The 49763-nt window shown below is 39.9% G+C and carries 52 protein-coding genes and 1 pseudogene; 29 read left to right on the top strand and 24 right to left on the bottom strand.

Translation table 11 applies throughout. The annotated features are described in order from the left end of the window. Positions 1 to 77 precede the first annotated feature (77 nt). Positions 78 to 836: a glycosyltransferase family 2 protein gene (locus tag HMPREF2732_RS03335; RefSeq protein ID WP_070591143.1), complete on the top strand. Its 759-nt coding sequence runs from the start codon at positions 78 to 80 to the stop codon at positions 834 to 836. 63 nt (positions 837 to 899) lie between these two features. Here the strand turns inward: HMPREF2732_RS03335 and tpiA are convergent, their stop codons facing one another. Then, on the bottom strand, positions 900 to 1691 hold the full coding sequence (gene tpiA, locus HMPREF2732_RS03330) for a triose-phosphate isomerase (protein WP_005694828.1): 792 nt from the start codon (positions 1689 to 1691) through the stop codon (positions 900 to 902). A 200-nt stretch (positions 1692 to 1891) separates the two neighbouring features. Here tpiA and HMPREF2732_RS03325 point away from each other — a divergent pair, with 200 nt between their 5' ends. Then, entirely contained in the window at positions 1892 to 2326 is a 435-nt protein-coding gene (locus HMPREF2732_RS03325) for a GNAT family N-acetyltransferase (RefSeq protein WP_070591140.1), read from the top strand. Continuing rightward, complete coding sequence (xerC, locus tag HMPREF2732_RS03320; protein WP_070591138.1) at positions 2326 to 3213, top strand: tyrosine recombinase XerC; 888 nt, start codon at positions 2326 to 2328, stop codon at positions 3211 to 3213. Before HMPREF2732_RS03325 ends, xerC begins: the two co-directional genes overlap by 1 nt. Before the next feature lie 84 nt (positions 3214 to 3297). Here the strand turns inward: xerC and lptD are convergent, their stop codons facing one another. Genes lptD through HMPREF2732_RS03290 form a run of 6 tightly spaced genes read right to left on the bottom strand, consistent with a single transcriptional unit; the run spans position 3298 to position 10073 of the window. After that, on the bottom strand, positions 3298 to 5640 hold the full coding sequence (lptD, locus tag HMPREF2732_RS03315; protein ID WP_070591134.1) for an LPS assembly protein LptD: 2343 nt from the start codon (positions 5638 to 5640) through the stop codon (positions 3298 to 3300). 46 nt (positions 5641 to 5686) lie between these two features. Further along, positions 5687 to 6238, bottom strand: coding sequence for a DNA-3-methyladenine glycosylase I (locus tag HMPREF2732_RS03310; protein ID WP_070591132.1), 552 nt, complete (start codon positions 6236 to 6238; stop codon positions 5687 to 5689). Further along, the gene (aroE, locus tag HMPREF2732_RS03305; RefSeq protein ID WP_070591130.1) at positions 6235 to 7053 is read right to left on the bottom strand and encodes a shikimate dehydrogenase; all 819 of its coding nucleotides are present in this window, start codon (positions 7051 to 7053) and stop codon (positions 6235 to 6237) included. The genes HMPREF2732_RS03310 and aroE overlap by 4 nt, the downstream gene beginning before the upstream one ends. 3 nt (positions 7054 to 7056) lie before the next feature. Continuing rightward, positions 7057 to 7608, bottom strand: a complete 552-nt coding sequence (locus HMPREF2732_RS03300; RefSeq protein ID WP_070591127.1) for an L-threonylcarbamoyladenylate synthase type 1 TsaC — start codon at positions 7606 to 7608, stop codon at positions 7057 to 7059. Beyond that, positions 7605 to 8147, bottom strand: coding sequence for a DNA topoisomerase family protein (locus HMPREF2732_RS03295; protein ID WP_070591124.1), 543 nt, complete (start codon positions 8145 to 8147; stop codon positions 7605 to 7607). The genes HMPREF2732_RS03300 and HMPREF2732_RS03295 overlap by 4 nt, the downstream gene beginning before the upstream one ends. Before the next feature lie 9 nt (positions 8148 to 8156). Beyond that, positions 8157 to 10073, bottom strand: coding sequence for an ABC transporter ATP-binding protein (locus HMPREF2732_RS03290; RefSeq protein ID WP_070591120.1), 1917 nt, complete (start codon positions 10071 to 10073; stop codon positions 8157 to 8159). A gap of 138 nt (positions 10074 to 10211) precedes the next feature. Between HMPREF2732_RS03290 and HMPREF2732_RS03285 the strand changes: the two genes are divergently transcribed. Beyond that, on the top strand, positions 10212 to 11249 hold the full coding sequence (locus HMPREF2732_RS03285) for an LLM class flavin-dependent oxidoreductase (protein WP_070591117.1): 1038 nt from the start codon (positions 10212 to 10214) through the stop codon (positions 11247 to 11249). Between the two features lie 55 nt (positions 11250 to 11304). Here HMPREF2732_RS03285 and glpE read toward each other — a convergent pair whose 3' ends face one another. Genes glpE through ilvY form a run of 3 tightly spaced genes read right to left on the bottom strand, consistent with a single transcriptional unit; the run spans position 11305 to position 13410 of the window. Beyond that, a complete protein-coding gene (glpE, locus tag HMPREF2732_RS03280; protein ID WP_049365172.1) occupies positions 11305 to 11622 on the bottom strand; it encodes a thiosulfate sulfurtransferase GlpE in 318 nt (105 codons plus the stop codon). Then, on the bottom strand, positions 11612 to 12499 hold the full coding sequence (rarD, locus tag HMPREF2732_RS03275; RefSeq protein ID WP_070591112.1) for an EamA family transporter RarD: 888 nt from the start codon (positions 12497 to 12499) through the stop codon (positions 11612 to 11614). Before rarD ends, glpE begins: the two co-directional genes overlap by 11 nt. A gap of 32 nt (positions 12500 to 12531) precedes the next feature. Beyond that, positions 12532 to 13410: an HTH-type transcriptional activator IlvY gene (gene ilvY, locus HMPREF2732_RS03270; protein WP_070591110.1), complete on the bottom strand. Its 879-nt coding sequence runs from the start codon at positions 13408 to 13410 to the stop codon at positions 12532 to 12534. Between the two features lie 162 nt (positions 13411 to 13572). Between ilvY and ilvC the strand changes: the two genes are divergently transcribed. The 4 genes from ilvC to HMPREF2732_RS03250 all read left to right on the top strand — a co-directional run bounded on the left by ilvC (position 13573) and on the right by HMPREF2732_RS03250 (position 18392). Continuing rightward, entirely contained in the window at positions 13573 to 15054 is a 1482-nt protein-coding gene (gene ilvC / locus HMPREF2732_RS03265; RefSeq protein ID WP_049366638.1) for a ketol-acid reductoisomerase, read from the top strand. A gap of 72 nt (positions 15055 to 15126) precedes the next feature. Next, positions 15127 to 16476 carry a pertactin-like passenger domain-containing protein gene (locus HMPREF2732_RS09960; protein ID WP_070591107.1) on the top strand — a complete coding sequence of 450 codons (1350 nt, stop codon included), beginning with the start codon at positions 15127 to 15129 and terminating at the stop codon, positions 16474 to 16476. Continuing rightward, positions 16463 to 17650 (top strand): autotransporter outer membrane beta-barrel domain-containing protein, encoded by a 1188-nt coding sequence (locus HMPREF2732_RS09955; RefSeq protein ID WP_261673761.1) that lies wholly within the window; start codon positions 16463 to 16465, stop codon positions 17648 to 17650. Before HMPREF2732_RS09960 ends, HMPREF2732_RS09955 begins: the two co-directional genes overlap by 14 nt. Positions 17651 to 17705: 55 nt before the next feature. Then, positions 17706 to 18392: an rRNA large subunit pseudouridine synthase E gene (locus HMPREF2732_RS03250; protein ID WP_049384670.1), complete on the top strand. Its 687-nt coding sequence runs from the start codon at positions 17706 to 17708 to the stop codon at positions 18390 to 18392. Positions 18393 to 18394: 2 nt separating this feature from the next. Here the strand turns inward: HMPREF2732_RS03250 and HMPREF2732_RS03245 are convergent, their stop codons facing one another. Beyond that, the gene (locus tag HMPREF2732_RS03245) at positions 18395 to 19204 is read right to left on the bottom strand and encodes a hypothetical protein (RefSeq protein ID WP_049366641.1); all 810 of its coding nucleotides are present in this window, start codon (positions 19202 to 19204) and stop codon (positions 18395 to 18397) included. Between the two features lie 63 nt (positions 19205 to 19267). Continuing rightward, a complete protein-coding gene (locus HMPREF2732_RS03240; protein WP_049365165.1) occupies positions 19268 to 19951 on the bottom strand; it encodes a 2,3-diphosphoglycerate-dependent phosphoglycerate mutase in 684 nt (227 codons plus the stop codon). Positions 19952 to 20138: 187 nt separating this feature from the next. Here HMPREF2732_RS03240 and envC point away from each other — a divergent pair, with 187 nt between their 5' ends. Together envC and HMPREF2732_RS03230 are read left to right on the top strand one after the other, a co-directional pair. Next, on the top strand, positions 20139 to 21371 hold the full coding sequence (gene envC / locus HMPREF2732_RS03235) for a murein hydrolase activator EnvC (RefSeq protein WP_070591103.1): 1233 nt from the start codon (positions 20139 to 20141) through the stop codon (positions 21369 to 21371). Beyond that, positions 21371 to 22213, top strand: coding sequence for a divergent polysaccharide deacetylase family protein (locus HMPREF2732_RS03230; RefSeq protein ID WP_070591100.1), 843 nt, complete (start codon positions 21371 to 21373; stop codon positions 22211 to 22213). The genes envC and HMPREF2732_RS03230 overlap by 1 nt, the downstream gene beginning before the upstream one ends. A 51-nt stretch (positions 22214 to 22264) precedes the next feature. Here the strand turns inward: HMPREF2732_RS03230 and HMPREF2732_RS03225 are convergent, their stop codons facing one another. Then, positions 22265 to 22894 carry a response regulator gene (locus HMPREF2732_RS03225; RefSeq protein ID WP_070591097.1) on the bottom strand — a complete coding sequence of 210 codons (630 nt, stop codon included), beginning with the start codon at positions 22892 to 22894 and terminating at the stop codon, positions 22265 to 22267. A gap of 185 nt (positions 22895 to 23079) precedes the next feature. Next, on the bottom strand, positions 23080 to 25584 hold the full coding sequence (locus HMPREF2732_RS03220; RefSeq protein ID WP_070591093.1) for a class I adenylate cyclase: 2505 nt from the start codon (positions 25582 to 25584) through the stop codon (positions 23080 to 23082). 136 nt (positions 25585 to 25720) lie between these two features. On the opposite strand from HMPREF2732_RS03220, the gene hemC reads away from it, so the two are divergent. The 9 genes from hemC (at position 25721) to HMPREF2732_RS03175 (ending at position 34479) form a co-directional block, all read left to right on the top strand. Continuing rightward, positions 25721 to 26653, top strand: coding sequence for a hydroxymethylbilane synthase (gene hemC, locus HMPREF2732_RS03215; RefSeq protein ID WP_070591091.1), 933 nt, complete (start codon positions 25721 to 25723; stop codon positions 26651 to 26653). Positions 26654 to 26662: 9 nt separating this feature from the next. Next, the gene (locus HMPREF2732_RS03210; protein WP_070591087.1) at positions 26663 to 27424 is read left to right on the top strand and encodes a uroporphyrinogen-III synthase; all 762 of its coding nucleotides are present in this window, start codon (positions 26663 to 26665) and stop codon (positions 27422 to 27424) included. 9 nt (positions 27425 to 27433) lie between these two features. Further along, a complete protein-coding gene (locus HMPREF2732_RS03205) occupies positions 27434 to 28732 on the top strand; it encodes a uroporphyrinogen-III C-methyltransferase (RefSeq protein ID WP_070591084.1) in 1299 nt (432 codons plus the stop codon). Between the two features lie 9 nt (positions 28733 to 28741). Next, positions 28742 to 30028: a heme biosynthesis protein HemY gene (locus tag HMPREF2732_RS03200; RefSeq protein ID WP_070591081.1), complete on the top strand. Its 1287-nt coding sequence runs from the start codon at positions 28742 to 28744 to the stop codon at positions 30026 to 30028. A 173-nt stretch (positions 30029 to 30201) separates the two neighbouring features. Beyond that, a complete protein-coding gene (locus tag HMPREF2732_RS03195) occupies positions 30202 to 30861 on the top strand; it encodes an amino acid ABC transporter permease (protein WP_070591079.1) in 660 nt (219 codons plus the stop codon). Then, the gene (locus HMPREF2732_RS03190; RefSeq protein ID WP_070591077.1) at positions 30851 to 31519 is read left to right on the top strand and encodes an amino acid ABC transporter permease; all 669 of its coding nucleotides are present in this window, start codon (positions 30851 to 30853) and stop codon (positions 31517 to 31519) included. The genes HMPREF2732_RS03195 and HMPREF2732_RS03190 overlap by 11 nt, the downstream gene beginning before the upstream one ends. Before the next feature lie 18 nt (positions 31520 to 31537). Next, positions 31538 to 32302 (top strand): amino acid ABC transporter ATP-binding protein, encoded by a 765-nt coding sequence (locus tag HMPREF2732_RS03185; protein WP_005699182.1) that lies wholly within the window; start codon positions 31538 to 31540, stop codon positions 32300 to 32302. Beyond that, positions 32286 to 33143: a cysteine ABC transporter substrate-binding protein gene (locus HMPREF2732_RS03180; RefSeq protein WP_014064400.1), complete on the top strand. Its 858-nt coding sequence runs from the start codon at positions 32286 to 32288 to the stop codon at positions 33141 to 33143. The genes HMPREF2732_RS03185 and HMPREF2732_RS03180 overlap by 17 nt, the downstream gene beginning before the upstream one ends. Before the next feature lie 223 nt (positions 33144 to 33366). Continuing rightward, complete coding sequence (locus tag HMPREF2732_RS03175; protein WP_049356856.1) at positions 33367 to 34479, top strand: ABC transporter substrate-binding protein; 1113 nt, start codon at positions 33367 to 33369, stop codon at positions 34477 to 34479. A 68-nt stretch (positions 34480 to 34547) separates the two neighbouring features. Here the strand turns inward: HMPREF2732_RS03175 and HMPREF2732_RS03170 are convergent, their stop codons facing one another. Beyond that, a complete protein-coding gene (locus tag HMPREF2732_RS03170; RefSeq protein ID WP_049356858.1) occupies positions 34548 to 34946 on the bottom strand; it encodes a pyrimidine dimer DNA glycosylase/endonuclease V in 399 nt (132 codons plus the stop codon). A gap of 157 nt (positions 34947 to 35103) precedes the next feature. Between HMPREF2732_RS03170 and HMPREF2732_RS03165 the strand changes: the two genes are divergently transcribed. After that, on the top strand, positions 35104 to 35592 hold the full coding sequence (locus HMPREF2732_RS03165; RefSeq protein ID WP_070591073.1) for a YbaK/prolyl-tRNA synthetase associated domain-containing protein: 489 nt from the start codon (positions 35104 to 35106) through the stop codon (positions 35590 to 35592). A 67-nt stretch (positions 35593 to 35659) separates the two neighbouring features. After that, positions 35660 to 36061: a hypothetical protein gene (locus HMPREF2732_RS03160; RefSeq protein ID WP_005699125.1), complete on the top strand. Its 402-nt coding sequence runs from the start codon at positions 35660 to 35662 to the stop codon at positions 36059 to 36061. Here HMPREF2732_RS03160 and HMPREF2732_RS03155 read toward each other — a convergent pair. From HMPREF2732_RS03155 to fkpA, 5 genes are read right to left on the bottom strand one after another with little or no spacing between them, the layout of a single operon-like run. Then, a complete protein-coding gene (locus HMPREF2732_RS03155; RefSeq protein ID WP_070591069.1) occupies positions 36056 to 36343 on the bottom strand; it encodes a DsrH/TusB family sulfur relay protein in 288 nt (95 codons plus the stop codon). The two genes, HMPREF2732_RS03160 and HMPREF2732_RS03155, sit on opposite strands and share 6 nt — an antisense overlap. An 8-nt stretch (positions 36344 to 36351) precedes the next feature. Continuing rightward, the gene (tusC, locus tag HMPREF2732_RS03150; protein ID WP_070591065.1) at positions 36352 to 36711 is read right to left on the bottom strand and encodes a sulfurtransferase complex subunit TusC; all 360 of its coding nucleotides are present in this window, start codon (positions 36709 to 36711) and stop codon (positions 36352 to 36354) included. Then, complete coding sequence (tusD, locus tag HMPREF2732_RS03145; RefSeq protein ID WP_070591061.1) at positions 36708 to 37088, bottom strand: sulfurtransferase complex subunit TusD; 381 nt, start codon at positions 37086 to 37088, stop codon at positions 36708 to 36710. The genes tusC and tusD overlap by 4 nt, the downstream gene beginning before the upstream one ends. Further along, entirely contained in the window at positions 37088 to 37753 is a 666-nt protein-coding gene (locus HMPREF2732_RS03140; protein ID WP_081000843.1) for a helix-turn-helix transcriptional regulator, read from the bottom strand. The genes tusD and HMPREF2732_RS03140 overlap by 1 nt, the downstream gene beginning before the upstream one ends. A 59-nt stretch (positions 37754 to 37812) precedes the next feature. Next, on the bottom strand, positions 37813 to 38535 hold the full coding sequence (gene fkpA, locus HMPREF2732_RS03135) for an FKBP-type peptidyl-prolyl cis-trans isomerase (protein WP_070591058.1): 723 nt from the start codon (positions 38533 to 38535) through the stop codon (positions 37813 to 37815). A gap of 94 nt (positions 38536 to 38629) precedes the next feature. Here fkpA and HMPREF2732_RS03130 point away from each other — a divergent pair, with 94 nt between their 5' ends. The 5 genes from HMPREF2732_RS03130 to HMPREF2732_RS03110 all read left to right on the top strand — a co-directional run bounded on the left by HMPREF2732_RS03130 (position 38630) and on the right by HMPREF2732_RS03110 (position 42886). Beyond that, entirely contained in the window at positions 38630 to 38851 is a 222-nt protein-coding gene (locus HMPREF2732_RS03130) for a SlyX family protein (protein WP_005699194.1), read from the top strand. 139 nt (positions 38852 to 38990) lie between these two features. Beyond that, positions 38991 to 40061, top strand: coding sequence for an ABC transporter ATP-binding protein (locus HMPREF2732_RS03125; RefSeq protein ID WP_070591055.1), 1071 nt, complete (start codon positions 38991 to 38993; stop codon positions 40059 to 40061). After that, positions 40058 to 40927, top strand: a complete 870-nt coding sequence (locus HMPREF2732_RS03120; protein ID WP_070591050.1) for an ABC transporter permease — start codon at positions 40058 to 40060, stop codon at positions 40925 to 40927. Before HMPREF2732_RS03125 ends, HMPREF2732_RS03120 begins: the two co-directional genes overlap by 4 nt. Further along, on the top strand, positions 40924 to 41775 hold the full coding sequence (locus HMPREF2732_RS03115; RefSeq protein WP_070591047.1) for an ABC transporter permease: 852 nt from the start codon (positions 40924 to 40926) through the stop codon (positions 41773 to 41775). Before HMPREF2732_RS03120 ends, HMPREF2732_RS03115 begins: the two co-directional genes overlap by 4 nt. 19 nt (positions 41776 to 41794) lie before the next feature. Next, positions 41795 to 42886 (top strand): extracellular solute-binding protein, encoded by a 1092-nt coding sequence (locus HMPREF2732_RS03110; protein ID WP_070591044.1) that lies wholly within the window; start codon positions 41795 to 41797, stop codon positions 42884 to 42886. Positions 42887 to 42956: 70 nt separating this feature from the next. On the opposite strand, the gene HMPREF2732_RS03105 is transcribed toward HMPREF2732_RS03110, so the two are convergent. Both HMPREF2732_RS03105 and HMPREF2732_RS03100 read right to left on the bottom strand, forming a co-directional pair. Continuing rightward, the gene (locus HMPREF2732_RS03105) at positions 42957 to 44342 is read right to left on the bottom strand and encodes an SLC13 family permease (RefSeq protein WP_070591041.1); all 1386 of its coding nucleotides are present in this window, start codon (positions 44340 to 44342) and stop codon (positions 42957 to 42959) included. Positions 44343 to 44497: 155 nt separating this feature from the next. Beyond that, positions 44498 to 45724 carry an MFS transporter gene (locus tag HMPREF2732_RS03100; protein ID WP_049366664.1) on the bottom strand — a complete coding sequence of 409 codons (1227 nt, stop codon included), beginning with the start codon at positions 45722 to 45724 and terminating at the stop codon, positions 44498 to 44500. Positions 45725 to 45897: 173 nt separating this feature from the next. Between HMPREF2732_RS03100 and HMPREF2732_RS03095 the strand changes: the two genes are divergently transcribed. The 3 genes from HMPREF2732_RS03095 to HMPREF2732_RS03085 are packed head-to-tail and all read left to right on the top strand — an operon-like array spanning position 45898 to position 48788. Then, entirely contained in the window at positions 45898 to 46608 is a 711-nt protein-coding gene (locus HMPREF2732_RS03095; RefSeq protein WP_049366665.1) for a FadR/GntR family transcriptional regulator, read from the top strand. Next, on the top strand, positions 46598 to 47671 hold the full coding sequence (locus HMPREF2732_RS03090) for a Gfo/Idh/MocA family protein (protein WP_049366666.1): 1074 nt from the start codon (positions 46598 to 46600) through the stop codon (positions 47669 to 47671). Before HMPREF2732_RS03095 ends, HMPREF2732_RS03090 begins: the two co-directional genes overlap by 11 nt. Before the next feature lie 10 nt (positions 47672 to 47681). Beyond that, complete coding sequence (locus tag HMPREF2732_RS03085; protein WP_070591038.1) at positions 47682 to 48788, top strand: Gfo/Idh/MocA family protein; 1107 nt, start codon at positions 47682 to 47684, stop codon at positions 48786 to 48788. Positions 48789 to 48862: 74 nt separating this feature from the next. On the opposite strand, the gene pdxH is transcribed toward HMPREF2732_RS03085, so the two are convergent. Together pdxH and HMPREF2732_RS09760 are read right to left on the bottom strand one after the other, a co-directional pair. Further along, positions 48863 to 49495, bottom strand: a complete 633-nt coding sequence (gene pdxH / locus HMPREF2732_RS03080; RefSeq protein WP_054420125.1) for a pyridoxamine 5'-phosphate oxidase — start codon at positions 49493 to 49495, stop codon at positions 48863 to 48865. A gap of 66 nt (positions 49496 to 49561) precedes the next feature. Then, positions 49562 to 49763, bottom strand: a pseudogene (locus HMPREF2732_RS09760) (ABC transporter substrate-binding protein); the annotation flags it as partial.

Below are 49763 nucleotides of genomic sequence, written 5' to 3'. Positions count from 1 at the left end.
AAAAAAAACGCCACATAAAATAAATTCGGTTATACTTACAAAAACTTCGGCTAGTATAGCAAAAAAAGGATCAAAATATGCCAACAATTAGCGTTGCCATGATTGTCAAAAATGAAGCGGCAGATCTTGCTCAATGTCTTGATACGGTAAAAGATTGGGTAGATGAAATCATTATTGTTGATTCGGGCAGTACTGATAACACCCAAGAAATCGCGGAACAATATGGTGCAAAATTTTATTCGCATCCTGATTGGCCAGGTTTTGGCAAACAACGCCAACGTGCACAACAATATGTCACCAGTGATTATGTTTTGTGGTTAGATGCCGATGAACGCGTCACTCCGAAACTTCGTGAATCCATTCAACAAGCGGTTCAACAAGATACGCCAAATACGGTTTATGATATTCCTCGTGTGAGTGAAGTGTTTGGGCGTGAGATTCGTCATTCAGGTTGGTATCCGGATTATGTGGTGCGTTTGTATCGCACAAATTATGCGGGATATAATGATTCACTGGTACATGAAAAAGTGGTTTATCCTGAAAATACGAAAGTACAGAAATTAACTGGAGATCTAGAGCATTTCACCTATAAAAGCATTCATCACTATTTGGTGAAATCTGCAGGCTACGCCAAAGCTTGGGCAGACCAACGCCAAACCAAAGGGAAAAAAGCGACGTTATGGCAAGGTATTAGTCATGCGATTGGCTGCTTTGTCAAAATGTACATTTTAAAAGCGGGTTTCTTAGATGGAAAACAAGGTTTTCTGCTTGCGGTACTTTCGGCCCACTCCACCTTTGTGAAATATGCTGATTTGTGGGAACGCAATCAACATTAATCAAAAACAAAAAGTGCGGTTAAAATTAACCGCACTTTTTTTATCTCTTTTAGAACAAGAAAATTAGTTTTTCGCTGCTGCCGCTGCTTTCACGATTACTGCAAACGCAGGCGCTTTAAGTGAAGCACCGCCCACTAACGCACCATCGATATCTGGTTGAGTGAATAATTCTGCTGCGTTAGCATCATTTACTGAACCACCGTATTGAATGATCACTTGATCTGCTACAGCTTGTGATTTTGCTGCGATGTGGCCACGGATAAATGCGTGAACAGCTTGCGCTTGTGCTGGAGTCGCTGATTTGCCCGTGCCGATTGCCCAAATTGGTTCGTAAGCAATCACTGCACCATTAAATGCTTCTACACCTAATGCATTGATGACTGCATCAATTTGACGCGCACATACTTCTTCAGTTTTGCCTGCTTCGTTTTCAGCTTCAGTTTCACCGATACATAATACTGGTACTAAACCTGCTTCTTTTAATGCACCAAATTTTTTCGCTACAAATTCGTCGCTTTCTTTGTGGTAAGTACGACGCTCAGAGTGACCGATAATGATGTATTTTGCACCAAAATCTTTTAACATTTCACTAGAAATATCACCAGTAAATGCACCTTTCACATTGATATCTACGTTTTGTGCACCTAACTGAATCACACTTTTACCACCACAGCTGCAACCGCAACCAGAAAGTGCCGCTTCAGCCGTACCTAAATACATAACAGGTGGGGCAATTGCCACATCACAACCTGTTACATCATGTAATTCTGCTTTTAATCCTTCGATTAATTCTTTGGTGAACGCTTTGGAACCGTTTAATTTCCAGTTACCCATCACTAAAGGACGACGTGCCATTTTTGTTTCTCCATATTGAATAAATAAAAAGTGTGTTTACTATACCAAACTTTGGGCAGATTTCTTTGTGCAAAATCACATTTTGAAAATTTTTTTGGGTAAATGATGATTATTTTGTGCTAAAAAGCTACAATCTACTGTACGGAACCGATAAAAAAATAAATAATTTTATAAATAAACGGAAAATAGGTCTGGTAACAATGAAAATTTTCAAAGCCGAACAATGGAATATAGAAGTGCTTGCTCCACTCTTTGAAGCCTATCGACTTGCCAACGGAATGAGTGAAAATCCTGACCGCACTTTAACCTTTTTAACGAATCGTATACGTTTTAATGAAAGCATGTTTTTTGTTGCTGTAAACGAAAACTCACAGGCGATTGGTTTTGTTCAACTTTATCCTCGCTTATCCTCTTTAAAACTACAACGCTATTGGCAATTAACCGATATTTTTGTAAAAGAAGATAAACATCAAGCCGAGATTTATGCTGCCCTTATTTCTAAAGCGAAAGAGTTTGTCCGTTATACACAATCTAATCGTTTAGTGGCAGAATTAAGCCAAGGCCAACAGAGTATTTTAGAACGCGAAGGATTTAAACTAAACACGAAAAAAAGTTTGTTTGAATTAACTCTCTAATGCATACACTCCTTAATCAATATTGGGATTACTTGCGAATTGAACGCCAGGTAAGCCCACATACTCTCACTAATTATCAACATCAACTGGATGCGATTTTAGCGATTTTGGCTGAAAAAGGTATTCAACATTGGCAGCAAGTGAATCCTAGTGTGGTTCGTCTTATTTTGGCGGAAAGCCGTAAGCAAGGTTTAAAAGAAAAGAGCTTAGCATTACGTTTGTCTGCTCTTCGTCAGTTCTTCAGCTATCTTGTGCAGCAAGGTCAACTGAAAGTGAATCCGGCAACGGGTATTTCAGCGCCGAAACAAGGTAAACATTTACCAAAAAATATTGATGCTGAACAAGTCCAAAAATTGCTTTCAAATGACAGTAAAGATCCCATTGATTTGCGTGATCGCGCCATGATGGAATTGATGTATAGCTCAGGGCTTCGCTTATCTGAATTGCAAGGCTTAAACCTTAATAGTATTAACACCCGTGTACGTGAAGTGAGAGTGATTGGTAAAGGAAATAAAGAACGTATTGTGCCCTTTGGGCGTTATGCTTCTCACGCAATTCAACAATGGTTGAAAGTACGCCCTTTATTTAATCCTAAAGATGACGCCCTTTTTGTGAGCCAACAGGGAAATCGCCTCACTCATCGCTCTATTCAAAAGCGAATGGAAACCTGGGGCATTCGCCAAGGATTAAATAGTCATCTCAACCCACACAAATTACGTCACTCGTTTGCCACTCACATGCTGGAAGCGAGTTCAGATTTGCGTGCAATTCAAGAACTTTTAGGACACAGCAATTTGTCCACTACGCAAATTTATACGCATTTGAATTTCCAACATCTTGCAGAAGTGTATGATCAAGCCCATCCTCGAGCAAAACGAAAAAAATAAATAAAGTGCGGTCAAAAACCGTCATCTTTTTTAACCGCACTTCTAAACAAAAAGGCTACCTTTCGGTAGCCTTTATTCATTTAACTATAAACTAAACGCTTGAATATAAGGAAGTTTACCTTTCTTCAGCATGTCTTCAATACCGCTTTGATGGTCATTTTCACCTAAGCCTCGTAATTCAAAGGTAACGCCAACACTGTTATCATAAACCACCTGATCGTTACGTTGATTCTGACGGCTCGTTACATAACGTCTCGCCCCTACGCCAACAGACCAACAGCACGAGTTATATTGTACCCCCACATATTGCTCAACTGGTTTTTTCAATGCAATATCTTGATAGTATTTTCCGACAACTGCCCAATTATCTGAGACTTCCCATGCTGCTACGACACCAACCTGTTTAATATCTTGTTGGTAACGGTTAGCAGACGCACCTAAGTTTTGGTTGATATACTCTTTACTTGCGTAGCGATAATTTAACTGAATCAGATTGTTCTTCATCGGGTTAAATTCCAAACTGCTATTTGCCAATGATGCTTTATCTAGCAACGTATCATATTGGTAGCTACCGCGCCAATTCCATTTATTACTAATTTTCCAGTTAGATTCCAATGCCCAAGAAGAAGAGGATTTTTGCGTACGATTGCTTGGGTTATCATCAATTCTTGATGCAGTTAAATAATAAATTTGCCCTGCAGAGAAATTAAAACGTTCATCGGCGTTTTTATCATAAAAACGACTTGTTCCCCCCACTGTCACCTGGTTTGCAGATGAAATACGGTCTAAACCACTATAACGACGATCGCGGAATAATGAATAATAATCTTGCTGAACTAAAGCGGAGTCATAACCAAAGCCAAGATAGTCATTAACTAACTTGGAGCCAATATTGCTTTGATCCTTATATGGTCGATATAAGTATTGTGCGTGTGGTTCCAGTGTTTGTGTATAGCCATCAAATAAAGTTTTGTTGGTGGCTAAAACTGTTTGTAAGTCTACTTTTAATTGTGGCAATACACGATTTACGGATTTTTGTACCTCTTCTGCAGCAGAAGAAGAGCCTTTCTTCTGATTGTAATGCGTTGCATAAAGTTTGGTTTCAATGTTCAAGTTTCCGTATTTATTTGACATTACTGTCGTCAAACTCGGCTCAGTATGGAAACGCCAAGCCGTTGGCATTAATGCGCTGTCATTATCAAAACGTGCGGCTTGTGAGAATAATTTAAAATCTAACCAACCATTTGCTAAATCATTTCTATAATAATTGAAATCGATTTGTGGCATGGCTCGGTAAGGACCTATATCCACTTCGTCAAAGATTTGGAACTGACGTGCGGAAATAGCTAAATTATAGTTTGGTTGATAGTACGCAATACGTGCATATTGATTCGCATAACCATCAGTACTGTCTCCATAATCAGAATCAAAATCAGTGAAATATTGTTTATCACTGACTTTGGTGTAATCAACATTTAAACGCCAGTTTTCAAGAAAAGAAGAACTGTGATTCCAATAGAATAAATGACGTTTACGGTTATCACTGATGTATTCATCGTAGCGATCACGCCCCAAATATTCGCCTGCAAGTTTACCTTCGCCAACGGGTGTTAAATAACGGAACTCACTATTTAATTGCCAGCCACGGCGTGACATATATTTTGGTACAATCGTCGCATCATAATTTGGCGCAATATTCCAATAAATCGGTTGTTTATACCAATAACCATCGCGGCTAGAATGGCCGACTGTTGGCATTAATAAACCTGAACGACGACGATCACCAATCGGTAATTGCAGATAAGGGGTATAGAATACCGGCACACCTAATACTTTAAAACGCGCATGCCAAAATTCGGCATATTCTTCTTTGATGTGCTGACGAATCTCAGAGGCATCTACCGCCCAAGCATTATCATCGGGTAAACAAGAGGTAAATGTCGCGTTTTTCATTAAGCGGTAATCATCACCTAACTCAATTTCTTGTGCTTTACCGCGGCCTTGACGTCCTACAAGTTGGTAGTCTGCATCGGTTACGTTACCGTTTTTGCTATCTAAATTAAAACTCGCATCATTACCTAATAGATTGATTTGGTTGTCTTTATAATCAAATCCACCACGTAAATAAGCCCAACGTTGAACTTGTTTACCTTCACCTGTTTGCTTGACTTCAACTGAATTCCCTACCAAATGGCGGTTTCCTTGTTTCAAATCCACATTGCCTTGATAAATTGCCTGAGTTGGCTGATTAATCTCTGCTTTATCTGCTTCAATATAAACTGGTAAGTTATTGACATCACCTTTCACAACTTCCCCAGTAAAGTGAGGCACGCCAAGCAAACATTGAGCATGCAGATCGGCCAAACTTTGTTGACTATAAAGTGCGGTCAGAATTGAGATTGAAATTAAGGTATATTTTTTATTCATAATTCAGTTCTTATTCAGATGAAATTAGGGGGATTATACTGGAATATCACTTACAACAACAGCCATTTATATGGTCGTTAACTAACCCCATAGATTGCATAAAGGCATAACATGTGGTTTCCCCAACAAAGACAAAACCACGTTTTTTCAATGCTTTTGACAGTGCTTTTGAGATTTCAGTTCTAGCGGGCACCACAGAAATATCGGGGACATCATTGATAATCGGTTGATGATTCACAAACGACCACACAAAATCACTGAAATTTTCACCGCACTTTTCCATGGCTAGATAGGCTTTGGCATTTTTTACAATGCCTTCCAGTTTTGCTCGATGGCGAATAAGCCCGGTATTCTCCATGCAACGATCAATATCCGGCTCGGTCATTTGCGCGATTTTGGCAGGATCAAATTGATGGAACGCAGCCCGATAGGCTTCTCGTTTTTTCAATACGGTAATCCATGAAAGCCCCGCTTGTTGCCCTTCTAAACAAATTTTTTCAAACAGCTTTTGGCTATCAAATTGTGGATTGCCCCATTCCTTATCGTGATAGTCGATATAAATCGGAAGTTCGCCCACCCAAGGGCATCTTGTACTCATGCCATATCCTTTTTAAGTTGTTCATAGATAGCAACAAAATCAGGCATCACCCCACGCCATAAATAAAATGAATGGGCGGCTTGCGCCACCAACATACCAAAACCATCGCTGACATTATTCAGACCTAAGGATTTACAGTAGGCAATAAAAGGCGTGTCGCTGCCTTTGGCATATTGCATGTCATAACAGGCTCGGGCCAATGATAAGATTGAGCCGTCTACGGCAGCAGTATGCCCACTTAATCCAGCCGAAGTTGCATTGATCACCAAATCATAGGCTTGCTCGGGAATCGCATCCATTGCGACAGCTTCAATTGTGCCGAAAGGCTTGAATTTGTCTGCTAGTTGTTGCGCTTTTTCTAGGGTGCGATTAGCCAAGACAATCTGCTGCTGTGCTTCCAATAAAGGCAGTAATACCCCTTTGGTTGCTCCGCCAGCACCTAAAATTAAAATGCGTTGTTGTGGCTGAATCCAACCTAAGCGTTGCAAATCTGTCACCAAACCGATGCCGTCAGTGTTATCCGCATAAAGTTTGCCATTAGCCAATTTTTTTAGTGTGTTACAGGCTTCTGCTAGTTTTGCCCGTTCGCTATGTTCCTCAGCGAGCGCATAGGCGCGTTCTTTAAATGGTGCAGTGATATTGCAACCTTGCGCTCCTGCAGCAAAAAAAGCCTGTAATTGCTGCTCAAAATCCTCAAGATCACCTAATTTGGCAACATATTCCATCGTTTGCTGAGTTTGTGTGGCAAATAAGCGATGAATCAACGGGGATTTACTTTGGGCAATCGGATTGCCCCAAACGGCATAGTGCTGCATGTTTTATCCTTGTCTGAAAAGTTGGTTTGTGAGCAAATCGCGAATTTCCGATGGATTTTGTGCTTGCCCGACTGCATCATCGAGTACGGGGAAATCTGCCCCAAATTGAGAACGCACGGCATCTGCGCTGCGGCAAGGTGATTTACCTGTTAAGTTCGCGCTGGTCGAGGTGAGGGCAAAGCCTGTTTCTTCGCATAAGGCTTTGACGGCAGGATGAGTACATAAACGCACCGCAATGCTATTAAATTGTCCCGTCAGGAAATGTGGAACCTCTGTCTTAGCCGGCACCACCCAGGTGATCGGATGCTCATATTGCGCCTGTAAGCGTGCAAGCTGTTCGTTAGACAAACAGGAAAAATCAACAAAAGGCTGCAAAAAATGCAAGCTCGGCGCGACTAAAATAAGGCCTTTTTCAATCGGACGCTGTTTTAAATCAAGCAATTTTCTGACCGCACTTTCACTTAGCGGATTACAGCCCAAACCGAATACTGCCTCTGTAGGATAGGCAACGACTTCGTCTTGCATTAAACGGGCGGCAATTTGTTGTATATTCATTTTTCGTTCTCAAAAATATGGCGACAGCCTTTATTCGCGCATTGCCAGACTTGCTGTTCGGCATTTTCACTTTTTAATAGCGCAAGTGGAAAATGGCATTGTGGACAAGGCATGGCATAGGGTTTTGCCGGTAAGGAAAATTTGCAATGGGGAAAGTTATCGCAACCATAAAAGATTTTCCCTTGTCGTCCGCGACGGGCAACCAAATGTCCTTTATGGCATTCCGGACAGTCAATGGATTGTTCATCATCCTGTTGTTCATGCACCACAAAATCACAATCGGGATAATGACTGCAACCAATAAACATCCCAAAAGCGCCTTGTTTGAGTTGGAGTGGGTTGCCACATTGTGGGCAGGTTTCATCAAGCTCTTTCAACACCTTATGTTCCACCCTATTTAGTGGACGCAAATAATCACAGGCGGGATATTCTGTACAACCTAAAAACAGTCCCTTTTTACCCTGTTTCATTTGCAAAGGTGCGCCGCATTGTGGGCAATATTCTTCGTGTTTTGTGTGTTGGAAAAGACTTTGACTCATACGCTGTCCCTATGCTTGTAGCATTACTTCCAATTCTTCCTGGGCCGCCAACCAATCCATTTCGACTTCTTCCAAGGCTTTTTTCACCTCTACTTGCTGCGCTAAAAGTGCGGTTAATTTTTCTTTATTTTCTGCGCTGTATAGTTCGGAATCTGCCAATTGGTTTTCAATCTCCGCAAGTTTGGAGGCATGCTTATTCATTTTTTCCTCCAATTGAGAGATTTGTTTGCGAAGAGGTGCAGTTTGTTGGCGCAATTCAGCCTCGCGACGTTTTTGTTCCTTGCGATTTTGCATGGAATTTTCATTGTCGTCATTTTTCTCCGAGGATTTATTTTCTGGTGCACTGTTTTGTTCGTTAAGCCATTTTTGATAATCCTCTAAGTCGCCTTTGAATTCTTCCACTTTTTTATCGTGTACCAAATAGAATTCTTCCACGGTATTACGTAGTAAGTGACGATCATGGGAAACCACCACCAAAGAGCCCTCGTAATCCACCAGCGCTTCGGTTAATGCCTGACGCATATCCAAATCTAAATGGTTAGTTGGTTCATCGAGTAGTAATAAGTTTGGACGTTGCCAAACAATCAGTGCAAGCACCAAACGAGCTTTTTCTCCACCAGAAAAGGCTTTCACCGCTTGATTAACTTTGTCGCCATGGAACGCAAAACTCCCGAGATAATCCCGAACCTGTTGCTCCGTTTGCTCCGGTGCGAGTTTTTGCATATGCCAGAGAGCAGATTCATCTGCACGTAGCGTATCGAGCTGATGCTGAGCAAAATAACCGAGTTGCACGCCTTTAGCTAATTGCACCGTACCGGAAAGAGCGGTGAGCTCACCGGCTAACAATTTGATTAAGGTTGATTTTCCTGCACCATTTTTCCCGAGCAAACCAATGCGTGAACCCGGTACTAAATTCAGCTTAATTTTACTTAAAATTTCTACCGTACTTTCACCGTTACCATAACCTGCACTCGCCTGTTCAATCATCACCAAGGGGTTTGGCAAGGATTGTGGTGGACGAAATTCAAAGGTAAAAGGATTATCCACATAAGCCGGTGCAATTAGCTCCATGCGCTCTAAGGCTTTCATGCGGCTTTGTGCTTGTTTGGCTTTGGTCGCTTTGGCTTTAAAGCGGTCGATATACTTCTGTAAATGAGAAATTTTTTGTTGTTGCTGACGATACATCGCGGTTTGTTGTGCCAGTTTGGTTGCCCGTTGCACTTCAAAGGAAGAATAATCACCCGTGTATTCGTTGAGCTTCTGATTTTCGATATGGAGAATTTTCGTCACAATCGGATCGAGAAAATCTCGGTCGTGGGAAATTAATACCAAGGTGCCTTGATATTGCACTAACCAACGTTCTAACCAAATAACTGCATCCAAATCCAAATGGTTGGTTGGCTCATCCAGTAATAATAAATCCGATGGACAAAGTAATGCTTGCGCCAAATTTAAACGCATACGCCAACCACCAGAGAAGGATTTCACCGGTTGAGCGATTTCTTCTTGGCTAAAGCCCAAACCATGTAATAAGGAAGCCGCGCGAGATTGGATCGTCCAAGCATCCAAGGTTTCTAATTGCCCGTGAATGCGCGCAATCGCATGGCCATCATTACGTTCATTGGCTTCGTTAAGTTCCTGCTGCAAACGGCAATATTCGCGATCCCCTTGAATCACATAATCAATGGCGGGAATATCCAATGCTGGCGTTTCTTGATTCCCCCAAGATACCCGCCAGTTGGATGGATAAGTGACCTCGCCACCCTCTGGCGTTAATTCTTTTTTTAATAGGGCAAAAAGAGACGACTTACCGCAACCATTCTTCCCCACCAAGCCGACTTTTTGTTTCGGATTGATGGTTGCCGTGGCATTCTCGAGCAATTCGGTTTGCCCGCGCTTTAGGGAAATATTATTAAATACAATCATTTCTTCGAATACATCTGAATTTGTGCCTATTTTGCAATATTTTTCCTTTTCTCGGAACAGTCTATTCCAATTTTATCGATATTTCTGCCTGAAAAACATGTATAATGACACTCAACAAATCAATCATGAGGAAATAAAATGAAGCTCTCTATTCTTAATCTCGCCCCCGTTCGTGAAGGACAAACTTATTTGCAAGCCGTTGAGTCTATGGTAAGTCTTGCAAAACATGCTGAAAACATTGGCATTGAACGCTATTGGATTGCTGAGCATCATAATATGAAAAATTTGGTGAGTTCAGCGACCGCACTTTTAATTCAACATACGCTAGCTAATACGAAAACTTTGCGCGTGGGGTCAGGTGGCGTGATGTTACCGAATCATTCGCCTTATGTGGTGGCTGAGCAATATGGCACATTGGAGACGCTTTATCCAAACCGTGTTGAACTCGGTTTAGGGCGTGCACCAGGAACGGATATGCAAACGGCTGCGGCACTTCGTCGTGGACGAAACAGCCTAGATTTCCCTGCGGAAATTGCGGAACTTCGAGGTTACTTTAAAGATAGCAATCCTGTTTCAGCTTATCCTTCCGCAGGCTTGTATATACCGTTTTATATTTTGGGTTCCAGCACTGAAAGTGCCTATCTTGCGGCAGAGCTTGGCTTGCCTTATGCCTTTGCTTCACACTTTGCGCCACGCATGATGGAAATGGCGGTGGAGATTTACCGCAAAAACTTCAAACCTTCTACCTATCTTGCTGAACCTTATGTCATCTTAGGTGTGAACGCGATTGTTGCTGAAACCGATAAAGAAGCGAAACAACTGGCGACAACACAAACACTATTTTTCTTAAATATAGTGACTAACGCACAACAAAATTTACAACCGCCTATGGCTTCAGAAGAAGATGTTTGGAAAACTCAAATGCACGCCCAAAAGAAACCACACTTTGGCCCAGTCGATTTCGAGGAAATCCCGATTTACAACCAAGAGCGTGCAGTAGTGGAACAAATGACTGCTTGTTCGCTTATCGGTAGTCCTGAAAGCGTGGATTTTCAACTCAAGCAATTACGTGAACGGGTACATTTTGATGAAATTATGGCGGTGAGCTATATTTTTGATGAGCAAAAGCAAGCCCAATCTTACACGATGTTGAAAGCGATTGTGGATAAGCAATAGCGAGACAAAAATAAAAAGTGCGGTAAATTTCACCGCACTTTAAATCCCAGAAATATCAATAAGCCGTTTCTATCGGTAAACCAGCTTTTACCCAACCATCAAATCCGCCAATGACGCTAAAGACATTTTCATAGCCTTGCTCAACGAGGAAAGTTGCCACATTTCGGCTGCTCACGCCATGATAACAACTCACGATAATCGGGGAGTCAAAGTCCACCTGTTCTTCAAATTGTAAAAAGCTTTGGTTGGTTAAATGAAAAGCCCCTTTCGCATGAGAATAGGTGAAACGTTGTGGATCCCGAATGTCTGCAAGCATGGCACCATTTTGCACCATTTCCCACGCTTGCTCTGGGCTAATTTCTTTAAACGACATGATTTTTTCCCTTTGCGCGTTGTTTATACACGCCATCAAAAATAATCAGGCTCATCGCCAATACTAAACAAATGAATAACGGATAGCTGTCCGTATCCATTTCCTCTCCAATTAAAAATGAAATAATCACCATCAAAATGGTTTCAACATAACCTAAAAGGCCAAGCAAATTCATCGGCAGCATATTGCTAGCAATAACATAAGCGATTAATGCCGCACCACTAATAAGCCCGAGCAATACCAACAATCCCCAAATGTTAGGATTCGATTCCTGCACGGTAGCAAAGTCAGTCTGAAATGCAAAATAGAAGCTAATCGGTAATAAACTCAACATTTCCAAACAAAACGCAGCAAGATCAGTATTATTCAATGCTTTTCGTACAGAAAAATAAGTCGTATAACCCACGCATATTACGATGGCTTCCCAAGATAATCCGCCTTTTAAAATGATGTTAGAAATCACCCCTACTGCCGCAATTAATACGGCAATGAATTTCAATGTTGAAATTCGTTCTTTAAAAATAAGCCGTCCAGCGGCCACCATCACAATTGGTAACAATAAATAGCCAAAAGAAACACTTAAGGAGCTACCATTATTGGGTGCCCATAAAAAGAGCCACATTTGATACCCCATTAATGCGCCACAAATAATATAAGAAAGAGCAAAGAGCGGTCGATTTTTAATGCGTTTTAGATGCTCAACCAAAGCTTGTTTTTGTTTAAACATAATGAGAGCAAGGGCAACGAAAGGAAATGTAAACAACATTCGATAGCCGAAAATATCCGTGCCACTGAGCGGTTTCAGTAGCGTGGAAAAATAATACATATAGCCAAATAAAAGCGAGGCTAAAAGTGAAATAAGTATGCCTCTTAACATAATAAATCCTTAGGTTAATTCTGCTTATTATTTTAGTCTAACATCTCCCAAAATGCACGAATTAGGGGATTCGCTAAATTTCTTTTTTGCACACAAACGCCTAAATCAAATGCCTCGACTGGATTGTCTAAATTTAAACGAGACACGTCTTTTGACATAGGGTTATTATCAATCACCACATCAGGCAACATCGCTAATCCAAAACCAAGTGCCACCATTGGCACAATACCTTCATGCCCCGCCACTGTGGCATAAATTTGGGGATGTTTAATGTGTTTGCTACGTAGCCATTGCTCAATACGCTGCCGTGCCATTCCATCTAACGGCAAAATAAAAGGCATCTGTTGCCAGTTGATAGGGTCTTCCTGTAATAATTGTGTGGCTAAACAAGCCACTCTTGGGGCAATTAATGAAAGGGAAATATCATCAATCTTATAAAATTCCAATCCTGTCGGTAGATTATTGGGTTTCCCCGCCAAGGCAAGATCCACTTGTTCTGATTGAATAAATTGCACCGCAGAAGCTGGGTCACCAGTCGTCAGTTGAATTTCAACTTTCGGATAACGAGAACGAAATTTGGCTAACACCTGTGGCAAGTGGCTATATGAAGCTGTTACCGAACAAAATAAGCGCAACTCTCCGCTTAATTCCGCTGAATTATCTCGCAGCTGACGCTTAAACTCTTGCCAGTTTTGCCATTCTGCTTTCGCAAATTGCAGAAATTTCTCGCCTTGTTCGGTTAAACGCACTTGGCGATTATCACGAATAAATAAAGGTTGTTCTAATTCTTCTTCCATGCGTTGAATTTGGCGTGAGAGCGTAGAGGGTGACATATAATTTTGCGTAGCGGTTTTAGCAAAATTTTGTGTATCAGCAAGATGAAGAAATATTTGGAGGTCTTGAAAGTTCATATGTATCGTTAAAAGCAAATGACATTGCAAAAATTGCAACACTAAGTTCAAATAATATCACTTTACGCAACAACTAAAAACCTTATAATCCACTTCACAACAAAAAACTATATTCAAACACAACCTCATACACATTAATCAACATCATAGAAAGGATGAAAAATGGCTAACTATTTCAACACATTAAATTTACGTGAAAAATTAGATCAATTAGGTCGTTGTCGTTTTATGGATCGCAGCGAATTTGCTGACGGTTGCAACTACTTAAAAGGCAAAAAAATCGTTATCGTAGGTTGTGGTGCGCAAGGTTTAAACCAAGGTTTAAATATGCGTGACTCTGGCTTAGACATTTCTTATGCATTACGCCCTGAAGCGATTGCAGAAAAACGTGCATCATTCCAACGTGCAACAGAAAACGGCTTTAAAGTTGGCACTTACCAAGAGTTAATCCCGACTGCAGACTTAGTGATCAACTTAACACCAGATAAACAACACTCTAAAGTCGTAGCTGATGTAATGCCATTAATGAAAAAAGATTCAGCATTCGGTTACTCACATGGTTTCAATATCGTTGAAGTAGGTGAGCAAATCCGTGAAGACATCACTGTGGTGATGAGTGCACCAAAATGTCCAGGTACTGAAGTGCGTGAAGAATACAAACGTGGTTTCGGTGTACCTACATTAATCGCGGTTCACCCAGCAAATGACCCACGTGGTGAAGGCATGGCAATTGCGAAAGCATGGGCGGCAGCAACCGGTGGTGATCGTGCGGGCGTATTAGAATCTTCATTCGTTGCAGAAGTAAAATCTGACTTAATGGGTGAACAAACCATTCTTTGCGGTATGTTACAAGCGGGTTCGATCGTATGTTACGACAAATTAGTTGCAGACGGTAAAGATCCAGCATACGCAGGCAAACTTATCCAATACGGTTGGGAAACTATTACTGAAGCATTAAAACAAGGCGGTATCACATTAATGATGGATCGCTTATCAAATAGCGCAAAATTACGTGCATTTGAGCTTGCGGAACAAATCAAAGAAAGCCTTGGTTTCTTATATTACAAACACATGGATGACATCATCAGTGGTCACTTCTCCGCAACCATGATGGCTGACTGGGCGAACGGTGATAAAGACTTATTAGCATGGCGTGAAGCAACTGGCAAAACTGCCTTTGAAAATGCACCAAAAGCAGACGGCATCAAAATTTCTGAACAAGAATACTTTGATAACGGCGTGTTAATGGTAGCAATGGTGAAAGCAGGTGTTGAATTAGCCTTTGATGCAATGGTTGCAAGCGGTATCTATGAAGAATCAGCTTACTATGAATCACTTCACGAATTACCGTTAATCGCTAACACCATTGCGCGTAAACGTTTATACGAAATGAACGTAGTTATTTCTGATACGGCAGAATATGGTAACTACTTATTCTCTAACGTAGCGACCCCTATTCTTGCTAAAGAAATCATCCCAACCTTACAAAAAGGTGACTTAGGTGAACCAACACCAGCAGTTGCTATCGACAACATCACTTTACGCGATGTAAACGATGCAATCCGTAACCACCCAGTTGAATTAATTGGTCAAGAGTTACGTGGTTATATGACAGATATGAAACGTATCGCTGTTGCAGGTTAATCATTAAATCGTTAAAATTTAAGCCAGCTTTTATTCAATAAGTTGGCTTTTTTATAATCCAAAGGAATTCATATGAAAAACAATAAAATTTTTAACCGCACTTTTAAAGTGAGTTTGGTGGCTATGGCGTTAGGATTAGTTAATTCGGCATGGGCCATTGATTATAAACTATATGAAGGTACCGTATATAAGAATCCGGAAAGAACTGACTCTGAAGTAAAAAATATGAATTTTAATTCAGATTATGGATATGATTTAACAAATAAAAAGAATCTTGCAACTGTATCTTTTCGAATGAAAAATGGTTTAAATAATAAGGATTATCCAACAGAATCACTAATTTTCCTTTATCCTCAATTTTCTAAGGGGCCTAGTTCATTAGAAATCAAACCTAATAGCACTTTCACATTATCGAAGGCTTTTCCTGAAAGTTCTGTTTTTGAATTGAGAGATGCAAATCTCAAATTCCACACCGGTAATATCAATTTATTTAAGGGGCTTTCAACAGTTAATGAAGAGGGCGAGTCAGTTTCAGGAAATTCAGCATTTGAACTTCAAAGTAATAGCACCATTGATATTGATTCAGTGAGTATTGTTAGTTTAGCTGAAGAGAGCATCGGGTACCAACTATTTGATAAATCTACAGCAAATATTACTAACTCCTCTATTTTCCTAGGGGAAGGTAACAGCACTGCTGTAGATGCAGAAAACTCAGCATTAAATATCAAAAATTTAAATATCACGCTACAGCCAGCAGGTAGCGATAAATCAACTACTATTGCATACATATCTGAGAATACTACATTAAATATTGAGGACAGCTTGCTCACAATTGAAGCGAAAGGTCAAAGTAAAGGTTTAGGTTTTGTACTTGATGGTGGTATGACCAACATTACAAATTCCAACATTGAAAATAACACTGGAGATGTTGTTATTTTTACTAATAAACAAGATTCTCGAGATACAACAAATAATTACAGCTCAACAACAGTTAATCTAAAAAATACTAAAATCCCCGATGCAAAAGTATTGGTTGGATTAAACATGCCCGATCTAGCTGATACGGACTTATCTGAAGGAGAGAAAACTAGCTCACCTAGATTTGTGTTAAATGCAGATAACTCACAGTTAAATGGTGCAGTAAAGCAATATGACGGTACAAATAAAACGCCTGTTACATTAAATCTAACTAACAATACTACATGGGATTTAGTGGATAATTCAGAAGTAACAGACTTGCATTTAAATAACTCAGCGGTTTCTTTAACTAATACAAACGCTCCTTATGCAACATTAACTATCACGGGTAATCTCACTGGCTCAGGTATCTTCAACCTCAACACCAATATCGCTGAAAACAAAAGCGATAAAATCGTTGTTAAAGGTACTGCCGAAGGTAATCATAAAATTGGGGGTAACTAACCAAGGTGCAAACGTTGCTAACGGCAAAGTGACACTTGTAGAAACCAATGGTGGTAATGCGGCGTTTAGCTTAACTAACCCGAATAATCGTGTAGATTTAGGGGCTTACCAATATTTTCTAACCAAAGAGGGAAATAATTGGGTATTAGCTAACTCTAAAAATGTAGTTACTCCAACTCCACCTGTTGCACCAGTTACACCAAGCAAACCAGTAGTGACCCCAAGCAAACCTGCGGTAACGCCTAGCACTCCAGTAGTAACCCCAAGTAATCCAGTAGTACCACCTGCAGTTCTACCAAGCACACCATTACTTTCAGACTTAGCGAATGCACAAGTTTCTCTTCGCCAAGCACAATTGCTTTTAGTGGAAGATGATTTAAATGGCATTCATCAACGTCTAGGTGAAGTGAAAAACGGTGAAAAAGGTAATGTATGGGTTCGTAATGTGAATTCTCGCCAAAAATTAGCCGCACTTTCGACAGGTGAGAGTGAAACTTCTGGCTTTAAACAAAACGTACATAGCTTACAAGTGGGCGCTGATGCTGCTGTAACAGATAACCTCCGTGTTGGTGGATTTGTTGGTCGTAGCCAAGCTAACGTTGATTTCAATGGTTATTACGGTGATGGCAAAGTAAGAGGCAACAGCGTGGGCTTATATGCAGCTTACCTTGCAGATAACGGTATTTATGTAGATAACATCGTGAAATACAGCCGTTTACACGCTAACTCAAATTACACTGAAAAACGCCATTACAACGCTTATACTATTTCGAGTGAATTAGGCAAACGCTTTAGCCTTGTGAACGATTGGACAATTACCCCGCAAGCACAATTAGCGTGGACACATATTTCATCACAAGAGAATGAAGATAGCTTATCTTCTGTGTATTCTCGAATTGGTTTACGTGTAGCCAAAGGCTTTGCATTAAGTAATGGTTGGAATTTACAACCTTATGCAGAAGTCAATGCGATTACTAGCAAAAACCGTAGCAGCAAAATTCATTACACAAACAGCGCACTTGATGTTGCAAGCAGCCGCGGACGTTTTGAAAGTGCGGTCGGCTTAAATGCTGGATTTGCAAATCATCGTTTTGGTTTAGAAGTAAGCCGTGCTGACGGTAAAAACTTCGATAAACCTTATGCAATTCAAGCAGTTTATCGCTATCAGTGGTAATATAAGAGGGCGGGTTAAAATCCGCCCTTTTTTTCTTTTTTACTCAATAAATAATATGTCAAAACCTTTCCCTTCTCACTCATTTACAACCAAACGAACGGCAAAATCCACTCGTTCATTTAAGCCTAAAGCGAAGCCACTTACATTAGAACAAACAATCGTTGTTTTATTTAACAAACCTTTTGATGTGCTGACACAATTCACCGATGAAAATGGCCGAGCTACATTAAAAGATTTTATTACCATTCCTAATGTGTATGCGGCAGGACGATTGGATCGTGATAGCGAAGGGTTACTGATTTTAACGAATAATGGTGAAGTGCAACATCGTTTGGCTGATCCTAAGTTTAAAACAGAAAAAACGTATTTTGTGCAAGTGGAAGGCATTCCTGAAGAGGCTGACTTAGACAAGTTTCGTCAAGGCGTTGAATTGAAAGATGGGATGACGAAGCCAGCAAAAGTGCGGTTGATTTCAGAACCAGATTTTCTTTGGCCTCGCAAGCCACCTATTCGTGAACGTCAAAGTATTCCAACGAGCTGGTTAGAAATTAAAATTAGTGAAGGGCGTAATCGACAAGTACGTAGAATGACGGCACATATCGGCTTTCCGACATTGCGTCTCATCCGTTATCAAATGAGCCATTTAACACTTGATGGATTGGGTAATGGTGAATATCGCTGTTTGAATGAAGAAGAAATGCGTGCGTTATTCAAACAACTTCATTTGAACAACGCACATTAAGATTAGAAACGTTGAGCGGGTTGTGCGTTTTCAACTTGCACGAAGAAACCTTTATCATTCAAGATAATGCTGTAATCGGTGACATATTTAACGCTGTTAGTTTCCACTATCGCATTACAGCTGCGAATGCCTTGTTGTGGATAAGATTGCGTTTCACGGGCTTGCGTGATTTGTTTTACTGTCATTTGGGTGTTAGTAGCAGCGCCTTGTTTTTTGAAGGCATCAGATAATACCGCAAAAACTTTTGAATCATTACATCTTGGCACAACGACGGATTTTGTCACAGTATTCGCTGTTTTCTGAGCAACAGTTTCCACTCTATTTTCAGTTACTTTTTCAACGGCTTTTGGTTCCGCTTTCTTCACTTCAGTTTTAACCACTGGAGTTTTTTTAGCCATCACCTTTTCAGGTTTAGCGGATTCTTTAACTGCACTTTGTTTGCTTTTCTCTACAGTCTTTTTATCTTTTACTGCCGCTTGCTTAGTTTTTTCTACTGGCTGTTTGCCTTTCGTTTTTGTCGGCTCTGCTTTAGCGGCTTTATTTGTCGTTTTATTTTTTATTTTTTCTTTTTTTGTTACCGCTTTTTTCGCTTCGACAATTTTAGCTGGCTTTTTCACTTCTGCTTTTTTGGCATCGGCTTTCTTTTTGACTGTTTTGGCTACAGCTTTAGGTGTGGTTGCTTTCTTGGCTTCCACTTTTTTAACTGCCGTTTTCACTGACTTGGTTTGAGTTGATTTTGCCGTATGATTTGGCGATGCAGCAAAGGCCAAAACAGGTAACAAAGCAAAAATCACCGCGAGTAATTTTTTCATCTGTTATTCTCCTTAAACAAAAAGTGCGGTCAACATTAACCGCACTTTGAAATCATTTATAAATTAAAGATAGTAGTGTTCTACGTAGTTTAATTTATCGTCAAGTTTTAACACTAATGGTTGACCGGTTGGGATTTCAAAATCCATGATTTCCGCATCAGAAATACCAATGATGTGTTTTGCTAATGCACGAAGTGAGTTACCGTGTGCCACCACTAAAACACGTTTACCAGAAAGCATTGCTGGAGCAATTTGGTCTTCCCAGAATGGTAATGCGCGTTCTAAGGTTAATTTTAAGTTTTCTGCATTTGGTATAACATCAGACGGAATGTTTGCATAACGACGGTCATTATGTGCAGAATTTGGATCTTTCGGATCTAAATCTGGAGGGGAAATATCATAAGAACGGCGCCAGATATGAACTTGTTCGTCACCGTATTTTTCTGCTGTTTCTTTTTTATCTAAGCCTTGTAATGCACCGTAGTGACGCTCATTTAAACGCCAGTTTTTCACTTGAGGAATCCATAATTGGTGAGATTCTTCTAACACGATGTTACAGGTTTTGATTGCACGAGTTAAAACAGAGGTAAAGGCGATATCAAATTCATAGCCTTTCTCCAACAATTTTTTACCCGCTGCTTTTGCTTCTTCAACACCGCGCTCGGTTAAATTCACATCACGCCAACCGGTGAATAAATTTTTTGCGTTCCACTCACTGAAACCGTGACGAATGAATACTAATTCCATAAGGATCTCCTAAGTATTAATAAAAAAATGAATGGTTCTGTTATAGCAAAAAATCGTTATGTTTAAAAGTAAAAAGGCGGTATTTACTGATCTTTCGCAAAAAATCGCCTGTAAACTTTTAGCCACTCAAAAATAATGCTAGTATTTAAGCTTTATTCGTCCCTTAATTTCTCTCAAGTTTAGATGTATGCAGCAAAGCAATCGTAGAAAAAAAATCTTATCAAAACTGACCGTACTTTTAGCTTGCGGTCTGCTTGGCTTTTCATCTTTCGCGCAAGGCAACGATCTCAACCAAATTCAAAAACAAATTAAACAACAAGAGTCGAAGATCGCCGAGCAAAAACGTGCACAAGCTAAACTCCAAGCTAGTCTTAAAGATCAAGAAAGCAAAATTAATAGCGTTGTTGGTGAATTACGTGAAACAGAATTAAGTTTGCAAGAAATCCGCAAGCAAATGGCGGAAACCGAAAAGCAAATCAAGCAATTAGAAAAGCAAGAGCGCGTGCAAAAAGCGAAGCTCGCACAGCAAATAGATGCCATTTATCGCTCAGGTGTCAATCCTTCTACCTTGGAAAGAATGCTTTCGGAAGATGCCAAAAAAGCGGAACGCATGAAAGTGTATTATCAGCACTTAAACCAAGTTCGCATTGATATGATTAACAATCTGAAAGCGACACAAGAGAATTTAGCGAAACAACGCGAAGCGATTTCAGGCCAACAAAAGAATCATCGCGATCAGCTTTCTACGCAAAAGAAACAGCAGCAAGAATTACAAAAAGCGCAACAAGAACGTCAATCTACGTTAAATGAACTCAACAAAAACTTAACGAAAGATCAGAATAAGCTGGAAACGTTGAAAGCGAATGAAAATGCCCTTCGCCAAGAAATTCAACGTGCTGAACAAGCCGCTCGCCAACAAGAACAACGTGAGCGTGAAGCCCTTGCTCAGAAAAAACAAGAGGAAGAAAAACGGACCTCAAAACCTTATCAACCAACTGATCAAGAACGTAAGTTGATTAACAGCACCAGTGGTTTAGGTACGGCTGCACATCAATACAGTCGTCCAGTTTCTGGCCCGACGTTATATTCCTTTGGTTCAATCCAAGCAGGCGAAGTACGTTGGAAAGGCATGGTTATCGGCGCACCAACGGGTACAGCGGTAAAAGCCATTGCAAGTGGTCGTGTCATTCTCGCCGGCCATCTTAATGGCTATGGTTATATGGTGATTGTGAAACACGGCGACAGCGACTTGAGCTTATATGGTTTCAACCAAGCGGTATTTGTAAAACAAGGTCAACTGGTGTCTGCGGGACAAACCATTGCGCAAGTAGGTAATACGGGTGAGCTCTCTAAACCGGCACTTTACTTTGGAATTAGCCGTAAAGGGGTGCCTGTAAATCCAGCTGGGTGGATTAAATAATGGCGGCGTTCTTTCAAAGTGCGGTCAGAAATACGATCATTTTTTCAACCGCATTTTTCTCTGCGTTTACTTTTGCACAAGGCAAGTTAGCTATTGTAATTGATGACATTGGCTATCATCCGAAAGAAGATGCCGAAGTTTTAGCCATGCCAAAAGAAGTCTCTGTTGCGATTATTCCAGCTGCACCCTATGCAAAAATACGCAATCAAGAAGCGAAAGCACAAAATCATGATATTCTCATCCATATGCCGATGCAACCGGTCAGCAATATTAAAATTGAAGAAGGTGGTTTGACTTTAGGCTTGTCTGAAGCGCAAGTGAATGAGCGAGTGAAAAAAGCTAAATCTATTGTGCCCAATGCTATCGGAATGAATAATCATATGGGCAGTGCAGCCACAGCCGATGCCACATTAATGACCTATTTGATGACCGCACTTCGCGAGCAGCATTTATTCTTTTTAGATAGCCGTACTATCGGGAAATCAGTTGCGGGAAAAATAGCAAAAGAACAAGGCGTACGTGTATTAGATCGCCATGTGTTTTTAGATGACAGTGATAATTTGGCAGATGTGCAACGCCAATTTCAAAGTGCAATTCAATATGCGCGTAAACATGGCACAGCCATTGCTATTGGACACCCTCGCCCAAATACTGTGGCTGTATTAAAATCGGGAATAAAGAATTTACCCGATGATATTCAATTAGTGAGTATGGGAAGTTTATGGCGAAATGAAAAAATCTTGCCACCTAAACCATTTATCTTAATTTTTAATGATATTCCTGCGCCAACCTCAGTTGCGCCATTTGAGCCAATCCCTTTATTACGGGGCGTGCCAAGATAAATAAAAAGTGCGGTCAATTTTGACCGCACTTTTTTATGTATTGAAACTTGCCTATCGACCATTTCGTTCAAAGAATAAGACTGTCGCCGCAACACGTGAGTGAACGTTAAGTTTACGAAGTAAGTTACGAATATGCACTTTAACCGTTTCTTCAGAAATAAAAAGCTGACCCGCAATTTGTTTATTAGATAAACCTGTTGCGATTAAACGTAATACATCCATTTCACGATCGGTGAGTGAATCCATTGGATCAACGGTATGTTTGCGTTCTAAAAGTAAATTTTTAATCGAATCACTTAAAATCACTTCGCCTTGTGCAATACGTTTAATTTGCTCAAGCAGCACATCTGGCTCAGTATCTTTCAATAAATAGCCATCTGCACCCGCATCGATGAGAGTGAAAATATCATTTTTTGCATCAGATACGGTTAAGATCAAAATTCGCGCATCAACACCTTCTGCACGCAGGCCTTTGAGTGTGTCTAAACCAGAAAGACCTTTCATATTCAGATCTAAAATGATTAAATCTGGGGATTCTTGAATCGCAATGGAAGTGCCTTCTGTACCGCTTCCTACATCAGCAACGACTTCAAAATTCTCTTCTAATTCAACTAATTGTTTGATACCACGACGCATTAATGGATGGTCGTCGATAATTAATACTTTTAACTTTTCTTGCATAATATTCTCCAAGAGATAAGCGGACGAACATTCTATCGCCTGAAGGCGAAAACATCCACAGCCTTAGATTATTTCTCAATAGATTTTCGAACGAGAGATTCTATCGGGATTTTGCCTATCTTCCAATGCATAATTTTAATTTGCAGATAAATTTGATTTATCTCAAACAATGCTTTTTGATTTAGCTATTCGTAAGTCCTTTTGCTTTTAAATTTGAACGGCATAATACGCATGCCACTTTCTGTCGGATGCAATTGATAAAATTGCGGGTAATTAAAATTCCGTTGCACCATTTTATACGGATTTTTACAATCTTTCGAGCCGAGTGATTGATAAATCTGATTCACTTCACGCACTTTATCATCTTTTGAACCTTCACATTGACGATAAATTTCGAGACGATTCTTTTCATCTAATAAATAAACGTTAAAGCTATTATCGGCATTATCTTCAAAGAAGAATTGTAAAAAACCTTCACTGGCAAACAAATCAATTTCAGGCGGATACCGACGGGCTTCCGGAATAATTTCTTTTTCTTCCAACTGAGTTGGTAAAACGTCCTCAAAATTGACCGCACTTTCTTTTCCACCCTCAATAGGTTGCAAACTGATCCCTTTTTCTTCAAAGAAAAATTGCCAGTTTTTCCCTGCCACACGTAAACGGGAGTGCGTTGTTGGGCGACTATCGCCTAATTGAATACTGATACAACGGTTTACAAGTATGCTCACCAAGTTTCGTAATGTGCGGTTGTAGTGTTTACTGTAACAGAAAACCTGTACAGAACGAGGCTGATTCACACCTTGATCAATTTTATTAGAAAGCACTTTTAAGGCAAGCAAAATCGCATTCTGCCCTTCAAAATGTAAAGTCCGAATTTCATTCCACACATTACGGTAAGTGAAATCAATGCTTCCTACCAAACTCTGTTCTAACTGACCAAAACTGAATAAATCACTTGGGGAAATATTGGATTTAAGCTCTTCGACTTGTGCAGTTGGGTCATTCACCAAATTCACCGCAATAAACAAATCACAGATTTCGCACTGCGAAGAAAGTGCCTCATTTGTCGGAACTTGGCTATTTGTATGCGGGAAAAATAACCGCAAATCAGCCACAAAATTACGTAAAGTAAGTTGGTCGATATTTTGGCTGATTAAGTGCAAATGGGTTTCAGCCGTCAATAAGCGATTAAAATAAGCCCATGCGACAACTTGATTTAAACTTTCACCGTATTCAATCACACGTTCTTTCGAGAACATAATGTGGTGTGGAGGCTGATTAACCATATACCACCCATCCTTAAAATTCTTATTGCCGTGAACTTCGATAAATGTGAGGTGATCTTCCGCTAAATTATGCGAAATCTGTGGATTCAGTAGTGTGATTTTACCGGGTAATTCTTCAAAAGCAGTATAAAGTTTGCGAGACAATACCGTAATATCTTGCGGAATCACGCTAGAATTAATTTTGTGTTTGCGTGCAAAATCCACCAGATTTCGATAACTCATCATCAAGAAATTCACTAAATTATTGTGACTTTCTTTCACCCGTTTAATTTTCCAATTTGGACGTTGATCCAATTCTTCAATGCGCTCTTTTGACCAGCCCCATTCTTGAGCCATCATTTTCATATAAGAAATACGCCAGTTTGAGGCGTGATATAACGCAAAGTCTTCTGTGGCTTTCACATAAAAACAAGAACGCACAAAATCAAGGCGCTTAAATTCTGAATGTGCGGTCAAATATTGACTAATTCTCTCTAGAATCGCGATATAAGGGTCAAAATGGTGTGCAGCGGTACTGCGACCGGACAGTAAATCTTCTTTAAATTGACGAGCAATTAAATGGGCATTTGGGTATTCTTGGGCATAGGTTTCCAACAATAAGATTTTCATCACTGATTTATACGGTGAATCAATACCTTTATAAAGTTGCCATAAACTCGCACCGAAATATTCACTGGCAGAGAATTGCCCCAATCCACCAAAATCCACCCAATCATTTGGATTAAGCTCACCTTCTGCCACTAGACGCGCAACTTCAGCTTCATATTGTTTTTCATCTTCCACCCACAAGTGGAGCCACAATAATGGTTTACCCGAAAGGCGTACAGCAGAACGATAAAATTCTTCCAATAACAACATATATTGAGCAGAACCGCTGTTTTCTTTAGTTAATGGATCGGAATAACGCTCATTACGGAAACGTTTTTGCGTCATCAAATAAAAATGCATTTCCACATGAAATGTGGATGCCCATTGAGTGATTTTCTTCGTTTTTTCCGCTAAGCGCTGCTGATCTTGTTCAGATAAATCATCTTGATGGCAGATCCAAATATCCAAATCCGAAGCTGAGGTTTGGCTAATAGATCCAAAACTGCCCATCACATAAATACCTAAGATCGGTGTGAAAACAGCATCAGAATTGACCGCACTTTGCACATATTCGACAAGTTCGGGATGTTCTTTTGAGAGAAAATTTTGCTGATAATTGGAAAGGATAAAATCGGCAATGCCTGCAGGGGCATCTTCCACATAACCCGGCAGAGCTGGATGATTAAGATGCAACAACAGCGGCACCAAAGAGACAATGTGTCGGAATGCATCACCAGAGCCCAATAATGCACGATCAAAACGACGTTTATCTAGAGTTTCGATACATTTTCGGGCTTGAGTGAGATCGTATTTCAAGGCTTCCTACCTATGACCATATAACTGATATTACTGTACCACTTAGCTCATCAGAAATCAAAAATTTAAATGATCTGACTTTTTGCCCTAAAAATGGTAGCATAGGGCATAATTCTATTTAAAATCAGCGGTATTTATGGCAGTACTTAAAACCTTAAAAATAGCGACTCGTCAAAGCCCTTTAGCCCTTTGGCAAGCGAATTTTGTAAAAGATCAATTAGAGAAATTTCATCCAACGCTTTCTGTTGAATTAGTTCCGATGGTAACAAAAGGCGATGTCATCCTAGATTCTCCTTTAGCTAAAATTGGCGGAAAAGGCTTATTTGTTAAAGAGTTAGAAAATGCTTTACTCGAAAAACGTGCCGATATTGCCGTCCATTCAATGAAAGACGTACCGATGGAATTTCCGGAAGGTTTAGGGTTAAGTGTGATCTGTAAACGTGAAGATCCGCGCGATGCTTTCGTCTCCAATACATACTGTTCATTAGATGAATTACCACAAGGTGCTATTGTTGGAACCTCAAGCTTACGTCGTCAATGCCAATTGAAACAATTACGCCCTGATCTTGATATTCGCTCTTTACGTGGCAATGTGGGCACCCGATTAAGTAAATTAGACAATGGCGAATACGATGCCATTATTTTAGCCTCAGCCGGCTTAATTCGTTTAGGACTAGCAGAACGCATCGCCTCATTTATTGAAGTAGAACAATCTTTACCGGCTGCCGGACAAGGTGCAGTTGGCATTGAATGCCGCGTTGATGACGAAGAAGTGAAAGCGTTACTTGCTCCACTTGCAGATGCGACCACGACGACTTGTGTTTTGGCTGAGCGTGCAATGAATACCCGCTTACAAGGCGGCTGCCAAGTACCAATCGGTGGTTATGCTATTGAGCAAGATGGCGAAGTTTTCTTGCGAGCACTCGTCGGAGAAACCGATGGCTCTGCGATTATTCGAGCAGAAGGTAAAAGTGCGGTTGAAAATGCCGAAGCATTAGGTGTGAGCATTGCAGAACAACTTCTAGCACAAGGCGCAGATAAGATTCTGGCGAAGATTTATTCAGCATAGGAAATCACCATGGCCGTACTAGTCACTCGCCCTGATGAACGAGGAAAAGCCCTAGTTGACCAGCTGAATCAAGCCGGTGTGGTTGCCTTGCACTTGCCTTTGCTTTCTATTGAAGCAGGGGCAGAATTGGCACAATTACCGATGAAACTTAATCAGCTAAAAAGTGGTGATTATGTGTTTTTGGTTTCCAAAAGTGCGGTCGATTTTGCGGATAAAACCCTGAAAGATATTGGCTTTAGCTGGCGTCAAGATTTACAATACTTTACAGTTGGACATAGAACGGCACAGCATTTTTCCTGTCAAACTGAATGCACTGTTCGTTATCCAATTACGTCGGAAAATACCGAAGGCGTGCTAAATTTACCGCAAATGACAGAATTAACAGATAAAAACTTGTTAATTTTACGTGGCAACGGCGGACGAGAATTACTGCGCGAACAAGCCACACTACGCGGTGCAACTGTTGATACAGTCGAATGTTATCAACGCACACCGATTAGTTATAATAACGAAGAGCAAACCAGTATTTGTATTCGTTCTGGTGTACAAACCCTTGTAGTAACAAGTCTTGAAATTTTGCAGGCGTTAATCGAATTTGTGCCTGAAAATGAACAAACTTGGCTAAAAAATTGCTGTTTAGTCACGGTAAGCCAACGCATTGCTGATGTTGCAATACAACAAGGTTGGCATAATGTGGTGGTTTCCGCCGGTGCGGACAATCAAAGTTTACTTAATACCTTACTTAATGAAGTAACTCCCCTTTCTCACTAAGGAAAAGATATGGCGAAAGAGAAATTAACCCCTGAAACGACAGATGAAATCCAAGCAACAGATGCGGTGGAAATTCAAACTGAAGATCGCGAGCCTGTTGCGCCACGTACACAAACCGTTGTGAAGAAAAGTGGTACTGGATTAAGTTTATTGGCTATTCTCATTGCACTTGGCGTGGGTGGTGCCGGTTATTATTTTGGTCAACAACAAGTGGATGAATTCCAACAAAAATTGACCGCACTTGAAGCTCAAATCAATAATAAAACGGCGGTTTCAGCACCTGCTCAAGACGTAAAATTTGATACCACACAACTTGCTCAATTAGAATCTGCGAATAAAGCAACACAAGACAAAATTGCACAAGTAGAAGAACTAATCAATGCTAAATCACATGAGTTAGTTGGCTTACAATCACAAATTAATAAAGTGAGTGCGCAAGCTAATGCTCAACAACCTACTGATTGGTTATTCTCAGAAGCCGATTTCTTACTCAACAATGCATTACGTAAATTAGTGTTAGATAATGACGTGGATACAGCGGTTTCACTCTTAAAACTCGCTGATGAAACTCTTGCTAAAGTGAATAACTCACAATCAGCAGCTATTCGTAGTGCCATTAATCAAGATCTGAAACAACTTCTCTCCGTAACTGGCGTGGATCAAAATGCGGTCATGCAAAAATTATCGCAATTAGCCAATACGGTTGATGAGTTACCTGTGTTAGATGTGAATTTTGGTGATGACCAAAATGCAACAAAATTGTCAGATTCTCTTTCAGATTGGGCGGAAAATGCAGAAAAAAGTGCGACTTCATTCTTGAACCACTTTATCCGCATTTCACCGAAACATGGTGCAGATCGCAAAGAATTATTAGCGCCAAACCAAGATATCTACTTACGTGAAAACATTCGTTTACGCTTACAATTAGCAATTATGGCAGTGCCTCGTCAGCAAAACGAACTTTATAAACAATCTCTAGAAGCTGTTGCATCTTGGATTCGTAGCTATTTTGATACCAATGCTGAAGTAACTCAAAGCTTCTTAAAATCAGTGGATGAATTATCTGAATTGTCCATCTATGTGGATGTGCCAAGCCAATTACAAAGCTTAAGCATGCTTGATAAATACTTAAACCGTACACCTTTAGATGTACAAAAAGTGGAAATCGAAGCAGAAAAAGCGGTTGATAATTCACCAAGAAAAGAAGAAGTAAAACCAGCACCTGAAGCGAAAGCTGAAGAGCCAAAAGCGGAAGAAAAACCCGCTGAAGCACCAGCTGCACAACCGGCAACTGAACCCCAACAATAAGGATAGATAATGTTTAGAGTTCTCTTTTTAATGATCGCCTTACTTGCCGGATTGATTGCAGGACCTTACCTCTCCGGTCAGCAAGGTTATGTCAGAGTTGAAACGGCAAACACCGTGTATGAAATGTCACTTACCACATTAGTCCTTCTCTTTGTGGTCGCACTTGCAGTGATTTATACATTAGAGTGGATTGTTACCCGTTTCTTCCGTTTAAGTAGCAATACCTATAACTGGTTTTCTCGCCGTAAACGTGTGAAAGCACAACGTCAAACCCTTGAAGGCTTGATGAAAATGAATGAAGGCGATTATGCCAAGGCAGAAAAACTGATTGGTAAAAACGCGAAACATTCTGCAGAGCCAGTATTGAATCTGATTAAAGCCGCGGAAGCTGCTCAACAACGCGGTGATGAATTCAGCGCAAACCGTTATTTAATTGAGGCTACGGAGCTTGCTGGTTCAGATAATCTACTGGTCGAAATTGCCCGTACCCGTATTTTATTACAACAAAATAAATTACCGGCAGCGCGTAGTTCTGTTGATAGCTTGCTTGAAATGTCAGATCGTAACAAAGAAGTATTAAAACTTGCTGCTGAAATTTATAGCCGCTCCAAAGCTTATCAAGCACTTGATGGCATCTTAGATTTAATCGAAGGTTCAGGATTATTCTCAGCTGAAGAATTTAAAGCGCTTCAACAAGAAACAGAAAATGGCTTGTTAGATGAGAAAATGAATGAAGAAGGCGTTGAAGGTCTGCTTGCTTGGTGGGAAGCTCAACCACGCCGCCGTCGCAATGACTTAGAGTTAAAAACCGCTTTAATTCAACGTTTGATTGATTGCAACGACCATGAGTCAGCTTATGAATTCACGCTTGAAATCATGAAAAAATTGGGTGATAACACCCCAATCAGCCCTGAACTTTGCACGCAAATCACTCGTTTACAAGCAGAAGATAACAGCAAACTACTCAAGTTAGTGGAAAAACGCGCAAAACGTGCCGATGAAAGCCAACGTTGTTGTCTCAATCGTGCATTAGGCTATCTTTATGTGCGTAATAACGATTTTGCTAAAGCAGCAGAAGCATTTAAAGAAGTCACTGCTTGCCCAACTCAGCTTCAACCAAATGATGTCATGATGGCATCTTATGTGTTCGAACAAGCTGGCGACAAAGCAGCAGCGGAAAAAATTCGTCAGGACAGTTTAAAATCAGCCATGTCTATTCAAGATAAACCGGTTGAAATACAAGATGAACCAAAAACAGACGAAGAACCAACCGCACTTATTGCGAAACGTGATTAAAATAAACAAAGACGGGGCTGAATAAAGCCCCGTTTTTTATTCTTTCTCTCTTGCAGATCTTATTTGAAACGTATCTCTTATTACATTTCATTATAAATAATGCATTTCCATTCTTTTCTCACCGATTCAAAATTTTTTACTATATCGTTACGCAAACGATTAAATTATAAAAAATGAATTGGGATTATATTTTAAGCGTCACCCCACGTTTTATTCATGCGACGCTGATGACGCTTCATCTTGCCTTTTGGGGCATTTTATTGTCGCTAGTGATTGGTGTGATTTGTGCGGTGATTACCACCTACAAAGTCAAATCATTAACTTGGTTAGTAAAAGGCTATATTGAACTTTCTCGTAATACGCCTTTATTAATTCAAGTATTTTTTCTCTATTTTGGGCTTTCTAAAATTGGCCTGAAATTAGATGGGTTTACTTGCGGTATTATCGGCCTGGCATTTTTAGGTGGAAGCTATATGGCAGAAGCCATTCGCGGAGGCCTAGAAGCGGTATCAAAAGGACAAATTGAGTCAGCCTTAAGTATCGGCCTAACTCCTTTTCAAGCTTTTCGCTATGTCATTTTCCCACAGGCCTTTGCAATTGCGACACCTGCAATTGGTGCAAATTGCTTGTTCTTAATGAAAGAAACCTCTGTGATCAGTGCTGTTGCTGTTGCTGAACTCATGTTTGTCGCAAAAGAAGTCATTGGGCTCGATTACAAAACCAATGAAGCCTTATTTTTATTAGTGGTATTTTATTTGATCATTCTATTACCGATGTCTCTGTTCATCAGTTATTTAGAACGCCGTACTCGGAGAGCAAAATATGGGGCTTGAGTTATTATTCCAAGGCAGCAACATTGAACGCTTGCTCAACGGTTTATGGGTAACAGCTGAAATTGCATTCGTTTCTGTCTTCTTCGCCTGTATTTTAGGTGTCATTTTTGGCGTAATCATAACAAGCAGAAATCCAATTATCAAAGCCATCTGCCGCTTTTATTTAGAATTTGTGCGCATCATTCCATTATTAGCGTTACTTTTTCTCGCGTATTTCGGTTTAGCAAAATGGTTTGATATTCACTTAGATGGCATTTCTGTATGTATTTTGGTGTTTATTTTCTGGGGAACGGCAGAAATGGGCGATTTAGTGCGTGGTGCATTAACGTCCATTGAAAAACATCAAGTGGAATCAGCCTATGCTTTAGGCTTAACGCCGTTTCAAACCTTTGTGTATATTTTACTTCCGCAAAGTTTAAAACGTGTGACACCAAGTGCTATTAACCTCTTTACTCGCATGGTAAAAACCAGCTCTTTGGCGATGTTAATTGGTGTAGTCGAAGTGATTAAAGTCGGTCAACAAATTATTGAGCATTCATTATTTAGTAATCAATCGGCGGCGCTTTGGATTTACGGTGTCATTTTCGGTTTATATTTTGTGATTTGTTACCCGCTATCCTTATTTTCCCGTTATTTAGAAACCCGTTGGGAAAGTTAATTTTAATTAGGAAAACACATGGCGTTATTAGAAATTAAAAACCTCGTCAAAAATTACGGTGATGTAGAAGCACTCAAAGGCATCAATCTTTCCATAGAGAAAGGCGAAGTTGTCGTGATTTTAGGTCCATCGGGTTGTGGTAAAAGTACTTTTTTACGCTGCCTAAATGGCCTAGAGGAAATAAAGAGCGGTCAGATTTTGCTGCAAAATGCAGGAGAGTTAGGCAAAGACATTCCTTGGGTCAAAGCGCGTCAACGCATTGGGATGGTATTCCAAAGTTATGAACTCTTCGCTCATTTATCAGTGATTGACAATATTTTACTCGGCCCTTTAAAAGTACAAAAACGCGATCGTGCAGAAGCTGAAAAACAAGCCGATGAGTTACTTAAACGCGTAGGTTTATATGACCGAAAAAATGCCTATCCACGTGAACTATCCGGTGGACAAAAACAGCGAATTGCCATTGTACGTTCACTTTGCATGAACCCTGAAATTATTCTGTTCGATGAAGTGACCGCAGCCCTTGACCCTGAAATGGTACGTGAAGTACTTGATGTGATCTTAGGTCTTGCCAAAGATGGCATGACGATGCTCATCGTTACCCATGAAATGAATTTTGCCCGTCAAGTGGCTAATCGCATCGTGTTTATGGATAAAGGGCAAATTATTGAACAAGCAAAACCGGAAGATTTCTTCACGAATCCAACCACGGATCGTGCGAAAACATTCTTAAATATCTTAAATTATGAACCGAGAGGGACAAACTATGAAGAAAACATTTAAAACATTGACCGCACTTTTCGCTACTGCCACCTTAGCATTTGGCTTAACCGCATGTAATGATAAAGAACCCGCTAAAGACGGGGCAAAAACAGTTTCAAGCCTTGAGCAAATACAAAAAGATGGCAAAGTGCGCATTGGTGTATTTAGCGATAAACCACCATTTGGTTATGTAGATGCGCAAGGCAAAAGCCAAGGCTTTGATGTTGAAATTGGTAAAGCGATCGGTAAAGATTTATTAGGTGATGAAAACAAAGTGGAATTTGTTTTAGTGGATGCCGCAAACCGTGCTGAATACTTACTTTCTAAGAAAGTTGATATTATTCTCGCCAACTTTACTGTAACCCCAGCACGTAAAGAAGTGGTAGATTTTGCGAATCCATACATGAAAGTAGCACTCGGTGTCGTCTCAAAAGATGGTTCTGTGATTACTGACCTTGAACAATTAAAAGGCAAAACTTTAATCGTAGATAAAGGTACTACTGCTGATATTTTCTTCACCAAAAACTATCCAGATGTGAAGTTATTAAAATTCGAACAAAATACAGAAACCTTTGAAGCCTTACGTGATGGTCGTGGTGATGCATTATCTAATGACAATACCTTCTTATTCGCTTGGGCAAAACAAAATCCAGGTTATACCGTAGGCGTAAAAAACTTTGGTGATCAAGATGTTATTGCACCAGCTGTTCGCAAAGATGCACCTGAATTGTTAAATTGGTTAAACAACGAAATCCAAACCTTAGGCAAAGATGGTCGTTTAAAACAAGCTTACGAAAAAACCTTATTGCCAGTTTATGGTGATACTGTCAGCGAAAGCGATATCGTGGTTGAATATAAATAATTCTCCCACATTCACTTCTCCTTTAGTCCAACTCAAGGAGAAGTGAAAACTTACTAAGTTTTGACCGCACTTCCAATTTTAAATGCGAAATATGTTTTTTCTAGATATATGCCTATTTTACCCTTCAACAGCATTTCTTGTATTATCACTTTATAACATCTAAATTTGATAATGATTCTTATTTATGGCAATATTCTGATGTTTTATTCAGACAGGAGTTTATATGCAAAAAAAATCAACAATTCGTTTAATTTTGGCCGTTCTATTACTGACTTTTGGTATCACTACTCAAGCAGAAATAAAAACAATCAAAGATGTATTAGGACGAGAAGTTAACGTTGATGTGCCCGTAAAAAATGCCGTGTTAGGCTTTTACTATCCTGATTACATTGCTGTTACGGGTGTTGAAAATTTTAAATATGTTAAAGGTATCTCACGTGAATTTTGGGAAAAATTTAATCCAGGAAGTTGGGCATTGTTTTCTGAAAAAATGCCTGAACTCAAAAATATTGCTGATATTGGTAATGTAAATACAGGAACTTTCTCAACCGAAAAAACCTTGGCATTAAAACCTGATGTATTGATTCTTGCAGAATGGCAATATCAAACTATTGGTTCCGAACTACCAAAGTTAGAACAAGCTGGCGTTCCAATTATTGTTGTCGATTTTAATGCTCAAAGTGTAGAACGACACACCCAAAGCGCAAAGATTTTTGGGCAACTTGCAGGTACCGAAGAACGAGCAAATAAAATTGCAGATGAATATGCTCAAGGCATTACTGATATTCAAAAACGTGTAAAAGAGGCTAACCTACCTAAACCTAAAATCTATGTAGAATTTGGCAATAAAGGTCCTAGTGAATATAGCTTTACCTTTGGTAAAAATATGTGGGGTGCTATTGCTGAAACTGTTGGCGGGGATAACGTAAGCGCGCCTTTTGTCGAAAATTGGGGACCAATTAATCCAGAACAACTTCTTGCCGCACAACCTGAAGTGATTATGATTTCTGGCACAGAAATGGGGCATGAAACTAACGATGAAATGATGGCGATGGGAATAAACATCAATGAACAGGATGCACAAAAACGCCTAAAAGGTTTCTTAACCCGTGCAGGGTGGCAAGATTTACCTGCAGTTAAAAACCACCGTGTTTACGGTATTTATCATACGGCTTCTCGCTCACTAAGTGATCTAGCAGCCGCTCAATTTATGGCAAAAGCACTTTACCCAAAACTTTTTGAAGACATAGACCCACAAAAAACCTTTATGGATTTCCATAAAAACTATTTGCCTATCATACCTAGTGGTACGTTTTTTATTAAATTGAAAGATTAAACAATTCATAAGGTGAGCGATGCTCACCTTTTTTATATTCTCACTGCCTTTCATAAGTGAAAACTCCTTTATTTTTGACCGCTCTTTGGAAGATGCGGTGTAAATCTCGCCTTTAATGGCATTCTTTCCTGAATACGTTCCCGATTAATCTGTAACGCCGCCTCTGTGGCTTCATAGTCCAACCATAAACTTGGATCATCGGGTAATGTTTCATTCCAAATATACTGCACGTTAAAGCCTCGCGCCTTACATTCCGCATGCAATGCATCATACCGTTTCTTTAAAAACGCCAATTTATTAAAGAAAAAGCGCACATGCCCTTCACCTAATTTATATTCCGCAGGCTGTCCTTTTAAGTGATATTTACCTTTCGCCACGGCGTTAGGAATGCGGGTTAATTCACGATGCTCCGCTAAAAGATGCTGATCACAAAGCTCCTCAGGTGGAACAAGATTAATTCGAGTCATAAATCATACCAAAGAAAAAGCAACATAGTACGGGGCGTAAAGGTATTTGTCTATCTCATAATAAATACGATTCAAAAGATTAATTATTTTTCTTTGATTTTCACATGAATCAACCTTTGTTAAACTCATTAAAAATATCGCTATTGAAGGAACCCGCATGTCTGTCAAAACATTTGAAAGATTGACCGCACTTTTAGATAAACATCAAGCACGCTATCGCGTGGTTGAGCATCCGACTGCAGGGAAATCTGAGGAAGTGGCTAAAATCCGTGGTACAGAATTAGGGCAAGGGGCAAAAGCGCTAGTATGCAAAGTGAAAGGAAATGGCGTAAAACAAGCAGTGTTAGTTATATTGCCGGCTGATCAACAATCTGATTTAAGCAAAGTGGCGGCCTATTTAGGCGGCACGAAAGCCTCGCTTGCTAGTCCTACAGAAGTAGATACCCTAACTGACTGTGTATTTGGTGCAATTCCGCCTTTTAGCTTTCATCCTGATTTGTTATTAATTGCCGATCCTAGCTTACTGTCTCGTTATGATGAATTAGCATTTAATGCAGGTACGTTAGAACGCTCTATTATTCTCAATACACAAGATTATGCCTCAATCGTTCAGCCCACATTAGTGGATGTAATAAAAACCGAATAGAGAAAAGATTGGTTGTCTTTCATTTGATTGATACAATGCTTCCGTTTTTCTATTAATTGGACATCTCATGAAAAAATATCTTAAAGCATTTATTCTTTTACCGTTGATTATTCAAATTATTGGCACTATTGGCCTAATGTTCGCAAACAATGATGCCGATGGATTTCAATCTTCAGCGATTACCGTCTTTATCGTGGCTGCGGTACCGACTTTTCTCATTACACTTTGGGCAGCATTTCACCGTTATGCGAGTTATCACGTAAAAGCTATCGCATTAATTTCGGTACTAATTGGATTTTGTTATACCGTCGTAGCGGGGATCTTTTATGCAACGCTAGTAAATGATATGGGATTTGGCGAATGGTTACGTGCAGGAGGATTAGAAATTACCTGCTTAATGGCCGCAGGTTTGGCGCTTTATTCTGTTATGGTACTACCGCTCTTGTTACCGAAAGAACGCCCACTATAAGGCGATTTGAGGCGAATATTGAGCAGTTAAATCCACCAAATCTGCTAATGAAATTGACCGCACTTGATTGTTTTCTGGCAAAAGTGCGGTTAAATTTCGAGCCAAAACATCTTGCTCCAACACAAAACATTGCCCTTTGCATTGAGTAAACATTTCTCCGTACTTTACCACTAGCAACACACCGTCTTGCCATAAAACCACCGCATCATTTTCCGTGATGTCAGTCAAATAACGTTGAATGTCTGTCTCAGAATAATGAGCTTGAGAAAAGGTATAAAGCATAATATTCCTTAAAACGTAAACACTTTTTCTGCTTGGCTAAGTTTATTGATCAGCAAAGTGCGGTCAATTTTTTCAGCAGAAATAATGAGTTGTTCTGTTTGCAAATGGTATTGGTCGAGTGAAGTGGCACAGACAAAGCGCTGTTCAATATCGTATAAATCTAATAATTTAAAGGTACGAATAAAATCTTTTTGTAACAATAACTCAGGATTTTGCCCATCAAGTAAATTTAATACGCCATCATCGATAAAAAAAACACCGATGTCCTCTTCATCACAAAATGCTGTCGCAGCAAGCAAAGCATCTAAACCTTCACGAGAAATCGCGTTTCCATGCGGTGCGGTACGAAATAAGAATGCTAGCTTCATAATGTCACCACCCGATCTGCTTTTAATGCCATCGCCATAAACTCGCCTAAGCCTGTAATCTCAAAACCTTCTGCCAGATTAGTTTTATCAGTCTCTTTTGCCGTAAGCGCATCCACTACGCCACGACGTTGTGAAGCGGCTACACATAAATGCAAAGGAATACGATGCTGGGTTGAAAAGGCTTGCCAAGCTTGCGTGAGATTAAATTCATCATTGGCAGGATAAACCAAGCCATTGCCATTACTCACACCGTCTTGGAAAAAGAAAATTTGGCTAATGGCATGCCCTTTTTCGAGTAAAGCTTGGGCAAATTGATAGGCAAGAAAAGCCCCTTGTTTTCCATAAACGGGACTTTTCACGGCGAGAACATAGTTCATTACTCTTGCTCTTGTTTGATTTGACGAATATACAAATACACGGTGTGGCGAGAAATCGCGAGGCGATCAGCCACTAAATTGATCGCATCTTTAATATCAAAAATGCCTTTTTCGTAAAGTGAAATCACAATCTGACGGTTCTTATTATTATTCGAAACCGAGCGATCTGCATTCACTTCTTCAATGGTTTTTTCTACCGTTTGTGCCACCAATTCTTCCACTGAACTTGCAAAATTGACGGAAGAGGTTTCATTTTGTTCCTGCGTTGGCATAAAGGCCTGCATAAATTGAGAAACCGGCACATCTAAATTAATATTGATACAAAGTAAACCAATAATGCGTTGTTTGCCATTTCGAATAGCGATGGTCACAGACTTCATCAACACATTACCTTTCGCGCGCGTGAAATAAGGCTTAGACACACTCTCACTTTGCATATTACGCAAGGATTTCAGGGCTAAATCCGTAATCGGTGAACCCACTTGGCGATTGGTATTATGCCCGTTGGCAATACAAATCGCAGAATGCTCAATATCTTCCAAAGAATGTAAGACAATTTCACAATGCTCGCCAATCAATGCGCTCACGCCATCAACTACTGCTTTATAGGAAATCAGAATAGCACGATCTTCATCGGTGAAAGGTTGTCTATCGGTTAGTATCATTTTTCAAATCTGGTAGGGAAAATGACCGCACTTTGGACAAAGTGCGGTTGAATTAAGGACTATTTTTTAGGATTAACGTCTAATACTTCAACGTCGAAGTAAAGCGTTGCATCAGGTGGAATTGAATCGCCTGCACCTTGTTTGCCATAAGCTAATTCAGGTGGAATCACTAATTCGATTTTACCGCCTTTCTTCACTAACTGAAGACCTTCAGTCCAACCTTTAATCACTTGGTTTAATTTAAACTCAACCGGTTGACCACGTTCAACAGAGCTATCAAATACTTTACCATCTGGTAATTTACCGGTGTAATGTACTTTCACAGTATCTGTTGCTTTAATCGCATCACCTTTACCCGCTTCAGTGATTTTGTAAAGTAAGCCATCTTTAGTGCTTTTTACGCCATCTTTTTTCGCAAATTCAGCGCGGTATTTATCACCTTCTTCTTTTGCAGCTTTCGCTTGTTGTTCTACTTTTGCTTTCGCTGCAGACACTAATTGCTCTTGAATACCATCTAAGGTTTGTTGAATTTTTTCGTCTTTACGAACATCAACTTTACCTTCTAATGCATCTTTTAAGCCATCTAAAATACGCGCATTGTCGTATTGAATTACTTCTTTTTGAGCATCCACTAAATCTTTTACTTGGTTACCCATTAATGCACCCACAGCATAAGACGCATCACTTGCGCTTGGCGCTGCTTTATCTTCTGCAAAAACAGAACCTGAAACGACCGCACTTACCATAAGTGCAGCAAGAGAAAGCTTTTGAATTTTCAACATTTTGCTTGATCCTTTATAATAGAAACGGAATAGCGAATAGGTTAAATCGGATTGACCAAATTCACAACATTTTTTTAAAAATTAGAGAAATTTTATGCAAAATCAACAAATTTTAGAAGATCGCATCGCTGAACTTGAAATGAAAATTGCGTTTCAAGAACAACTTTTAGACGAACTCAACCAAGCATTAGTTCAACAACAGTTTGATATGGATAAAATTCAACTTCAACTCCGCTATCTCGCCGGCAAATTAAAAGATATGCAACCTTCTAATATTGCCAGCCAAGCAGAAGAAACACCGCCTCCGCATTATTAAAATGTAATAAAACTATATTTTTAGCTAAATGCGTGATCTTCATCACAAATTCATGAAAAATATTTTTATTTTATTGAAAAAATAACTAAGTGTTTTTATGGTTACCTCTATAGTTGTAAGCCAAATAGAGGATGTAAAAATGGCAAAGTTAGAAATAAAAAATATTACAAAAAAATTTGGTGACTTTTACGCAGCAAATAATATTACTTTTACCGCTGAAGAAGGCGAGTTTGTCACCTTATTAGGACCAAGCGGCTGTGGTAAAACTTCCTTATTAAAATTAATCGCTGGATTTCATGTGGCTGATGAAGGTGAAATCCTTATCGGAGGAAAAAATGTTAACAATGTTCCTCCAGAAAAACGCAATACAGCCATGTGTTTCCAATCCTATGCCCTTTTCCCTCACCTCAACGTTTCTCACAATATTTGCTATGGTTTAAAGCAACGTAAAATTGATATTGAAGAACAAAAACAGCGTTTAAATCTCGCATTGAAACAAATGGATTTAGAATTTCATAAATTGAAATTACCCAATGAGCTTTCTGGAGGTCAACAGCAACGTGTCGCATTAGCCAGAGCCATGGTCACTCGTCCAGATGTGATTTTATTTGATGAACCGCTTTCTAATTTAGATGCTAAATTACGCGAAAGTGTACGTTTTGAAATTAAGCAACTCTCAAAACAATATAATTTGACGAGTATTTATGTAACTCATGATCAGGCAGAAGCCCTAACTATGTCAGATAAAATCATAGTGTTAAATAAGGGCTCTATTGAGCAAATTGGCTCTCCCCAAGATATTTATCATCATCCTAAAAACCGTTTTGTGGCAGATTTTATTGGCATTGCCAATATCACGGAAGCTAATGTGAAAAACATCGGTGATAACCTTTATTCTGTTAGTTCTATTTTTGGTGATTTCACCGTATTTTCTGAGAAAAAACCGGAATCAGAACAAATTTATATTTGCTTTCGACCAGAAGACATTGAATTGTTACCAAACGCACAAACGGAAGCGGAAAACCAAATTACAGTAGATATCATCAATACCGCTTTTATGGGCAATATCACGGAAGTGCAAGGCATCATTAAACGTAATGATGAAGAGAAAAAATTACGTCTACAACTAACAAAATGCCCGAATTTGAGCGATAAACTCACCTTTACGGTTCCCCGCCATGCGATTAAATTCTTGGAGTCCGTAAAATGAAAAGTCTCAAAAATGATGTAAAAGCATGGTTATTACTATGCAGTGGTTTAGGGACGATCCTATTTTTAATGGGGTCCACGTTCTACATTGTGGTCTCTCAAAGCCTTGGTTTATACAGTATGGGCGGGGAAGAAAGCCGATTTAGTTTGGAGTATTGGCAAGCCGTATTAAATAGTCCTGTATTCCAAAATTCGTATATTTATTCCGTAAAAGTGTCTTTATTAGGGGCGATTTTATCCATCGTTGTGGCTTATCCCATTGCCATGTGGTTACGTAAAAAATTACCAGCCAAGGTAACAATTATAACCATCTTGCGGGCACCTATGTTGGTACCAGGATTAGTTGCAGCCTTCTTGTTCGTCAATATGATTTCTTACCACGGTATTCTTAATGAGGTATTTGTTTATTTAGGTATTTGGGACGAACCGAAAACCCTACAAAATGATGAATTTGGTTGGGGGGTAGTGATTTTACAAATGTGGAAAAACATTCCTTTTGCTTTAATTCTTATTGGTGGAGCGGTCAATTCACTGAAAACTGATTTATTAGATGCGGCAGCTAATTTAGGTTCGAGTCCTTGGCAACGTTTTCGTTATGTTATCTTCCCACTAACCTTAGGTGCGGTACAAGTTTCCTTTATTTTAATATTTATCGGCGCACTCGGTGATTTCGCCTTTTATAGTATTGCTGGTCCTCGTAGTACCTATTCTTTAGCACGTTTAATGCAAATGTCTGCCTATGAATTTGAAGAGTGGAATCAAAGTGCGGTCATGGCATTAACGATTATGCTGACCTCAGCCTTCTTCACCATCCTCGTGTCATTATTGATTAAACCATTAGCCATCAAACGTGGAGAAGTCAAATGAGTAGTTCCGTACAAATCACAACGAAAAATGGTCGATTAATCGCACGTATTTCCTTAACTTTCTTTATTCTTGCTAATTTTATTTGGTTGTTCTTACCCTTTTTAATGGCAAGTTTATGGTCATTGGTAGATCCCGCTAAACCGTGGAGTTATCCAGATATTTTCCCTCAATCATTATCTTTTGAGCGTTGGAAAATTGTATGGGAAACCACCTCTTTACCTGAAGCAATGTTTAATAGCTATACCATTGCGCCTACGGTTTCACTGATCACTATTTTACTCTCTCTCCCAACAGCTTATGCATTTGGACGTATGGAGTTTAGAGGTAAAAAATTAGCAGAATTATTAACACTGATTCCATTGGTTATTCCAGGCATGATTATTGCCCTATTCTTTAGCCGTATGTTATTGGATTTAAATATTAATAATCCATTCATCGGCATTGTTATTGGGCATGTTGTACTCACGTTACCTTATGCTATTCGGATTTTATCTGCGGGCTTTTCTTCTGTTCCGCAAGATCTTATTGATGCCAGCCGTGACTTAGGTGCATCTAAATTTACCGTTTTCAAAGACGTGTATATGCCGATGTTAAAACCAAGTTTTTTAGCGTCAATTATTTTCTGTTTAGTAAAAAGTATTGAAGAGTTTGCTATCGCTTTCGTTATCGGCTCACCAGACTTTATTACCGTGCCAACCATTTTATATTCTTTCCTCGGTTATTCTTTTATTCGTCCTAATGCGGCCGTTGTATCGATTATTTTGTTGGTACCAAACATTATTTTGATGATGATTATCGAAAAATTGTTGAAAGGGAATTATCTCTCTCAATCCACAGGAAAAGCATAATTTTCACAAGGAGCATCTTATGCAAAAAAATATCCGTAAACTTCTATCCATTGGTCTTACCGCTGCAGCCTTAGCCGTTAGTACTTTCGCCTCGGCTTCTACTGACTTAAGTGGTAAATCTTGGAGTGAAATCGAAGAACTTGCCAAAAAAGAAGGAAAATTGACAGTTAGCGTTTGGTATTTGCAGCCGCAATTCCGTAATTTTGTCAAAGAATTTGAAAATCAATACGGTATTAAAGTCAAAGTACCTGAAGGCACCTTGGACGGTAATATCAATAAACTGATCGCTGAAAAAAATCTAGAAACCGGCAAAATGGACGTGGTTGTGTTAAATGCTGACCGTTTAGGCAACGTAGCGAAAAATGACATTCTTGTAAAACTCAATAACTTACCAAATTTCGATAAATTAAATCACCACTTACAAGGTGTTGAATTAGGCGATGTAGCTGTAGGTTACTGGGGTAATCAAACTGGTCTAGCTTATGATCCTATGCGAATTAAAGAAGAGGAATTGCCACAATCTTGGGCTGATATGGAAAGCTATATTGATAAAAATCCCAAAAAATTCGGCTATTCTGACCCAAATGGTGGTAGCTCGGGTAATGCCTTCATTCAACGAGCTTTAGTGTACATCAATGGTGATTATGATTATCGTACCGATAAAATCGATGAAGCACAAATTGCTAATTGGAAGAAAACCTGGGATTGGTTCAGCAGTAAAAAAGATGCGCTAATCCGTACCGCTTCGAATGCTGATAGTTTAACCCGTTTAAACGACGGTGAGTTAGTAATTGTCTCCGCATGGCAAGACCACTTGTTCAGTTTGCAAAAACAAGGTGCGATTACTGACCGCTTAAAATTCTATGTACCAAAATTTGGGATGCCTGGTGGTGGTAATGTTGTAACCGTAGCAAAAAATGCACCGAACCCAGCCGCATCACTTGTTTTCGTACATTGGATTACCTCACCTGAAGTACAACAGAAATTAAACCAAGAATTCGGTGTTCGTCCACTCAATAGTGAATCTGGCTTGAAAGATACTATTTTCTTCTCAACACCATGGCGTAAAGCCGAAATGGAAGCCTTCACAAAAGAGGTTATTTCGAGATAAACAATAAACCGCACTTTAACGTGCGGTTTACTTTTATAGGCTAATAAAGTGCGGTCAATTTTAACCACATTTACAACCAAACAAAATAAGTCATGCTGCCGATGATGGCAATACAGAATAGGTTTAGAATCAAACCGACTTTCGCCATATCAAGTTGTTTCACATTTCCGGTTGCAAACACGATAGCATTTGGCGGTGTAGCGATTGGCAACATAAATGCACAACTTGCCCCACAAGCAATAATCGCTGCTAAAGCGATAGGCGGTAAATTCATAGATTGTGCCACTGAAATCACAATTGGCATAATCAATGCAGCACTGGCGGTATTCGATGTGAATTCTGTTAAGAAAATAATAAATGCAGTTATCACAAAGCAAAGTACCCAAAGTGGTTTGGTTTGTACAAACTGAACGATGCTATCCGCCATAATCTTACTGGCACCCGAATCTTTCATCACAATGCTGAGTGTCAAACCACCACCAAATAAAACGAGCACGCCCCATTCAACACGCTCTTGAATTTCTTTCCAAGTCGCCACGCCTGAAATACAAATAAAGATCACAACGCATAGCGCAATTACCGTATCAAAGTTTTCGATTTTTTTCGGTAATTCAAGGAAAGCACTAATCCATGGGTTTAAGAGAGAGCTGAAAAGCAACATAATTGCCATGCCGATAAAGATCAGCAAAGTAATGATATTTTTTCGGTTAAAACTGACTTTCTCAAGTGATGGATTAAAATCCACAGAAAAGTCTGGACGTAAAATCACCCATAAAGAAAAAATCATTGAAGGCACAAGCAATACCATCACCGGGAAACCGTAGCCTAGCCATTCCGTGAAGGTCACTTGAATTTGAGATGCCAAAATCGCATTCGGAGCACTTCCCACCAAGGTACCAATGCCACCAATACTGGCACTAAATGCCATGCCTAATAATACGAAGGCGTACAACCGATGATTTTTCTCTGCATTGATACCTTTTAACATCCCCATGGTGAGCGGTAACATCATGGCTGCCACAGCGGTGTTGTTAATCCACATAGAAAGGAATGTCGTTACGGTAAACAGATAGGTGATAGAAAGTTTTAAGTTTCCCTTGGCTAAACGAATAATGTAATTCGCAATAATCTTGTCTAGATTCTGAATTTGTAACACCGCAGCCACCACAAATCCCCCAAAGAACATATAAATAATTGGCGTAGAGAATGGCGCAAGGGCTTTTTGTGTATTAATCAAGCCTAATCCTATGGCCAAAACAGGTACCATCAGGGATGTTACGGTAATATTAAAGGCTTCCGTTAACCATAATATACCAATGAAAATCAGCAAGGCTAGCCCGCGATTCTCTTGAGCAGAAAATGGCAGTATTTTGATTAACACCAACATGAAGACAAAGTCTAAGGCAAGAATAATGAGACTTTTATATTTAGAGAGAAAGGTTTGTTGAGTTTGCATATACAATCTCCTATAAAACGATAGGGGAGATTATTAATTAGCATTTAACCGAAAAAATTGAAACATATTTTTAACAAATTTGTGACACGCTTCAAACTATTTTTGTATAAACAACAAACCGCACCTAAAAGTGCGGTCTGTTTTGCTTTCGTTTTTTATTGTTGCATACGAGCTTGAATTCGTTCTGGCAATCTTAATCCAACGAGAGCAACAAGGACAATTGTCCAGAATAAGGTGACATACACAAGGGCTGAACCAAGTCCCACTCTTTCGCTAAGGGCCGCGGCAATCACTGGAGACACCCCACCACCGATCGCTGCGAAGTTATAGATGAAACCAATACCTGTGCTTCGCATTTCAGCTGGGAAGAACGTCGCCATATATTTTGGCACTAAACCGGCAATCCCTAAGTTAGTTGCAAGTAAGAAGAAGAGCAACGCACCAAGCGCTAATACATTATTTTCTGGCAAATAGAATACTGGGAAGAGGAAGAAAAGTGATAACAATAAGCTATATACAAAGGTTTTCTTCTCACCCAATTTGTCCCCGATAAAGCCTGCAATTAAGGTACCGATGAGGATACCAAAGCCTGCCCAGAACATCAGTGATTTAACATTCTCAGCATAGCCGTTTTCTTTGAGGTAAAGTGGAAGCAAGCCTACTACCGGCCAGTTTACGGAAAAAATTGAATAACAAACTAAGAAAATAATTAAGGTAATTGGTAATTGTTTTTTAGTGAATAGGTCAGTAAGTGGAACTTTATTCACTTTACCCGCCGCTTTTGCTTGCGCCCATTCTTCACTTTCAGGTGCATGGCGACGAACGTAGAGCACTAAAGCGACTGGTGCTAAACCAATGAAGAAAGCCATACGCCAACCATAAGCTTGTGCAACCCAAGGAATCACTTGAGAAGCAAGAATATTACCGATAGAAAAGCCACTCACTAAGAATGCACTGGCTTTTGTACGTAAATGTTGTGGCCAACTTTCAATGGCATAGGAGGAAGAACACGCATATTCACCCGCCATCCCCATGCCGATAATCATACGGAAGATGAAAAGCCAAATATAACTGGTGGATAAACCGCACAAGAATGTGCCAACGGAATACGTGATAATGGAAACAATCATCGCCAAACGACGACCATATTTATCGGCAAAACTACCAAAAATCGCCCCACCTAATGGACGTGCGACGAACGCTGCAAGTAATAATGTAGATGTTTCCGTTGTGCTCATGGCGAATTCTTTTTGAATATCCAAAAGCACATAAGTGATAAGCATATAATCGAAGCCATCAAAAACATAACCTAACCAAGCCGCAAATAACGCTTTTTTTTGCGTAGGACTGACTTCTTTATACCATGGTAATGATGTTGCCATAACAACCTCCTTCCTTGTATTTGAGAATTTTGTGGTATAGATCACAGAATTTAAAATCACTGCTAATTTCTGCTTGCATAAATAAAGATAAGACGTATGATGTCCTATGTCAATTAGAGAGAATGAGAGCTGGATCACAAATTCAGAAAATAGATTAGAAAATGAGAACAGAAATGAAAAAAACAAGTAAAAAAGAAGCAAGTCTCGTTTTGCAGGATAAAATCAAATCGCTCATCATCAAACAAAATCTTAAATCCGGCGATTTAATGCCAACAGAAAATGAGCTGATTGAACAGCTCGGAGTGAGCCGTTCCAGTTTGCGTGAGGCCATTAAATCTTTAGAGGCGCTATACATTTTAGACATTCGCCATGGCGTCGGCACCTTTGTGAGTGAATCATCTCTTGTACCCATGATTCGTGGATTAAGCTTTCACACCCAACTGAATTTGCATAATGATCATAATCAGCTGATTAATATTTTGGATATTCGGGAAATTTTGGAATACGGTTTTGCTCCGATGGTGTTGGGAAAAATTAGCCAAGAACAGACCGCACTTTTGCAAAAATCAGTGGCAAACATGGAAAAAAATGCTCGTGAGCAAAAATTTTCGCCTAAAGATGAATACCACATTCATTTAAAACTTTATGAACCATTAAATAACCCGTTACTGATTCAATATTTAGATGCGTTTTGGCAAATTTATCAACAAGTGGAAAAAGGCTTACCGCCACCAACACTTTCGCCTGAAAAATCAGCCATGCAGCATCGCGAATTAATTGATGCGGTAGAAGCGCATGATTTGGTACGCATGCAACGCGCGATTTTGCAATATTTCCAAAGTATTCGCCAACGCTTACAACAAGGAGGGCATGATGCAAACTAATGGATTAAACATTGCCTTAATCGGCTGCGGCTTTTTTGGCGTTCAGTTGGCTTCAGCATTTGATAAAGCTCAAGCAAACTTAATTGCAGTGACAGATATCAATCCTTCTCTTGCACAAAAACTCGCCGACCAATATGGCAGCCAAGCCTTTTTTAGTGTGGAAGAAATGTTGGCTGAAACCAAACCTGATTTAGTTGTTATCGCCACACCAAACTATGCTCATTATTCCCCAGCGATCTTAGCGTTAAATGCTGGCTGTCATGTCTTTATTGAAACACCTTTTACCTTAAGTTCTTCCCAAGGCCAACATTTACGCCGTCTTGCCGAAGAAAAAGGCAAATTCATTTTTGTGGGCCATTTGGAACGTACGTTACCAGGCATGTTGAAAGTCAAAGCGGCTTTAGAACAAGGAAAATTAGGCAGAATTACGGTCGCACGAGCTATGCGCCAACGTTGGATTGAAAACCTACCAAACAAAGAATGGTGGAAATTAGATGCCAATCTTACGGGCGGTGAGCTTTTCCACCTCATTCATGAGCTGGATTTACTCTGTTGGTTACTAGGCGATATTGAGGCGGTCTTTGCTCAAGCGGCTAATCAAGCTCATCACGATACGCCAGATAGTCGCGATGTTTTGCAGATGTTATTACGTTTTGAAAATGGCGTGTTAGGTTCGCTCGAAATGGGCACCGCTTATCGGTTACACCAATGGGGCATTCAAATTCATGGTGAAAATGGTGTGATTGAAGTCAATTTCTTTACCTCAAGTGTCACATTTAATTATCTAGATGGAAAAATAGAACACGTTGATTTATTTGATGAATTTGAGGCTGATTTATCTTTACGCGAAAGTGCAAAAGGCACACAGCAATATAATGTCACCCACGCACCTTGCCAACTTTGGTTAAGCCGAGCCGCTGAAATCGAAGTACAAAGTGTGGTGGAGCACTTAACGCAAGGAAAAACCAGTCCATTAAGTCTATGTTTAACTGAAGCCATCGAAGTTGCAGAAGCAGCGAAGCAATCCATGGTAACGGAAAAACAAATCTCAGTGAAAAAATAAGGAGTTTATTATGATGCGATATGGTGTTGTTGGCGTTGGCTATTTTGGTGCAGATTTAGCCCGTTTCATGAATGAATTTGATGATGCACAAATTACCGTAGTATATGACCCTGAAAATGGTGAAACCATTGCTCAAGAATTACATTGCGTAGCGGCAAAATCCTTAGATGAATTAGTTATGTCACCTGATGTGGATTGTGTTATTGTCGCCACCCCGAACTACTTACACAAAGAACCAGTCATCCTTGCAGCAAAAAACAAAAAACACGTTTTCTGTGAAAAACCAATCGCCTTAAGTTATCAAGATTGTGATGACATGGTGCGTGCTTGCGAAGAAAATGGCGTCACCTTTATGGCTGGCCATGTGATGAACTTCTTTAACGGTGTTCACCATGCCAAAGAATTAATCAATCAAGGTGTGATTGGTAAAGTGCTTTATTGTCATACTGCACGTAATGGCTGGGAAGAACAACAACCAACCATTTCATGGAAAAAAATCCGTGAAAAATCTGGCGGTCACTTATACCACCATATTCACGAATTAGACTGCGTACAATTCATTATGGGTGGTATGCCAAAAACCGTCACCATGGCAGCCGCGAATGTTGCACACAAAGGCGAAAAATTTGGTGATGAAGATGATATGATTTTTGTCACCATGGAATACGATGATAATCGCTTCGCTGTTCTAGAATGGGGTTCCGCTTTCCGTTGGGGGGAACATTATGTATTAATTCAAGGTGAAAAAGGCGCGATCAAACTGGATATGTACAATACCAAAGGCACCCTTCGTGTAGATGGAAAAGACACCTATTTCCTCATTCACGAAACCCAAGAAGAAGATGATGACCGTACCCGTATTTACAACAGCACAGAAATGGACGGTGCGATTCAATACGGTAAACCAGGCAAACGCACACCACTCTGGTTGAGTTCTATCATGAAAAAAGAAATGCGTTATTTAAACGACATTCTGCATGGCATGGAACCAACTGAGGAATTTGTAAAATTACTCACTGGTGAAGCTGCCCGTGCTGCTATCGCCACTGCTGATGCGTGTACCCGTTCTCGTTACGAAAACCGCAAAGTTGATTTAGCAGAAATCATCGGCAAATAAAATAACGTAAAAATTAACCGCACTTTGGTTGAAAAATCAAAGTGCAGTTGTTTTTTACATATTTTTGAAGAAACTTACGGCGATAACCGCTCTCTTTCCCATTTTCCATCATTGAATAAATAACAAATTCTGTCATGTAAGCGGCTTGGGCGCCCTTGCCAGAATTCGATGCGATCAGGAATCACAAGATAACCGCCCCAATGTGGTGGACGAGGCACATTCAATGGGTGTTTTGCTGCAATCAATGCGGCTTTCGCTAATAAAGATTTGTGGCTAGAAATGACCGCACTTTGCTCGCTGGCCCAAGCACCGATTCGGCTAGTATAAGGGCGAGTTGCAAAGTATTCATCTGATTGTTCAGGCGAGATTTTTTCGGCTTTGCCCTCAATACGCACAGAGCGTTCTAATTCAGGCCAAAAGAATGTCAGGGCAACGAAAGGATTATGTTCTATGGCACGACCTTTTCGGCTGTGATAATTCGTGAAAAAGACAAAGCCTTGTTCGTTCACTTCTTTTAACAGTACCATTCGACTTGTTGGTCGACCGTCTTCATTGACTGTCGCAACATTAACACCTGTCGGCTCATTGACTTTAGCCGTAATCGCTTCGTTGAGCCATTTTTCAAATTGTTTTATTGGATTGGGATCGCAATCATGCTGAGAAAGCGCCTGTTTGCAATAATCCTCACGAATATCATGTAAGTCCATTTTCTTTCTCCTTTTGCTTGAAAACAAAAAGCCCTTGCAACTGCAAGGGCTAGTATAGTCCGTTAATTATTTACCATCAACACTCACGCCATAAAACGCATCATAGCCAAATGGGCTTTGTACGTAGCCTTTTACGCGAGGGCTAAGTGGTGCGAAACCAACAGAGTGTGCAACTGGAATCCATGGCGCTTGCTCATGGAAAATCACTTGTGCTTTTTTATAAAGTGCCGCACGCTCATCTTTATTGGTTAAGCCAATCGCTTTATCT

This window comes from Haemophilus sp. HMSC061E01, from assembly GCF_001810345.1.
GTDB lineage: Bacteria > Pseudomonadota > Gammaproteobacteria > Enterobacterales > Pasteurellaceae > Haemophilus_D.
The sequence above is the reverse complement of the archived record's forward strand: the minus strand, read 5'-3'. Positions and strand labels throughout refer to the sequence as shown.

Coding starts and splice junctions, on each gene's coding strand:
- HMPREF2732_RS03335 (WP_070591143.1), top strand. CDS start 78: ATGCCAACAATTAGCGTTGCCATGATTGTCAAAAATGAAGCGGCAGAT.
- tpiA (WP_005694828.1), bottom strand. CDS start 1,691: ATGGCACGTCGTCCTTTAGTGATGGGTAACTGGAAATTAAACGGTTCC.
- HMPREF2732_RS03325 (WP_070591140.1), top strand. CDS start 1,892: ATGAAAATTTTCAAAGCCGAACAATGGAATATAGAAGTGCTTGCTCCA.
- xerC (WP_070591138.1), top strand. CDS start 2,326: ATGCATACACTCCTTAATCAATATTGGGATTACTTGCGAATTGAACGC.
- lptD (WP_070591134.1), bottom strand. CDS start 5,640: ATGAATAAAAAATATACCTTAATTTCAATCTCAATTCTGACCGCACTT.
- HMPREF2732_RS03310 (WP_070591132.1), bottom strand. CDS start 6,238: ATGAGTACAAGATGCCCTTGGGTGGGCGAACTTCCGATTTATATCGAC.
- aroE (WP_070591130.1), bottom strand. CDS start 7,053: ATGCAGCACTATGCCGTTTGGGGCAATCCGATTGCCCAAAGTAAATCC.
- HMPREF2732_RS03300 (WP_070591127.1), bottom strand. CDS start 7,608: ATGAATATACAACAAATTGCCGCCCGTTTAATGCAAGACGAAGTCGTT.
- HMPREF2732_RS03295 (WP_070591124.1), bottom strand. CDS start 8,147: ATGAGTCAAAGTCTTTTCCAACACACAAAACACGAAGAATATTGCCCA.
- HMPREF2732_RS03290 (WP_070591120.1), bottom strand. CDS start 10,073: ATGATTGTATTTAATAATATTTCCCTAAAGCGCGGGCAAACCGAATTG.
- HMPREF2732_RS03285 (WP_070591117.1), top strand. CDS start 10,212: ATGAAGCTCTCTATTCTTAATCTCGCCCCCGTTCGTGAAGGACAAACT.
- glpE (WP_049365172.1), bottom strand. CDS start 11,622: ATGTCGTTTAAAGAAATTAGCCCAGAGCAAGCGTGGGAAATGGTGCAA.
- rarD (WP_070591112.1), bottom strand. CDS start 12,499: ATGTTAAGAGGCATACTTATTTCACTTTTAGCCTCGCTTTTATTTGGC.
- ilvY (WP_070591110.1), bottom strand. CDS start 13,410: ATGAACTTTCAAGACCTCCAAATATTTCTTCATCTTGCTGATACACAA.
- ilvC (WP_049366638.1), top strand. CDS start 13,573: ATGGCTAACTATTTCAACACATTAAATTTACGTGAAAAATTAGATCAA.
- HMPREF2732_RS09960 (WP_070591107.1), top strand. CDS start 15,127: ATGAAAAACAATAAAATTTTTAACCGCACTTTTAAAGTGAGTTTGGTG.
- HMPREF2732_RS03250 (WP_049384670.1), top strand. CDS start 17,706: ATGTCAAAACCTTTCCCTTCTCACTCATTTACAACCAAACGAACGGCA.
- HMPREF2732_RS03245 (WP_049366641.1), bottom strand. CDS start 19,204: ATGAAAAAATTACTCGCGGTGATTTTTGCTTTGTTACCTGTTTTGGCC.
- HMPREF2732_RS03240 (WP_049365165.1), bottom strand. CDS start 19,951: ATGGAATTAGTATTCATTCGTCACGGTTTCAGTGAGTGGAACGCAAAA.
- envC (WP_070591103.1), top strand. CDS start 20,139: ATGCAGCAAAGCAATCGTAGAAAAAAAATCTTATCAAAACTGACCGTA.
- HMPREF2732_RS03230 (WP_070591100.1), top strand. CDS start 21,371: ATGGCGGCGTTCTTTCAAAGTGCGGTCAGAAATACGATCATTTTTTCA.
- HMPREF2732_RS03225 (WP_070591097.1), bottom strand. CDS start 22,894: ATGCAAGAAAAGTTAAAAGTATTAATTATCGACGACCATCCATTAATG.
- hemC (WP_070591091.1), top strand. CDS start 25,721: ATGGCAGTACTTAAAACCTTAAAAATAGCGACTCGTCAAAGCCCTTTA.
- HMPREF2732_RS03210 (WP_070591087.1), top strand. CDS start 26,663: ATGGCCGTACTAGTCACTCGCCCTGATGAACGAGGAAAAGCCCTAGTT.
- HMPREF2732_RS03205 (WP_070591084.1), top strand. CDS start 27,434: ATGGCGAAAGAGAAATTAACCCCTGAAACGACAGATGAAATCCAAGCA.
- HMPREF2732_RS03200 (WP_070591081.1), top strand. CDS start 28,742: ATGTTTAGAGTTCTCTTTTTAATGATCGCCTTACTTGCCGGATTGATT.
- HMPREF2732_RS03195 (WP_070591079.1), top strand. CDS start 30,202: ATGAATTGGGATTATATTTTAAGCGTCACCCCACGTTTTATTCATGCG.
- HMPREF2732_RS03190 (WP_070591077.1), top strand. CDS start 30,851: ATGGGGCTTGAGTTATTATTCCAAGGCAGCAACATTGAACGCTTGCTC.
- HMPREF2732_RS03185 (WP_005699182.1), top strand. CDS start 31,538: ATGGCGTTATTAGAAATTAAAAACCTCGTCAAAAATTACGGTGATGTA.
- HMPREF2732_RS03180 (WP_014064400.1), top strand. CDS start 32,286: ATGAAGAAAACATTTAAAACATTGACCGCACTTTTCGCTACTGCCACC.
- HMPREF2732_RS03175 (WP_049356856.1), top strand. CDS start 33,367: ATGCAAAAAAAATCAACAATTCGTTTAATTTTGGCCGTTCTATTACTG.
- HMPREF2732_RS03170 (WP_049356858.1), bottom strand. CDS start 34,946: ATGACTCGAATTAATCTTGTTCCACCTGAGGAGCTTTGTGATCAGCAT.
- HMPREF2732_RS03165 (WP_070591073.1), top strand. CDS start 35,104: ATGTCTGTCAAAACATTTGAAAGATTGACCGCACTTTTAGATAAACAT.
- HMPREF2732_RS03160 (WP_005699125.1), top strand. CDS start 35,660: ATGAAAAAATATCTTAAAGCATTTATTCTTTTACCGTTGATTATTCAA.
- HMPREF2732_RS03155 (WP_070591069.1), bottom strand. CDS start 36,343: ATGCTTTATACCTTTTCTCAAGCTCATTATTCTGAGACAGACATTCAA.
- tusC (WP_070591065.1), bottom strand. CDS start 36,711: ATGAAGCTAGCATTCTTATTTCGTACCGCACCGCATGGAAACGCGATT.
- tusD (WP_070591061.1), bottom strand. CDS start 37,088: ATGAACTATGTTCTCGCCGTGAAAAGTCCCGTTTATGGAAAACAAGGG.
- HMPREF2732_RS03140 (WP_081000843.1), bottom strand. CDS start 37,753: ATGATACTAACCGATAGACAACCTTTCACCGATGAAGATCGTGCTATT.
- fkpA (WP_070591058.1), bottom strand. CDS start 38,535: ATGTTGAAAATTCAAAAGCTTTCTCTTGCTGCACTTATGGTAAGTGCG.
- HMPREF2732_RS03130 (WP_005699194.1), top strand. CDS start 38,630: ATGCAAAATCAACAAATTTTAGAAGATCGCATCGCTGAACTTGAAATG.
- HMPREF2732_RS03125 (WP_070591055.1), top strand. CDS start 38,991: ATGGCAAAGTTAGAAATAAAAAATATTACAAAAAAATTTGGTGACTTT.
- HMPREF2732_RS03120 (WP_070591050.1), top strand. CDS start 40,058: ATGAAAAGTCTCAAAAATGATGTAAAAGCATGGTTATTACTATGCAGT.
- HMPREF2732_RS03115 (WP_070591047.1), top strand. CDS start 40,924: ATGAGTAGTTCCGTACAAATCACAACGAAAAATGGTCGATTAATCGCA.
- HMPREF2732_RS03110 (WP_070591044.1), top strand. CDS start 41,795: ATGCAAAAAAATATCCGTAAACTTCTATCCATTGGTCTTACCGCTGCA.
- HMPREF2732_RS03105 (WP_070591041.1), bottom strand. CDS start 44,342: ATGCAAACTCAACAAACCTTTCTCTCTAAATATAAAAGTCTCATTATT.
- HMPREF2732_RS03100 (WP_049366664.1), bottom strand. CDS start 45,724: ATGGCAACATCATTACCATGGTATAAAGAAGTCAGTCCTACGCAAAAA.
- HMPREF2732_RS03095 (WP_049366665.1), top strand. CDS start 45,898: ATGAAAAAAACAAGTAAAAAAGAAGCAAGTCTCGTTTTGCAGGATAAA.
- HMPREF2732_RS03090 (WP_049366666.1), top strand. CDS start 46,598: ATGCAAACTAATGGATTAAACATTGCCTTAATCGGCTGCGGCTTTTTT.
- HMPREF2732_RS03085 (WP_070591038.1), top strand. CDS start 47,682: ATGATGCGATATGGTGTTGTTGGCGTTGGCTATTTTGGTGCAGATTTA.
- pdxH (WP_054420125.1), bottom strand. CDS start 49,495: ATGGACTTACATGATATTCGTGAGGATTATTGCAAACAGGCGCTTTCT.